The organism is Pseudomonas sp. 1L-C-7-B-C1, assembly GCF_057291635.1.
This window is the reverse complement of the sequence record NZ_JBXAWH010000015.1, coordinates 1-57,671: the sequence shown is the minus strand read 5'-3', so window position 1 is coordinate 57,671 and position 57,671 is coordinate 1. Positions and strand designations below refer to the sequence as shown.

Annotated in this window: 53 protein-coding genes and 1 pseudogene (1 of these 54 running past the window's edge); all 54 read left to right on the top strand. The window is 61.2% G+C overall.

Features of this window, described 5'->3' with window-relative positions:
* Window positions 1-757, top strand: partial view of a glycosyltransferase gene (locus tag AC0Z8Z_RS21860; RefSeq protein WP_485620477.1) — the end only. 2,825 nt of this gene lie to the left of the window's left edge; only the last 757 of its 3,582 coding nucleotides appear in the window; the start codon falls outside the window, past its left edge; it ends in the stop codon at window positions 755-757.
* A 200-nt stretch (window positions 758-957) separates the two neighbouring features.
* Window positions 958-3,897, top strand: a complete 2,940-nt coding sequence (locus tag AC0Z8Z_RS21855) for a TIGR00180 family glycosyltransferase (RefSeq protein ID WP_485620476.1) — start codon at window positions 958-960, stop codon at window positions 3,895-3,897.
* Between the two features lie 76 nt (window positions 3,898-3,973).
* Window positions 3,974-4,975, top strand: a complete 1,002-nt coding sequence (gene pseB, locus AC0Z8Z_RS21850) for a UDP-N-acetylglucosamine 4,6-dehydratase (inverting) (protein WP_122534860.1) — start codon at window positions 3,974-3,976, stop codon at window positions 4,973-4,975.
* A complete protein-coding gene (pseC, locus tag AC0Z8Z_RS21845; protein WP_485620475.1) occupies window positions 4,972-6,150 on the top strand; it encodes a UDP-4-amino-4,6-dideoxy-N-acetyl-beta-L-altrosamine transaminase in 1,179 nt (392 codons plus the stop codon). The genes pseB and pseC overlap by 4 nt, the downstream gene beginning before the upstream one ends.
* A 30-nt stretch (window positions 6,151-6,180) precedes the next feature.
* Window positions 6,181-6,879 carry a pseudaminic acid cytidylyltransferase gene (pseF, locus tag AC0Z8Z_RS21840; RefSeq protein WP_485620474.1) on the top strand — a complete coding sequence of 233 codons (699 nt, stop codon included), beginning with the start codon at window positions 6,181-6,183 and terminating at the stop codon, window positions 6,877-6,879.
* Window positions 6,879-7,967 (top strand): UDP-2,4-diacetamido-2,4,6-trideoxy-beta-L-altropyranose hydrolase, encoded by a 1,089-nt coding sequence (gene pseG, locus AC0Z8Z_RS21835; protein WP_485620473.1) that lies wholly within the window; start codon window positions 6,879-6,881, stop codon window positions 7,965-7,967. The genes pseF and pseG overlap by 1 nt, the downstream gene beginning before the upstream one ends.
* Window positions 7,968-8,037: 70 nt before the next feature.
* Window positions 8,038-9,090 (top strand): pseudaminic acid synthase, encoded by a 1,053-nt coding sequence (gene pseI / locus AC0Z8Z_RS21830; RefSeq protein ID WP_485620472.1) that lies wholly within the window; start codon window positions 8,038-8,040, stop codon window positions 9,088-9,090.
* A gap of 530 nt (window positions 9,091-9,620) precedes the next feature.
* A complete protein-coding gene (locus tag AC0Z8Z_RS21825; protein ID WP_122624335.1) occupies window positions 9,621-10,553 on the top strand; it encodes a ketoacyl-ACP synthase III in 933 nt (310 codons plus the stop codon).
* A gap of 101 nt (window positions 10,554-10,654) precedes the next feature.
* The gene (locus AC0Z8Z_RS21820) at window positions 10,655-11,950 is read left to right on the top strand and encodes a motility associated factor glycosyltransferase family protein (protein WP_485620470.1); all 1,296 of its coding nucleotides are present in this window, start codon (window positions 10,655-10,657) and stop codon (window positions 11,948-11,950) included.
* Window positions 11,947-12,195, top strand: coding sequence for a hypothetical protein (locus tag AC0Z8Z_RS21815; protein WP_485620469.1), 249 nt, complete (start codon window positions 11,947-11,949; stop codon window positions 12,193-12,195). Before AC0Z8Z_RS21820 ends, AC0Z8Z_RS21815 begins: the two co-directional genes overlap by 4 nt.
* Window positions 12,196-12,483: 288 nt before the next feature.
* Window positions 12,484-13,614, top strand: coding sequence for a flagellin N-terminal helical domain-containing protein (locus AC0Z8Z_RS21810; protein ID WP_485620468.1), 1,131 nt, complete (start codon window positions 12,484-12,486; stop codon window positions 13,612-13,614).
* 295 nt (window positions 13,615-13,909) lie between these two features.
* Complete coding sequence (locus AC0Z8Z_RS21805; protein ID WP_037011586.1) at window positions 13,910-14,758, top strand: flagellin domain-containing protein; 849 nt, start codon at window positions 13,910-13,912, stop codon at window positions 14,756-14,758.
* Between the two features lie 72 nt (window positions 14,759-14,830).
* Complete coding sequence (locus tag AC0Z8Z_RS21800; protein WP_122534869.1) at window positions 14,831-15,220, top strand: flagellar protein FlaG; 390 nt, start codon at window positions 14,831-14,833, stop codon at window positions 15,218-15,220.
* Window positions 15,221-15,297: 77 nt separating this feature from the next.
* Window positions 15,298-16,737: a flagellar filament capping protein FliD gene (gene fliD, locus AC0Z8Z_RS21795; RefSeq protein ID WP_485620466.1), complete on the top strand. Its 1,440-nt coding sequence runs from the start codon at window positions 15,298-15,300 to the stop codon at window positions 16,735-16,737.
* 121 nt (window positions 16,738-16,858) lie between these two features.
* A complete protein-coding gene (gene fliS, locus AC0Z8Z_RS21790) occupies window positions 16,859-17,254 on the top strand; it encodes a flagellar export chaperone FliS (protein WP_122534871.1) in 396 nt (131 codons plus the stop codon).
* An 11-nt stretch (window positions 17,255-17,265) separates the two neighbouring features.
* A complete protein-coding gene (gene fliT / locus AC0Z8Z_RS21785) occupies window positions 17,266-17,562 on the top strand; it encodes a flagellar protein FliT (protein WP_122624327.1) in 297 nt (98 codons plus the stop codon).
* Between the two features lie 169 nt (window positions 17,563-17,731).
* Window positions 17,732-19,207, top strand: coding sequence for a transcriptional regulator FleQ (gene fleQ / locus AC0Z8Z_RS21780; protein WP_122534873.1), 1,476 nt, complete (start codon window positions 17,732-17,734; stop codon window positions 19,205-19,207).
* Between the two features lie 121 nt (window positions 19,208-19,328).
* Complete coding sequence (locus tag AC0Z8Z_RS21775; RefSeq protein ID WP_485620465.1) at window positions 19,329-20,600, top strand: sensor histidine kinase; 1,272 nt, start codon at window positions 19,329-19,331, stop codon at window positions 20,598-20,600.
* Window positions 20,597-22,003, top strand: coding sequence for a sigma-54-dependent transcriptional regulator (locus AC0Z8Z_RS21770; RefSeq protein WP_485620464.1), 1,407 nt, complete (start codon window positions 20,597-20,599; stop codon window positions 22,001-22,003). Before AC0Z8Z_RS21775 ends, AC0Z8Z_RS21770 begins: the two co-directional genes overlap by 4 nt.
* Before the next feature lie 317 nt (window positions 22,004-22,320).
* On the top strand, window positions 22,321-22,650 hold the full coding sequence (fliE, locus tag AC0Z8Z_RS21765) for a flagellar hook-basal body complex protein FliE (protein WP_065987290.1): 330 nt from the start codon (window positions 22,321-22,323) through the stop codon (window positions 22,648-22,650).
* 14 nt (window positions 22,651-22,664) lie between these two features.
* Complete coding sequence (gene fliF / locus AC0Z8Z_RS21760; RefSeq protein ID WP_172612862.1) at window positions 22,665-24,443, top strand: flagellar basal-body MS-ring/collar protein FliF; 1,779 nt, start codon at window positions 22,665-22,667, stop codon at window positions 24,441-24,443.
* The gene (fliG, locus tag AC0Z8Z_RS21755) at window positions 24,436-25,452 is read left to right on the top strand and encodes a flagellar motor switch protein FliG (RefSeq protein ID WP_122534877.1); all 1,017 of its coding nucleotides are present in this window, start codon (window positions 24,436-24,438) and stop codon (window positions 25,450-25,452) included. The genes fliF and fliG overlap by 8 nt, the downstream gene beginning before the upstream one ends.
* Window positions 25,453-25,467: 15 nt before the next feature.
* Window positions 25,468-26,283: a flagellar assembly protein FliH gene (gene fliH, locus AC0Z8Z_RS21750; protein WP_122534878.1), complete on the top strand. Its 816-nt coding sequence runs from the start codon at window positions 25,468-25,470 to the stop codon at window positions 26,281-26,283.
* Entirely contained in the window at window positions 26,273-27,631 is a 1,359-nt protein-coding gene (gene fliI, locus AC0Z8Z_RS21745) for a flagellar protein export ATPase FliI (RefSeq protein WP_122534879.1), read from the top strand. The genes fliH and fliI overlap by 11 nt, the downstream gene beginning before the upstream one ends.
* A 6-nt stretch (window positions 27,632-27,637) precedes the next feature.
* A complete protein-coding gene (gene fliJ / locus AC0Z8Z_RS21740; RefSeq protein ID WP_122624330.1) occupies window positions 27,638-28,087 on the top strand; it encodes a flagellar export protein FliJ in 450 nt (149 codons plus the stop codon).
* Between the two features lie 944 nt (window positions 28,088-29,031).
* Window positions 29,032-29,337: an STAS domain-containing protein gene (locus AC0Z8Z_RS21735; protein ID WP_485620463.1), complete on the top strand. Its 306-nt coding sequence runs from the start codon at window positions 29,032-29,034 to the stop codon at window positions 29,335-29,337.
* A gap of 2 nt (window positions 29,338-29,339) precedes the next feature.
* The gene (locus AC0Z8Z_RS21730; protein WP_485620535.1) at window positions 29,340-31,046 is read left to right on the top strand and encodes an ATP-binding SpoIIE family protein phosphatase; all 1,707 of its coding nucleotides are present in this window, start codon (window positions 29,340-29,342) and stop codon (window positions 31,044-31,046) included.
* Window positions 31,047-31,075: 29 nt separating this feature from the next.
* Complete coding sequence (locus AC0Z8Z_RS21725; protein ID WP_485620462.1) at window positions 31,076-31,468, top strand: Hpt domain-containing protein; 393 nt, start codon at window positions 31,076-31,078, stop codon at window positions 31,466-31,468.
* Between the two features lie 139 nt (window positions 31,469-31,607).
* Window positions 31,608-33,032: a flagellar hook-length control protein FliK gene (locus AC0Z8Z_RS21720; RefSeq protein ID WP_485620461.1), complete on the top strand. Its 1,425-nt coding sequence runs from the start codon at window positions 31,608-31,610 to the stop codon at window positions 33,030-33,032.
* A 237-nt stretch (window positions 33,033-33,269) separates the two neighbouring features.
* Window positions 33,270-33,776, top strand: coding sequence for a flagellar basal body-associated protein FliL (fliL, locus tag AC0Z8Z_RS21715; RefSeq protein ID WP_122534884.1), 507 nt, complete (start codon window positions 33,270-33,272; stop codon window positions 33,774-33,776).
* A gap of 9 nt (window positions 33,777-33,785) precedes the next feature.
* The gene (fliM, locus tag AC0Z8Z_RS21710; protein ID WP_074892976.1) at window positions 33,786-34,754 is read left to right on the top strand and encodes a flagellar motor switch protein FliM; all 969 of its coding nucleotides are present in this window, start codon (window positions 33,786-33,788) and stop codon (window positions 34,752-34,754) included.
* Window positions 34,755-34,816: 62 nt separating this feature from the next.
* Window positions 34,817-35,275 carry a flagellar motor switch protein FliN gene (fliN, locus tag AC0Z8Z_RS21705; RefSeq protein WP_485620460.1) on the top strand — a complete coding sequence of 153 codons (459 nt, stop codon included), beginning with the start codon at window positions 34,817-34,819 and terminating at the stop codon, window positions 35,273-35,275.
* A pseudogene (gene fliO / locus AC0Z8Z_RS21700) lies at window positions 35,276-35,758 on the top strand (flagellar biosynthetic protein FliO); the annotation flags it as partial. It lies immediately after the preceding gene.
* 119 nt (window positions 35,759-35,877) lie between these two features.
* The gene (gene fliP / locus AC0Z8Z_RS21695) at window positions 35,878-36,621 is read left to right on the top strand and encodes a flagellar type III secretion system pore protein FliP (protein WP_065987303.1); all 744 of its coding nucleotides are present in this window, start codon (window positions 35,878-35,880) and stop codon (window positions 36,619-36,621) included.
* A gap of 25 nt (window positions 36,622-36,646) precedes the next feature.
* Window positions 36,647-36,916 carry a flagellar biosynthesis protein FliQ gene (gene fliQ / locus AC0Z8Z_RS21690; RefSeq protein ID WP_065987304.1) on the top strand — a complete coding sequence of 90 codons (270 nt, stop codon included), beginning with the start codon at window positions 36,647-36,649 and terminating at the stop codon, window positions 36,914-36,916.
* A gap of 7 nt (window positions 36,917-36,923) precedes the next feature.
* A complete protein-coding gene (fliR, locus tag AC0Z8Z_RS21685) occupies window positions 36,924-37,709 on the top strand; it encodes a flagellar biosynthetic protein FliR (RefSeq protein WP_122534887.1) in 786 nt (261 codons plus the stop codon).
* 1 nt (window position 37,710) lies between these two features.
* Window positions 37,711-38,850: a flagellar biosynthesis protein FlhB gene (gene flhB, locus AC0Z8Z_RS21680; protein WP_172612856.1), complete on the top strand. Its 1,140-nt coding sequence runs from the start codon at window positions 37,711-37,713 to the stop codon at window positions 38,848-38,850.
* A 630-nt stretch (window positions 38,851-39,480) separates the two neighbouring features.
* Window positions 39,481-40,023, top strand: coding sequence for a DUF3455 domain-containing protein (locus AC0Z8Z_RS21675; RefSeq protein ID WP_485620459.1), 543 nt, complete (start codon window positions 39,481-39,483; stop codon window positions 40,021-40,023).
* Between the two features lie 111 nt (window positions 40,024-40,134).
* A complete protein-coding gene (locus tag AC0Z8Z_RS21670) occupies window positions 40,135-40,698 on the top strand; it encodes a sigma-70 family RNA polymerase sigma factor (RefSeq protein ID WP_485620458.1) in 564 nt (187 codons plus the stop codon).
* Complete coding sequence (locus AC0Z8Z_RS21665) at window positions 40,695-41,426, top strand: anti-sigma factor (RefSeq protein WP_485620457.1); 732 nt, start codon at window positions 40,695-40,697, stop codon at window positions 41,424-41,426. Before AC0Z8Z_RS21670 ends, AC0Z8Z_RS21665 begins: the two co-directional genes overlap by 4 nt.
* Before the next feature lie 800 nt (window positions 41,427-42,226).
* Complete coding sequence (gene flhA / locus AC0Z8Z_RS21660; protein WP_065987309.1) at window positions 42,227-44,356, top strand: flagellar biosynthesis protein FlhA; 2,130 nt, start codon at window positions 42,227-42,229, stop codon at window positions 44,354-44,356.
* A gap of 11 nt (window positions 44,357-44,367) precedes the next feature.
* The gene (gene flhF / locus AC0Z8Z_RS21655) at window positions 44,368-45,711 is read left to right on the top strand and encodes a flagellar biosynthesis GTPase FlhF (protein WP_172612851.1); all 1,344 of its coding nucleotides are present in this window, start codon (window positions 44,368-44,370) and stop codon (window positions 45,709-45,711) included.
* Window positions 45,712-45,829: 118 nt separating this feature from the next.
* Window positions 45,830-46,663 (top strand): flagellar synthesis regulator FleN, encoded by an 834-nt coding sequence (fleN, locus tag AC0Z8Z_RS21650; protein ID WP_062385964.1) that lies wholly within the window; start codon window positions 45,830-45,832, stop codon window positions 46,661-46,663.
* Window positions 46,660-47,403 (top strand): RNA polymerase sigma factor FliA, encoded by a 744-nt coding sequence (gene fliA, locus AC0Z8Z_RS21645; protein WP_122536797.1) that lies wholly within the window; start codon window positions 46,660-46,662, stop codon window positions 47,401-47,403. The genes fleN and fliA overlap by 4 nt, the downstream gene beginning before the upstream one ends.
* Before the next feature lie 240 nt (window positions 47,404-47,643).
* The gene (locus AC0Z8Z_RS21640; protein WP_172612850.1) at window positions 47,644-48,018 is read left to right on the top strand and encodes a chemotaxis response regulator CheY; all 375 of its coding nucleotides are present in this window, start codon (window positions 47,644-47,646) and stop codon (window positions 48,016-48,018) included.
* Between the two features lie 19 nt (window positions 48,019-48,037).
* A complete protein-coding gene (locus tag AC0Z8Z_RS21635) occupies window positions 48,038-48,826 on the top strand; it encodes a protein phosphatase CheZ (RefSeq protein ID WP_122536798.1) in 789 nt (262 codons plus the stop codon).
* Window positions 48,827-48,970: 144 nt separating this feature from the next.
* Window positions 48,971-51,289, top strand: a complete 2,319-nt coding sequence (locus AC0Z8Z_RS21630; RefSeq protein WP_485620456.1) for a chemotaxis protein CheA — start codon at window positions 48,971-48,973, stop codon at window positions 51,287-51,289.
* 355 nt (window positions 51,290-51,644) lie between these two features.
* Entirely contained in the window at window positions 51,645-52,796 is a 1,152-nt protein-coding gene (locus tag AC0Z8Z_RS21625; RefSeq protein WP_485620455.1) for a protein-glutamate methylesterase/protein-glutamine glutaminase, read from the top strand.
* Complete coding sequence (locus tag AC0Z8Z_RS21620; protein WP_122536801.1) at window positions 52,796-53,536, top strand: flagellar motor protein; 741 nt, start codon at window positions 52,796-52,798, stop codon at window positions 53,534-53,536. The genes AC0Z8Z_RS21625 and AC0Z8Z_RS21620 overlap by 1 nt, the downstream gene beginning before the upstream one ends.
* 7 nt (window positions 53,537-53,543) lie before the next feature.
* The gene (motD, locus tag AC0Z8Z_RS21615) at window positions 53,544-54,425 is read left to right on the top strand and encodes a flagellar motor protein MotD (protein ID WP_485620454.1); all 882 of its coding nucleotides are present in this window, start codon (window positions 53,544-53,546) and stop codon (window positions 54,423-54,425) included.
* A gap of 37 nt (window positions 54,426-54,462) precedes the next feature.
* The gene (locus AC0Z8Z_RS21610; RefSeq protein ID WP_485620453.1) at window positions 54,463-55,251 is read left to right on the top strand and encodes a ParA family protein; all 789 of its coding nucleotides are present in this window, start codon (window positions 54,463-54,465) and stop codon (window positions 55,249-55,251) included.
* 112 nt (window positions 55,252-55,363) lie between these two features.
* Entirely contained in the window at window positions 55,364-56,308 is a 945-nt protein-coding gene (locus tag AC0Z8Z_RS21605; protein WP_485620452.1) for a CheW domain-containing protein, read from the top strand.
* Window positions 56,309-56,380: 72 nt separating this feature from the next.
* A complete protein-coding gene (locus AC0Z8Z_RS21600; RefSeq protein ID WP_172612844.1) occupies window positions 56,381-56,860 on the top strand; it encodes a chemotaxis protein CheW in 480 nt (159 codons plus the stop codon).
* A complete protein-coding gene (locus AC0Z8Z_RS21595) occupies window positions 56,861-57,259 on the top strand; it encodes a DUF2802 domain-containing protein (protein ID WP_122536806.1) in 399 nt (132 codons plus the stop codon).
* The last annotated feature ends 412 nt before the right edge of the window (window positions 57,260-57,671 follow it).

Below are 57,671 nucleotides of genomic sequence, written 5' to 3'. Positions count from 1 at the left end.
CCGGCGCGTTTTCGAGCTCGATGACTACGTGATCAGCGTGCCGAAGAAAAACGCCCACGGCCGGCACATGCCGACCAATCTGGAGGCGGTGGTCAAGCGGGGCATCAGCCTGTGCGATCGGGTCGTGGTGTCCACCCATGCGCTGGGCAACGCGCTGTCGTCGATGCACCACGACATTCGCGTGGTCCCGAACATGCTGGCACCGCACCTGTGGACCGGCCGCCGGGCCCAGCGCCGGACCTCGTTCAAACCCAGGGTCGGTTGGGGCGGCGGTACCAGCCACGGCGGCGACCTGGAGGTGATCGCCCAGGTCATTCGCGAGCTGGCCGACGAGGTGGACTGGGTGTTCTTCGGCATGTGCCCGCAGGAACTGCGCCCCTATCTCAAGGAGTTCCACGCGGCGGTCAGCCTGGAGGCCTATCCGGCCAAGCTGTCCAGCCTGAATCTGGACCTGGCGCTGGCGCCGCTCGAGTACCACATTTTCAACGACTGCAAGAGCAACCTGCGGCTGCTGGAGTACGGCGCCTGTGGCTATCCGGTCATTTGCACTGACACCGAAGCGTACCGGGGCTATTTGCCCTGCACCCGTCTGACGGCCAACACCACGGAAGAGTGGCTGGAAGCGATCCGCATGCACTTGGCAGACCCGCAGGCCAGCTACCGGATGGGCGACGAGTTGCACGACGTGGTGATGCGCGACTTCATGCTGCGCGGCGACAATCTGCAGTACTGGGTCAACGGCTGGCTGGCCGACTGATAAAAACGTCAGGCGGCACCCGCCGGTGCCGTTGGCGGATTGAACCCTCTGCCAAATCAGTGGCGCTTGGCCGCGTCAAGCTGGCGCGGTTCCTGCAATCCCACCTTCCAATCTGCTGTTCGTCGCGCTTTTCCGGCGCGAGGGAGGGCGCGTGAGGCCGGTAATACCGACCTCGACTTCTATTTGGGTGGGGAAGGGCAATGTCCGGGGTTACGACCGAAGGATCCAGCGTCAAAAAAACAGCTTTGGCCAACGAGCAGAATACGTTGGTGGTGCTTACCCGGAATCAGCCTGATTTTCTACGCCGCACCCTGCAGTACTACCGGGCCTACGCCGGTCCGATGTTGGTCCTCGATGCATCGATCGAGGCGCCTGCCGCTGATGACTCGCCGGCCACGAACGTCACTTATCTGCATGTCCCGCAATTTGCCGACGCAACCACCGCTGACACGTTCGCCCATGCGTTGTGCCTGGTGACCACGCCGTTCGTCACCCTTGCCGACGTCAATGACTTCCTGATGGAAGACGCGCTGGCGCAGAGCGTCAGCTACTTGCAGGACCACCCCGAATATGGGTTTTGCCACGGCTACTCCCTGAGCTATCGCGCCGCCGACAACCAGGTCGATTATTTCCGCCGCGACAAGAAGGTCCGCGAAGATATCTCTGCCGAGCGAAGCGAAGACCGGATCCAGCAGGCCATGGCCGCCTTCATCTCCCCCTTGCATGCAGTCACGCGGACCGAGCTATTGCGTCACTGGTACAGCGCCGTCCCGAAAACCGCCGCTGCGGTCTGGCAGGACATCGGCCTGGGTTGGTACCTGGCCGCCAGCGGCAAGGGTCGGCTGTTGCCGCTGCCGTATGCCGTCCGGGAGGTGAACGCCGCGCCGGCCCGTCAAAAAGGTCAGGTGATCGCCGCGCTGAATGATGCCGACGCTGTGTCCCGCGCCGCCCGTGAGTCGTTCGCCGACTTCCTCGTGTCAATGTCGCCTTCACCCCTCGGCCATGATGCAACCGGGGCTCGCGCTCTGGTGCTCGACAGCTTCAACACACTGCTTAAGTGCGTGCGGGACGACACCGCGGCTGCCCACGAACGGATCGTCGAGTCCACCTGGAAAAGCCCCTTGAGCGGCCCGGTCCGGCGATTCGGCCCCAACCAGTACGTCGAGATGCCGTTTTATAACCAGCCCTTCTTTGATCGGTTGGCCGAGATCGAATTCCTGATCGGCGCGCTCCCCGCCGGTGCCGTACAGCATGACGAACTGGAAGGGTTGTGGGTCTCGCAGCAGGAATTGCTCACGCTCCATGACAACGACACCCCGCAGACCATCACCGAGCGATTGTGGGAAGCGCTGGACATCAACGTATTCAACAAGGCTGTGGTCGCCCAGTTGGCCGAGCGACTCGCTCACCTCAACGAACCCGACGAAGCCCGCGGCATGACTGAGTGGCTGCATCGGCTGGAAGCGGTGGGCTCCCAGGATCGGCAGCAACTTTTGCACGCCACCGCCTCCGGCCGCTTGCTGAACTGGCTGGAGCTGCGTCGACCAGACGCGGACGTCGTCGCCAGGGGCAATGCGCGCCTGGCGGCCGAGGGTGCTGGCCCGCAGTTCGGCATTTTTCTGCTGGACCTGGACGATGACCTGCGCAAATTGCAGGGCACCCTCGACAGCCTGATCGAGGGTGCCTGCACATCGTTCAGAATCGTTGTGTTCACCACCGGCGAGCCGCCAGTGGCCACTTCCGTGCAGAACACGCTGCACTTCGTCAAGGTCAGCAGAAGCAACTACGTCGAAAAACTCAACCAGATTGCGCGGCAGATCGCCTCCGGCTGGCTGCTGCTGGTGGAGGCGGGTGACCGCTTCCTGCCAGGCGGCCTGTTGCGCGCAGCACTTGAGTTACAAGGGGCCGATGATGTTCGTGCCGTGGCGGCCGACGAAATCCATCGCCAGCCCAATGGCACCCTGAAGGATGTCATGCGCCCTGGTTTCAACCTCGACCTCTTGCTGCGCAACCCTGCGCAGATGGCGCGCCACTGGCTGATCCGCAAGGAGGTGTTGCTGGAAGCAGGCGGGTATTCGCCGGACTTTACCGGCGCGCTGGAATTCGAGCTGCTGCTGCGAATCATCGAGAAGGGCGGGCCGTCGTGGCTGGCGCACCTGGACGAGCCATTGCTGATCACCGATGCCTCTGAGCCGGCCGATAACGGCGACGAACGCCTGGCACTGACGCGTTACCTGACTGCACTGGGTTACAAGGCTCAGGTCACCTCGGCTCGCCCTGGCACCTGGCAGATCGACTATCGGCACAGCGAGCGTCCATTGGTGACGGTAATCCTTCCCAGCCAGGACAATCTCGAGTCGTTGCAGCGTTGCCTGACGGCGGTCCTGCAACGCACACGCTACATGCGCTACGAAGTGCTGATCGTCGACAACCTGAGCCAGTCGCCGCAGGTTCATGAATGGCTGGACCACCAGCAGCAAAACCCTCGCATCCGGATCCTGCGCAGCGACGTCGCGCTCAGCGAAGCCGCGCTGTACAACGCAGCCTCGCAACAGGCGCAAGGGGAATATCTGGTGCTGCTGTCGGCAGACAGCGAAGTGGTGAACCCCAACTGGATCGACGCCCTGCTCAATCACGCGATGCGCCCCGAAGTGGCCGTGGTTGGCCCCAAACTGGTCGATCGGGATGGCGCGGTGACGAACGCGGGCCTGATTCTGGGCATGAACAGCGGCGTCGGCTCGGCCTTTGTCGGTGAGCCCAAAGACGCCAGTGGTTACCTGCAGCGCCTGGTGCTGGAACACAATTACTCGGCGGTATCCGGTGCCTGCGTGATGGTGCGCAAAGCGCTTTTCGAGTCCGTGGGCGGGCTTGATGAGTCGGACTTCGGCGATGCTTACGCGGTGGTGGATTTTTGCCTGAAGATCGGCCAGAACGGCTATTTGACGGTCTGGACGCCGCAGGTCCAGGTCTACCACTCGGGCAGCACGGCCCAGGCGCCCCTGGCACTGGCACGCCTGCAGGACAAATGGGCCGGGGCCTTTGCTCATGATCTGGCCTATAACCAGAACCTGAGCCTGTCCGGTCGCGGTTTCACGGTCGACACGGCGTCCACGGCAGACTGGTCGCAACTGATCGCTTAAGGCCGCACCCGGTCCGCGCCGCATCCGGTTCGGACCGTCGCAGGCTCAATGTCGCTCCAGGTCAAAGGACTCCCTCATGTTCAACGGCAAATCAGTGTTCATCTCAGGCGCGACCGGCTCGTTCGGTCGCATGTTCATCCGCACGCTGCTGGCGCGTTATCAGCCCCGGCGCGTGGTGGTGTTCTCCCGGGATGAGCTCAAGCAGTACGAAATGCAGCAGGAATTCAACGCCCCGTGCATGCGCTACTTCCTCGGCGACGTGCGCGATGCCGACCGTTTGCAGCAGGGCATGCGCGGCATTGATTACGTGGTCCACGCGGCGGCGCTCAAGCACGTGCCGGCGGCGGAGTACAACCCGACCGAATTCATCCGCACCAACGTCAACGGCGCGGAAAACATCATTTCGGCGGCCATCGCCAACGGCGTGAAAAAGGTCGTGGCGCTGTCGACCGACAAGGCCGCCAGCCCGATCAACCTGTACGGCGCCACCAAGCTGCTGTCGGACAAGCTTTTTGTTGCCGCCAACAACATCGGTGGCGAGGAGCAGACGCGTTTTTCCGTCGTGCGCTACGGCAACGTCGCTGGCTCCCGGGGCTCTATCGTGCCGTTCTTCAGCAAGCTGCTGGCCGGGGGCGCGGCTGAACTGCCGATCACCGATCCGCGCATGACCCGCTTCTGGATCACCCTCGACCATGGCGTGGATTTCGTCATGCAGAGCTTTGAGCGCATGCACGGCGGCGAAGTGTTCGTGCCGAAGATTCCGTCGGTGCGCATCGTTGATCTGGCCCAGGCCATGGCGCCGGACCTGCCGCACAAGATCGTCGGCATCCGTCCCGGCGAGAAACTCCACGAGCTGATGGTGCCCCAGGACGACGCGCGCATGACCCTGGAATTCGACGACCACTACACCATCGTGCCGTCGATCCGCTTTAACAACGTCGACACCGATTTTGCAGTCGACGCGACAGGCGCACAGGGCAGGGCGGTTCACGATGAGTTCGAATACCGCTCCGACACCAACCCTGACTTCCTGTCGATCCGCCAGATCGGCGAGCTGCACGCTGACGTCAAGCCATGATTCCGTACGGTAGGCAGAGCGTTGATCAGGCGGATATCGATGCCGTCGTCGAGGTGCTCCAATCCGACTGGCTGACCCAGGGCCCGACCCTGGAGCGCTTTGAAGCCGCCATGGCCGAGCGCTGCGAAGCGGGTTTCGCGGTAGCGGTGTGCAATGCCACGGCAGCGCTGCACATTGCCTGTCTGGCGGCCGGACTGGGGCAGGGCGATTGGCTGTGGACCAGCCCGAATACCTTTCTGGCCTCGGCCAACTGCGGGCGCTATTGCGGCGCCGATGTGGACTTTGTCGACATCGACCCGCTGACCTGGAACCTCGACACCGATGCCCTGGCGCGCAAGCTTGAAGCCGCCGAATCAACCGGCACGCTGCCCAAGGTACTGGTGGCGGTGACGTTTTCCGGCCAGAGCTGCGACATGCGCGCCATCGCCGGGCTGGCCCGGCGTTATGGGTTTGTGGTGATCGAAGACGCCTCCCATGCGGTCGGCGCGCATTACGCCGGGCGCCCGGTGGGCTGTGGCGAATTCGCCGACATGACAGTGTTCAGCTTTCATCCGGTGAAGATAGTCACCACCGGCGAAGGCGGCATGGTGCTGACCAACAGCCCCAAACTGGCCGAACACTTGCGCCGCCTGCGCAGCCACGGCATGACCCGTGATCCGGCGCAGATGGACGAGCCGAGCCACGGCCCGTGGTATTACCAGCAAGTCGAACTGGGCTTCAATTACCGCATGACTGACATGCAGGCAGCGCTCGGGCTTTCGCAGTTGGGGAAACTGGACAGTTTTCTGGCCCGGCGGCGCGAGCTGGTAGCGCGCTATCAGACGCTCCTGGCTGACCTGCCGCTGACCTTGCCGACCGCTCAAGCTGAGGCCGATTCCGCGTGGCACTTGTACGTCGTGCGCCTGCAGACCGGCCTGATTGCGCTGAGTCATCGTCAAGTCTTCGAAGGTTTGCGCGGGGCAGGCATCGGCGTGAACGTGCATTACATTCCGGTTCATCTGCAGCCCTATTACCGCGACCTGGGCTTCAAGCCGGGTGATTTCCCGGAAGCCGAGGCTTATTACGCCCAGGCCATCAGCCTGCCGCTGTACCCGGCGATGACCGATGCGCAGCAGGATTACGTCGTTGATCAGCTGCGTCGAGTGCTTGGCAAAACGGGCCGGGCAGTCGACTGATGGGAACACATCCATGACAGGCCCACGCCCATGAGCGCCGTCGCGATTATTCCCGCGCGGGGTGGCAGCCAGCGCATCCCGCGCAAGAACATCAAGCTGTTCAACGGCGAGCCGATGATCGCCCATTCCATTCGTGCTGCGCTGGCGAGCGGGGTGTTTGATCAGGTTATCGTCAGCACTGATGATGAAGAAATCGCCAACGTCGCCCGTGCCCACGGCGCTGACGTGCCGTTCATGCGCCCGGCAGAGCTGGCCGATGCGTTTACCGGCACAGCGGCGGTGATCCAGCACGCGATCGGCGCCCTCAATGATCCTTTTGATTACACATGCTGCATTTACGCCACCGCGCCGCTGTTACAGGGGAGATATCTGCGCCAGGGCGTGCAAGCCCTCGAAGCGGCGCCGGAAAAATCCTATGCGTTTTCGGTGTGCAGCTTCGGCTTCCCGGTGCAGCGCGCCCTCTTGATTGGCGACGACGGCAGCCTGAGCGCCATGCACCCGGAATTTCGCAGCGTGCGTTCTCAGGATCTGCCGGTGGCGTATCAGGACGCCGGCCAGTTCTACTGGGGCCGCAGCGATGCCTGGCGGCGCGGCGACACGGTTTTTTCCGAACTCAGCCTGCCGGTGATTCTGCCCCGGCATCTGGTGCAGGACATCGACAGCCCGGAAGACTGGCTGCGCGCGGAGTATCTTTACGCCGCGCTCAAGGCCGGCGGGGAGCTGGACTGATGCGCGTGCTGATTCGCGCCGACGCCTCGGTGACCATCGGCAGCGGCCACATCGCCCGCTGCCTGACGCTCGCCAATGTGCTGCGCCGGGATGGCGCTGACGTGCGCTTTGCCTGCCGCGAGTTGCCTGGGCATTTGCTCCAGCGGCTGGCGGATCACGGCTATGCCACCTATGCGCTGCCGGCACGCTATGGCGCTGAAGAAGATCAGGACATCGAAGCGGCGTTGCCATGGCAGGCGGACCTGTCTGCCTTTGCCGAAGAGATTGAGCATGAGCCGCCCTTTGACTGGCTGATCGTCGACCATTACGGCCTGGATGCGCGATGGGAAAAGGCGGCGCGCGGTCTCGCCGATCGGGTGATGGCCATTGATGATCTTGCCAATCGGCCCCATGCGGTGGATGTGCTGCTGGACCAGAATTACAGCGCTCAAGCGCTGGATCAGCCTTATGCCGCCTGGGTCGGGCCTGATTGCCAGACCTTTCTGGGGCCGCGATTTGCCCTGCTCCGCGATGAGTTTCAATGCGAGCCCATCGCGATCAAGCCGCGTGTGGAGCGGGTGCTGGTCAACTTCGGTGGCTTCGATGCGGCCGGGCAGGTCTACGCTACGATGCAGGCGCTTCAGGGGTTAGATGACTTGCAGGTGGATTTCGTCGCCGGTTTGCATAACCCCCACTGGCAGGCGATGAGCGATCTCGCTGCTTCTAGACCTGAGTGGCGTTTGCACAGCCTGACCGGAGATTTTTTCGCGCGGATGCAGGCGGCTGATCTGTTTATCGGCGCCGGTGGCGGCACTACGTGGGAGCGCGCGGCGCTGGGGTTGCCGACGATCTGTATTTCGGTGGCGAACAATCAGCAGCTCAATGCGCAATTGCTGGCCGAGGCCGGTGTGCATGTGTATCTCGGACCCCATGTGCAGCTTGAGGCCGGGCGTTTGCGCGCCGCCGTCGAGCAGCTTTGCGGCGATGCAGCCTTACGCCGGACGCTCGCTGAGCAGTCGAGGTTGTTGGTCGATGGCCTTGGTGCCCGGCGTATCGCTGATGCATTGGCGAAGGTGGCCGATAACGCGGCAAAGGGGCAGGGCGCATGAGCCGCTGCCCGTTCTTATCTCTAGCGTCGGACCCAGTGCCGGCCGACGTCAATGCAGCGAGTGAGCAACGATGAACTCTTTCAAGATCGGTTCGCGAACCATCGGCCCCGACGCGCCGCCGTTCATCATTGCCGAGATGAGCGGCAACCATAATCAGTCGCTGGATCAGGCATTGCGTATCGTCGAGGCGGCCGCCAAAGCCGGGGCCCATGCCCTCAAACTGCAAACCTACACCGCCGACACCATGACCCTGGACATCGCCGAGGGCGAGTTCTTCATTAAAGACCCCAACAGCCTGTGGGCCGGGACCTCACTGTATGCGCTGTACGAGCAGGCGCATACGCCGTGGGAATGGCACGCGCCGATCTTCGCCCGGGCTAAAGAGTTGGGGCTGCTGGCGTTCTCCACGCCCTTCGACGAGACCGCCGTGGACTTTCTCGAGAGCCTCGACGTGCCGGCCTACAAGATCGCCAGCTTTGAAAACACTGACATCCCGCTGATCCGCAAGGTGGCGGCCACCGGCAAACCGATGATCATTTCCACCGGCATGGCCAGCATCGCCGAGCTGGACCACAGCGTGCGCGCGGCCCGGGCCGCAGGCTGCAAGGATCTGGTGCTGCTGAAATGCACCAGCACCTACCCGGCCACACCGGCCAACAGCCACGTCCGCACGATTCCGCATATGGCCGGGTTGTTCGGCTGCCAGGTGGGCTTGTCTGATCACACCATGGGCGTTGGCGTGTCGGTTGCTGCGGTGGCCATGGGCGCGACGGTCATCGAAAAGCACTTCACCCTGGACCGCGCCGACGGCGGGGTCGACGCCAGTTTTTCCCTGGAACCGGCGGAAATGGCCAGCCTGGTCATCGAAACCGAACGCGCATGGCAAGGCATGGGCCACGTGCAATACGGCGCCACCGAAGCCGAACAGAAATCGCTGCAATACCGCCGGTCGTTGTACGTGGTGCGGGACATCGCCGAGGGCGAGGCCTTCACCCCGGACAACATCCGCGCCATCCGCCCCGGCCTCGGCCTGGCGCCCAAACACATCGATGCCGTGCTGGGGCGCAAAGCCCGGCACCCGCTAAAACGCGGGACTGCGTTGAGTTGGGATGGGGTGGGTTAGCACTCGCGCGACCGACTGAGCTTGCGAGAGGGACCATTATCTTCAGCGCACGCAAAATCTGTGGGAGCGAGCTTGCTCGCGAAGGAGCCGGTGCATTCGCCGCAGTGGATTTTAATGTGGGACCGGCTTTAGCCGGGAAAAAGGCAGGCGTCATCCCGCAAAAATGACGCTGTACCTCAGGGCCTCGTCCCGGCTGAAGCTTGTCCCACTAGAGCCACGCGGGTGTTCGCCGACCCGCCACAATCCCGTGACATCTTCATGTCAATTGGCTGTCTGAGCGGCGATCTGATGTTGCGCAGCACCCGTCGGTCAGCTAAAAGCTTGTAAAACTTTTGGTGACCTGTGGGTCATAACGGGCATCTTCACTGTATCGTGTTGGCGGGCCGTGACGTCGTCGGGCCGATTCCAGAGCGATTCTGGTATCGCTTTGGCGTGTACGTCGCCTTTTTTCAAGCCGCAAGCCCCGGATTTTCAACGCCCCGCTTAACCGCGCCGGGTGATGTTCAGCAGTTTTTTATTGGGAAGCCATGATGATTGGCATCAAGAGCATAGCGAGTTATGTGCCCACAGCCGGCGTCGACAATTACGCCCAGGGTGCCAAATTCGGAAAGGATGAAGACTTCATCCTTGGCAAGATCGGTTCCGCTTTTCTGCCGCGCAAAGACGACACCCAGGAAACCTCGGACCTGTGCGTCGAAGCGGTCAACCAGCTGTTCGCCAACAACCCCGGGCTGTCGCGGGACGCCATCGACGCCCTGATCGTCGTCACCCAGAACGGCGACGAAGAAGGCTTGCCGCACACGGCCGCCATCGTTCAACACAAACTCGGCCTGCCGACCCATGTCGCCGCGTTTGACATTTCCCTGGGGTGCTCGGGCTACGTCTACGGCATCTATGCGCTGAAAGGCTTCATGGAGGCAACCGGCCTGAAAAACGGCCTGCTGGTCACCGCCGACCCGTATTCCAAGATCGTCAACCCGGAAGACCGCAACACCACCATGCTTTTCGGCGATGCCGCCACCGCGACCTGGATGAGCGACGACGCCCCGTGGCAGTTGGGCAAATCCAAGTTCGGCACCGACGGCTCGGGCGCAGAGTTTCTCAAGACCACCGACGGCGCGTTCTACATGAACGGGCGTCAGGTGTTCAACTTCGCGCTGGTCAAAGTGCCTGCGCACCTCAACGAATTGCTCGAAGACTCCGGCCTGCAATCCTCCGACGTTGATGCGTTCTGCATTCACCAGGGCAGCGCGGCCATCGTCGATGCGGTCGCCCGTCGGTTCGAGGACGGCACGTCGCCAGAGAAATTCGTCAAGGATATGCTCGAGACCGGCAACACAGTGTCTTCCAGCATTCCGCTGCTGCTGGAAAAACACGTCATGAATGCTACGTGGAAGCGCATCGCGGTCAGTGGTTTCGGCGTGGGCTTGTCGTGGGGCTCAGCGATCCTTTATCGTCCCTGACAGCGAATCACCGGGCTGCCTCCAGCCTGCACAACGGCGACGCTGATAACTCAGGTCGCCGTTTTGCTTTCTGCACCTCCCATCGGAAAAGGACTCCCGTCATGAGCGAGATTCTCCAGCGCAACCTCGCCGTGATCGAACAGCGCTGGCCCGACGTGGCCCAGCGGTTGAGCGCCGAAAATACCGAATCCATTCCTGCGCAGTTGATCGAAGGTCGACAATCGACCCTCAGCATTGGCGGCATCCAGCTCACCAGCCGCCATGATCGCCTCGGCGAAGCGCAAACCCAGGCAAAAAGCCTCCCCACCGACAGCCCCGTCGTGCACCTTTATGGCACCGGCCTCGGTGATCTGCAGAGGGTTTTGCTAGGCGAACACTCTCTGCAAGCGCTGCACGTCCATATCCTCAATGGCGCGTTGCTCTCATTGGTGCTCCAACTGCTGGAACAGGATGACTGGCTGTCCGACCCGCGCGTGAACCTCGCGTACGCCGATGCCCGCAGCGAGATTCAACTGCCGTTCTTCGCGCTGCCCGCCGAGCTGGTGCTGGCCGACGACAGCAGCGCACGGATCCGCGATCGGCTGGTCAGCGAAGTGCACGTCGGCTTCAACAATCAGGCGTTCGCCGCCGATACCCCCGACAACGCGCGCCTGCTGGAACAGGGCAGGGCGCTGCTGCAAGGGGACACCGACGTCGCTGCACTGTTCGGCACTCAACCCGGGCGCGACGTGTTCGTTATCGCCACGGGACCGAGTCTGCAACAGCATTTGCCGCGCCTCTTGATCACGTCAGACAGCACGAACCGCCCGCTGATCATTTGCGTCGACACGGCCTACGTGCCGCTGCGCAATCAGGGCATCACACCGGATGTTGTGGTGAGCATCGACCACCGCATCACCCCGCGGCATCTGCCCGCCGAGGGTTCTGCACACATCGCGCTGGTCTACGTGCCGGGCCAGGACGCCCAAATGCTGGAGGCATGGCAAGGCCCGCGCTATGTCGGCTATTCCACCAGCCCGCTGTACGCCCGGCTGCGTGAAGAAATTTCCAGAGCCACGTTGCATGTCGCCGGCAGCGTCATTCACCCGGCGGTAGACCTCGCGGTCAAAATGGGCGCTTCACGGATCACCCTGTTCGGCGCCGACTTCGCCTTCCCCGGCGGCAAGACCCACACCGGCTGGGAGGACGGCGACCTGGGGCCTGCCCTGAGCGTCGCCAAACACTGGGTCCGCGACGGCCGTGGCAACAAGGTCAAGACCCAGCTCAACTTCCGCAGCTACCTCATCGAACTCGAACGCTTCATCGCCCGCCACCCGCAGGTCACGTTCCTCAACACCAGCCGCGACGGTGCGTTGATCGCCGGCGCCCACTTCGACCCCGACTGGACCGCGCCATGACCTTGCCTGCAGACGTCATAGAAGAAGCCCGCGACTGCGCGAAGCTGTTTCGCCTGGGCCGCGATATCGAAGGCGCGCTTAAGATGGTCGAGCTGATCGACCGGTCTATGCCGCTGATGGAAGGGGTCTGCGCCGAGAGACAGGCTGAATGGGGAAGGGTGTTGAGCGCGATTCTGGCCTGCCAGGAGCGGCAGGATTGGTTGGGAGTTGCGGATTGGCTTGAGGTGGAGTTTGTTGAGATCTGACCTTTTCCAAATGCAGAAAAGCCAGAGAAAGTTCCTACGTTAGTTTCAGTTCTGTCTGAATCAAGTGGCCCGTAAGGGCCTTTTTTTTCAGTTTTTTTAATATTCAGTCCAGTGAATAACTTAGCTGTTTTATTACCCTTCAAGTGTAGTGGTAGTACAGCCTTCGGGAAGTGTTTGTTGTTAAAGTCCATGTGCAGATCGTCGATACCGGGACTGTAGGTTCTCCGGGAGAAATGGACTTCCCCGACATCAGAGAACCCTCCGTTTCTATCAACGAGGGAATTAAAAATGGCTTTAACTGTAAGCACCAATATTGCGTCGCTGTCTGTTCAGCGGAACTTGAATCGGTCTTCCGATTCGCTGAGCACTGCGATGACCCGCCTGTCATCAGGGCTGCGCATCAATACTGCCAAGGACGATGCTGCTGGATTGCAGCTTGCCACTCGACTGACAACTCAAATACGTGGCATGACTGTCGCGACACGTAATGCGGGGGCGGCTATATCCATTATTCAAACGGCTGAAGGAGCGTTGGATCAGTCTTTGAATAACTTGCAGCGGATGCGAGACCTCGCCGTGCAGGCCGCCAACGGTGATAAAGGCCCGAAAGAAAGGGATGCACTGAACGCCGAGTTTTTGAAGCTGACGGCCGAAGTATCCAGAACTGCCAAAGGTACAACGTTCGGCGCTGAGTTAAATTTGCTAGATGGAAGTGCGGGCGAACTGAGTTTTCAGATTGGTGCGAATGTCGGGGCTACTGAGAAGATCAGCCTTACGTTGGGGGACGACTTCTCCTCCGAATCAATCTTTGTGGCGACTGAAGATCGCGCGGCTGTTGCTGCAACTGCGACACATTCGGGCTCGGCGGCCATCGTCAAAGGTGATTACACGCCGCTCTCAATTGACGGCAGTGGGGCGCGCAACATCGTCAACACTGTCACGCCGCAGATGGCGACCGACATTGAAACGGCGAAGACCGGGCTCATGGCAGCTGAGGCGACTTTTGCAGGTATCCAAGCGCCTACCCAAGCGGAAGTCGACACCCTTAATCTCGCCAAAAAGGCGGTGACTGACGCCGAGAAAATCCTTGCTGATGCGAAGTCAGCAGATGAGGCACTTAACAAACCTGCCCGTACCGAAAACATCGAATACGCCATTAAGGCTCTTGATAAGGCGATCGGCAAGATCAACTCCGCACGCGCCGACCTCGGCGCCAATCAGAACCGCATGATGAGCGCCATGGAAAACCTCCAGAACATGACCAAAAACGCCACCGCGTCCCGAGGTCAGATCGAAGACGTCGATTTCGCTGCTGAAACCGCGGAAATGACTAAACAACAAACCCTTCAGCAAGCCTCCACAGCGGTCCTGGCCCAAGCCAACCAGCTACCAGCCGCCGTGCTGAAGCTCCTGCAATAACCCAAGCCTCTCTATAGAGAGGGCTACCACACCGGGCGCGCCGCAGGGGGCGCCCGTCTTTTGAGAACTGGTTAACAAATCGCCGGGTCAGGTTAAAGCTTCCGGGGAGTGCGCCGAAACGTTGTGTATCCCCGGACAACAAAATGCGGGGGTGGCGCTCTGGTGGCAAATAAATTTGAAAAAGCCCTCAAGCTCCTGGCAACCGCGACGATAAACATTACGTAGGTTCTCTAGGCCACACCCGGCGCTTGCCAGGGCCGGATAGCCGCAGCAAACAACTCACGAGGAATTCATCATGGCTTTAGGCGTAAACACCAACGTAGCTTCCCTGGCTGTTCAGAAGAACCTGTCCAAAGCTTCCGATGCACTGTCGACTTCGATGACTCGTCTGTCTTCCGGTCTGAAAATCAACAGCGCTAAAGACGACGCAGCCGGCCTGCAGATCGCAACCCGCGAAACGTCGCAAATCCGCGGCCAGACCGTAGCAATCAAGAACGCCAACGACGGCATCTCGATGGCTCAAACCGCTGAAGGCGCTCTGCAAGAGTCCACCAACATTCTGCAGCGTATGCGTGAACTGGCTGTTCAGTCGCGAAACGACACTAACGGCACGGCTGACCGTACCGCTCTGAACGCTGAATTCGGTCAGATGTCCGACGAACTGACTCGTATCTCGTCTTCGACCAACCTCAACGGCAAAAACCTGCTGGACGGTTCGGCTGGCACCATGACCCTGCAAGTAGGCTCGAGCACTGGCTCGGCTAACCGCATCGACCTGGTTCTGAGCTCCAAGTTCGACGCTACTTCCCTGTCGGTTGCAAGCGGTTCGGTTGCGATCACTGGCACCAGCGCCACCGCCAGCACCAACATCGACAACGCAATCACTGCAATTGACGCTGCTCTGGCAACGATCAACAGCACTCGTGCAAACCTCGGTGCTTCGCAAAGCCGTCTGACCAGCACCATTTCCAACCTGCAAAACGTTAACGAAAACGCCACTGCTGCACTGGGCCGTATTCAAGACACCGACTTCGCCGCTGAAACCGCTAACCTGACCAAACAACAGACTCTGCAACAAGCTTCCACCTCTGTTCTGGCCCAGGCTAACCAGCTGCCATCCGCTGTTCTGAAACTGCTTCAGTAATAACGGTTAGAGTTTGGCGGGGGAGTATGCTTGCGTGCTCTCCCGCTTTTTACGTTCAAGAGGTGAGTGGACATGGACATAAGTAGCAGGCTCAATTTGTCTTATTCGATGGTCCAGTCGTTGCCCGCGGTGCCTGTGGTTGCTGACAAGCCAGCCGTGGCGCCTCAAGTCGTTTCTGCTCCGGCTGCTTCTGCGCAGTCCGAGACGTCGACAAGTAAAGACTCAGACCCAGGCAAGAAGTCAGAAGAACTGGAAGCGGCCGTCAAGCAAATGGAACAGTTCTTTCAGTCGGTTCATCGCAACCTGGAATTCTCCATCGACGACAAGTCGGGGAAAGTGGTAGTGAAAGTGATCGCCACGGAAACAGGTGAAGTAGTGCGGCAATTGCCGTCCGCTGAAGCGTTGAAACTCGCCGACAGTCTGAAGAACGCAAACAGCCTGTTATTCGACGCGAAAGTTTAAATGGCACAAAACGTGAACGCTGCCTTTGGGCGTAGCGTGCTCGTCAACATGCTGACTACAACTGAAAGGAGATTCACATGGCTAGTCCAATTACACCTGCTACAGGCCTCGGCTCGGGTTTGGCAATCGGTGAAATCGTGACCGCATTGGTCAATTCCGACAAAACCGCCAAGCAAACCCAGATCACCACCCAGACCAAGCTGGTCACCACCAAGCTGTCGGGCATCGGCACGCTGCAATCGGCGATGTCGGCGTTTCAGGCGCTGGTCAATCCGCCGTCCGGCACCACCAGTAAACTGCAATTCACTGGCTACGCAGCGAAGTCTTCCGACGAAACCAAGATGACCGTGAGCTCGGATAACACCGCAGTGCCCGGCACCTATTCGATCGAAGTTAATAAAGTCGCCACCAGTTCGAGCGTCGCCACGGCTGCATTCGCCGGCGGTGCTACCAGTGCCATTCCGAGTGGGGACCTTACCCTCACTCAAAATGGCATTTCCAAGGCTTACACCATTCCGGAGGGGGCCACCCTGGCCTCGGTCGCGGCGCAGATCAATAAAGACACGAAAACCACCAACATCAGTGCCAACATCATCACGGACGACAAGGGCACGCGCCTGGTTTTCGGCTCGACAGTGACCGGTGCTGATTCCGAGATCACCACCAGCAGCAGCATTGCCGGTTTCACCATCGGTAAAACTGACAAGCTTGATGCGACCTCCGCTTCGTCGGCCGGTTACATTGGCGAGCCGCCAGTCAGCGCTTCTTTGACGATCAATGGACTGCAAGTCACGAGCAAAAGCAACACGGTCGACAAGACCCTTGGTGGCGTAACAATGAACTTGTTGCCCGGCAGTAACGGCACCACCACCACGGTGACGGTGAGCACCAACACCGACAACCTGAAGGCGTCACTGCAGGCCTTTGTCGATTCCTACAACGCGGTGCTCAGTGCCGTGACCACGGTGACGAAAGCTTCGGTCAGTGACACCCCGGACAAAACGACCGGCGCTACGGTCACGCCGGCCTCGCTGACCGGCGACGCAATGCCGCGAGCGATCATTTCGGCGTTGCGCAAAGAGTTGGTCACCACGGGTGCGCCAGGCGAGCTGTCGGTATTGGCTCAGTTGGGCATCACGACCGGTCAGAGCGACGGCAAGCTGACACTGGACGACAAGAAATTCACCGCCGCGATGGATGCGGGGCTGGCGGGTGACGTTCAGCAGTTGTTCACCGGTACCGGAGACGGCAAGAACGGTTTGCTGGCACGGATGAACGCGGCTGTCACGCCTTACACCCAGACTGGTGGCATTTTCGACACCCGCAAGACCAGCCTGAACAAACAGCAGAGCAACCTTCAGGATCAGCAAGCCGCACTCGATTTGCGCGTCACGACCCTGACGGCCACCCTGACCGCCAAATACAACGCGATGGACTTGCTGGTGGGGCAGTTGAAAGCCTCGGCGACGAGCATCACCTCGTTCTTCGACTCGCTCAACGCGCAGAAAAACGCGTAAACGTTGGCGCGCTGAAGATGACCCGGCCCTGGTGCCGGGTTTTTGGCATCTGGCCTTAAAGTTTTTTCAGGCGGTGTCGATACCCTCACTATAGAAACTTCGAGTTTTGCGAGGTAAGACAATGAACCGTATGGCAGCCCTTCGTCAGTATCAGAAGGTCAACTCACATGCCCAGACTGCAGTGGCCACGCCACACCGTCTGGTACAGATGCTGATGGAAGCCGGCCTTGACCGTATCGCCCAGGCCAAGGGCGCCATCGAGCGCAAGGACATCCCCGCCAAAGGGCTGTTGATTGGCAAGGCGATTGAAATCATCGGCGGTCTGCGTGAAGGTCTGGACATGGAAAAGCAGGCGGAAGCCCTGGCCCATGTCGACAATCTGTACGTGTACCTGATGAAGCGTCTGGCAGAAGCGAACATCAAATCCGATCCGAAGATCCTTGATGAAGTCAGCGGCCTGCTGACCACGGTCAAGGAAGGCTGGGACGGGATCGGCGAACAACAGCCCGTGCTCTGAAGGAGACACCCATGAGCGTTGCACTCAAGCGAATCGAAGAAACCCGTGAAGCCTTGGTCGATGCCCTCGAGCAGCGTGACTGGGAGGCAATCGGCCAGCTCGATATGGCCTGCCGGGCCTGCGTCGATGAAGTCATCAACCAGGCGAGCAACGATGAGCCTGAATTGCGAAACAATCTGGAAGAGCTGCTAGGCGTCTATCGCAAGCTTATTGACGTAGCTGTGGGCGAACGTCAAGCGATCGTCGACGAAATGTCGCAGATCCAGCGAGCGAAAAGCGCGGCAAAGGTTTACCATCTGTTCGGTTGACACTTGGTCCATAGCCAAAATATGTACGCCAAATAATTGACTGTGTACGGTTTTTTGACTTAACTAGTGAAGTTCACTAATTTCGGTGATTGACGCGTCTCAACGGACGAAACGAAAGCCAAGCTTGCCCGTGATCGGGCATCGAGTTGACTAGGGAAGTTGCTATTGCATGTGGCGTGAAATCAAAATCCTGCTGATCGATGACGATAGCCAGCGCCGCCGTGACATGGCGGTGATTCTGAATTTTCTGGGTGATGAGAACCTGTCCTGCTCCAGCACAGACTGGCAGCAAGTCGTGGGTTCGTTGACCTCCACCCGAGAAGTGCTCTGCGTGCTGGTCGGCAGCGTGAACGCCCCGGGCAGCCTTCAGGGCCTGCTCAAAACCGTGGCCGCGTGGGACGAGTTTCTCCCGGTCCTGCTGATGGGCGAGAACTCCTCGACCGAACTGGCGGACGATCTGCGCCGCCGGGTCCTCTCCACCGTCGAGATGCCGCCCAGCTACAGCAAACTGCTGGACTCCCTTCACCGCGCCCAGGTCTATCGCGAGATGTACGACCAGGCCCGTGAACGTGGGCGTCAACGCGAACCCAATCTTTTCCGCAGCCTCGTCGGCACCAGCCGTGCGATTCAGCACGTGCGCCAGATGATGCAGCAGGTTGCCGACACCGACGCCAGCGTGCTGATCCTTGGTGAATCCGGGACCGGCAAGGAAGTCGTCGCACGTAATCTGCATTACCACTCCAAGCGCCGCGATGCGCCGTTCGTGCCGGTCAACTGTGGCGCGATTCCGGCCGAGTTGCTTGAAAGCGAACTGTTCGGCCACGAGAAGGGCGCTTTTACCGGCGCCATCACCAGCCGGGCAGGGCGCTTCGAACTGGCCAACGGTGGCACGCTGTTTCTCGATGAGATCGGCGATATGCCGCTGCCGATGCAGGTCAAGCTGCTGCGCGTCCTGCAGGAACGCACCTTCGAGCGCGTGGGCAGCAACAAGACCCAGAGCGTTGACGTGCGGATCATCGCTGCGACGCATAAAAATCTTGAAGACATGATCGTGATCGGCAGTTTCCGCGAGGATCTCTACTACCGTCTGAACGTGTTCCCGATTGAAATGGCGCCGTTGCGTGAGCGTGTGGAAGATATTCCGCTGTTGATGAACGAGCTTATTTCGCGGATGGAACACGAAAAGCGTGGGTCGATCCGCTTTAACTCTGCCGCCATCATGTCCCTGTGCCGTCACGGCTGGCCGGGCAACGTGCGTGAACTCGCCAACCTCGTCGAGCGCATGGCGATCATGCACCCGTACGGCGTCATCGGCGTCTCCGAGCTGCCGAAGAAATTCCGCTACGTCGACGACGAAGACGAGCAATTGGTCGACAGCCTGCGCAGCGATCTCGAAGAGCGCGTGGCCATCAACGGTCATACGCCGAACTTCGCCAGCAGCGCGCTGCTGCCGCCTGAAGGCCTGGACTTGAAGGACTACCTCGGTGGCCTGGAACAGGGCTTGATCCAGCAGGCGCTGGATGACGCAAACGGAATCGTGGCACGGGCCGCCGAACGTCTGCGCATCCGCCGCACTACGCTGGTGGAGAAAATGCGCAAGTACGGCATGAGCCGTCGCGAAGGCGACGAGCAGGTCGAAGACTGACTGTCGATTGACGCGCCAAAAATAAACCGCTGATTTTTCAGCGGTTTTTTTTCGGCACGAGGATTGCTATGTCTCTGGGAACATACCGTTTACTGACGGTTCGCTACCCGAGAGATCAACTATGCCCCAGGCCGCTCAGATGTCTTCCGAACCCGCTTTAGCCATGGGTTCGTTAGTGCAGCAGTCCCCGGAAGTGGTGAGCAGGCAAGGGCTAGAACAGGCCTTCGCATTGTTCAGCCAGATGTCGACTCAACTGACTGACTCCTACGGCCTGCTGGAAGCACGGGTCACTGAGCTCAAGGGCGAGCTGGCCGTGGTCAGCGCCCAGCGCATGCAGGAACTGGCGGAGAAAGAACGCCTGGCGAACCGCTTGCAGAACCTGCTGGATCTGCTGCCCGGCGGCGTCATTGTCATCGACGGCACCGGCATGGTCCGGGAGGCCAATCCCGCCGCGCTGGATCTGCTGGGCGAGCCACTGATCGGCATGCTCTGGCGCCACGTTATCGCTCGCTGCTTCGCGCCGCGCGAGGATGACGGCCATGAAATCTCCCTGAAGGACGGGCGCCGCCTGTCCATTGCCACCCGTTCCCTGGACGCCGAGCCGGGCCAACTGGTGTTGCTCAACGACCTGACCGAAACCCGCCATCTGCAAAGTCAGCTGGCGCGTCATGAGCGTTTGTCGTCCCTGGGCCGCATGGTCGCGTCCCTGGCCCATCAGATCCGCACGCCGCTGTCGGCAGCAATGATCTACGCCAGCCACTTGGCCGAACAGGCCTTGAACGTCGAAACCCAGCAGCGCTTCGCTGGACGTTTGAAAGAGCGTTTGCACGAGCTCGAGCATCAGGTCCGGGACATGCTGGTATTCGCCCGTGGCGAGCTGCCGCTGACTGACCGAGTGACGCCGACCGCGTTGGTCGCCGCCCTCGAATCCGCCGCCCAGACCCATGTGCGTGACGTGGCAGTGCGCTGGCAATGCGACAGCCCGACGGGCGAATTGCTGTGCAACCGTGACACGCTGGTCGGCGCGCTGCTCAACCTCATTGAAAACGCCGTCCAGGCCAGTGCCGGCCAGAGTGACGGGCGGCGCCGCATCAAGATTCATGCGTATAACCGCGGCAACACGTTGCGGTTGTGTGTGAGCGACAGTGGCAGCGGCATAGAGCCGGCGGCGCTGGCCCGCATCGGCGAGCCGTTCTTCACCACCAAGACCACGGGCACCGGCCTCGGTCTGGCGGTGGTCACAGCGGTTGCGCGGGCCCATCAAGGGCGTGTCGAATTCCGCTCGCGTCCGGGCCGCGGCACTTGCGCCATCGTTTCGTTGCCCCTGGTTCCTGGCGCCGGGACTGACCCTGGCGCTGGCGCATTGATGATTTCTTCAGGTGAGCGGCCATGACTATCAACGTGCTGCTGGTTGAGGACGACCCTTCTCTGCGGGAAGCACTGGGCGAAACCCTGGCGCTCGCGGGCCATGCCTATGAAGCGGTCGGGTCGGCGGAAGAGGCCTTGATAGTCGCTGCCAATTCGTCGTTCAGCCTGGTGGTCAGCGACGTCAATATGCCCGGCATGGACGGCCATCAATTGCTGGGTCAGTTGCGCAGTCGCTACCCGCAGTTGCCGGTGCTGCTGATGACGGCCCATGGCACGGTCGACCGCGCGGTGGATGCGATGCGTCAGGGCGCGGCCGATTATCTGGTTAAACCCTTCGAGCCGAAGGCCCTGTTGGCACTGGTTGCCCGTCATGCGTTGGGTCAGCTCGGGCCGGCCGATGGCGAGGGGCCCATTGCGGTCGAGCCCGCCAGCGTGCAGTTGCTGAGCCTGGCCAGCCGCGTGGCGAAAAGTGATTCGACGGTACTGATTTCAGGCGAGTCCGGCACCGGTAAAGAAGTGCTGGCGCGTTTCATTCATCAGCAATCGCCCCGCGCCGACAAACCGTTCATCGCAATCAATTGCGCGGCGATCCCGGACAACATGCTCGAAGCCACGCTGTTCGGCCACGAGAAGGGGTCGTTCACCGGGGCCATTGCCTCTCAGCCTGGCAAGTTCGAACAGGCTGAAGGCGGCACCCTTCTGCTGGACGAGATTTCCGAAATGCCCATGGGCCTGCAGGCCAAGCTGTTGCGTGTGCTGCAGGAGCGGGAAGTGGAGCGGGTCGGCGCGCGCAAGCCCATCGCCCTGGACATTCGCGTAGTGGCGACGACCAACCGCGACCTGGCCGGTGAAGTGGCGGCAGGGCGTTTCCGCGAGGACCTGTTTTATCGGCTGTCGGTGTTCCCGCTCGCGTGGCAATCCTTGCGTCAGCGTCCCGCCGACATTCTGCCGCTGGCCGAGCGTCTGCTGGCCAAGCAGGTCAATAAAATGAAGCACGGGCCGGTGCGGCTGTCGGCCGAGGCGCAGCAGTGCCTGATCAGCTACGCCTGGCCGGGCAATGTCCGGGAGCTGGACAACGCGGTGCAGCGGGCGTTGATCCTGCAGCAGGGCGGCGTGATTCAGGCCGAGGACTTCTGTCTTGCCGGGCCGGTGACATTCGCCGCCGCGTCGGTGCCTCAGGTGCCCGCCGTCGCAACCGGCGCCATGGAAGCGTCGCCCGATTTCGCCGGCGGGGAAGGGGCCGGCGCCCTCGGTGAAGACCTGCGTCGCCGGGAGTTCCAGATGATCATCGACACCCTGCGGGCCGAGCGCGGCCGCCGCAAAGAGGCTGCCGAACGCCTGGGTATCAGCCCGCGTACGTTGCGCTACAAGCTGGCGCAGATGCGCGACGCGGGCATGGATGTCGAAGGGTTTCTGTTTGCATCCTGAGCAGGCACGCGTGTCGGTGAAGTGGATGACTGCCTGACTGGCGCTGACGAGAGATATCCGACAACCCGCTGATTTTTCAGTGAGTGTGATGCCGTCTTCGTGAGCAAGCTGACTCCCGCAGGAACTGCGTCTGATAGGGCATCGCGCGGTGTCAACGCGTGAAGCGCCTCTGCGTTTATGTGTCCGTTCAAATACCCATCCGAAGACTTTCACCAAACGTGGCACATTGCCGCTATTGGTCTGGCACCCTTGTTGCTAATGCTTAGGTAACCGCTGAATCCGTGTCAAAAATTTGCGGCCCTTTTGAGAGAAACGTCATGACCCAAGGTGTTGAATTTAATCGCTTGATGTTGGACATGCGCTCCATGCAGATGGATGCCATGGCTCAGCCAAAGGCAATCGCAGCGCCAGAACAGGCGGGTGCGAGCAGTTTTGCTGACATGCTCGGCATGGCGGTGAACAAGGTAAACGACACCCAGCAGGCGTCGAATCAGCTGTCGACCGCTTTCGAAATGGGCAAGAGCGGCGTAGACCTCACCGACGTGATGATCTCGTCGCAGAAAGCTAGCGTTTCGTTTCAAGCGCTGACCCAGGTACGCAACAAGCTGGTTCAGGCGTACCAAGACATCATGCAAATGCCGGTTTGAGGACGATTTAAGTCATGGCCGAAGCCGTCGTCGATAACGTACCCGCCAAAACGGGTACGCCAGGAAGCAAGCCGCCGATGTTCGGGCTGGCCTTCCTGCAAAATCTCTCCGAGATGACCATGCTGCGTCAGGTCGGCCTCATGGTCGGTCTGGCTGCCAGCGTGGCGATTGGTTTCGCCGTGGTGCTTTGGTCGCAACAGCCCGATTACAAGCCGCTCTATGGCAGCCTGTCGGGCGTTGACACCAAGCAGGTGATGGACACGCTGGCCCAGGCCGACATTCCCTACACTGTCGAGCCGAACTCCGGCGCGCTGCTGGTAAAGTCCGAGGACCTGTCCCGGGCCCGCATCAAGCTGGCCGGTGCCGGCATTGCGCAGACCGACGGCAACGTCGGCTTCGAAATCCTCGACAAGGATCAAGGCCTGGGCACCAGTCAGTTCATGGAGGCCACTCGTTATCGTCGTGGCCTGGAAGGCGAACTGGCGCGGACGATCTCCAGCCTCAATAACGTCAAGGGCGCTCGCGTTCACCTGGCGATTCCGAAGAGCTCGGTGTTTGTGCGTGACGATCGCAAGCCCAGCGCTTCCATTCTGGTCGAGCTGTATGCCGGTCGTTCGCTGGAGCCGGGTCAGGTGCTGGCGATCATGAACCTGGTCGCCACCAGCGTCCCGGAACTGAACAAGTCGCAGATTTCTGTCGTCGATCAGAAGGGCAACCTGCTGTCCGATCAGGCTGAGAATTCCGAGCTGTCCATGGCCGGCAAGCAATTCGACTACACCCGCCGCATGGAAAGCATGCTCACCCAGCGTGTGCAGAACATTCTGCAGCCTGTGCTGGGCAATGACCGCTACAAGGCCGAAGTGTCGGCAGACGTTGATTTCAGCGCTGTTGAATCCACCGCCGAAAGCTTCAACCCGGACACCCCTGCTCTGCGCAGCGAGCAGACGGTCAACGAACAACGCTCCAGCGGCAGCGGCCCGCAAGGTGTACCCGGTGCGCTGAGCAACCAGCCGCCAGGCCCGGCAACTGCGCCACAGAACGCCGCCGCGGGTGCTGCCGGTGCCGCAGGCGCCATCGCACCGGGCCAACCGCTGCTGGACGCCAACGGTCAACAGATCATGGACCCGGCGACCGGTCAGCCGATGCTGGCGCCGTACCCGGCCGACAAGCGTAACCAGTCGACCAAGAACTTCGAGCTCGACCGTTCCATCAGCCACACCAAGCAGCAGCAGGGCAAGGTCAATCGCCTGTCGGTTGCGGTGGTGGTCGATGATCAGGTCAAGGTCAACCCGGCCAACGGCGAAACGACGATGGTCCCGTGGACCGCCGATCAACTGGCGCGCTTCACCCGTCTGGTGCAGGACGCCGTCGGCTTCGATGCCAGCCGTGGCGACAGCGTCAGCGTGATCAACGTGCCGTTCTCCACCGATCGCGGCGAAGTGATCCCGGACATTCCGTTCTACTCGCAGCCGTGGTTCTGGGACATCGTCAAACAGGCCATGGGCGTGCTCTTTATCCTGGTGCTGGTGTTTGGTGTATTGCGTCCGGTGTTGAAGGGCATCACCAATCCTCAGGGCAAGGCCGGCGACAGCGACTCCGAGCTGGGCGGCATGATCGGGATGGACGGTGAATTGGCAAACGACCGCGTCAGTCTGGGCGGTCCGCAAAGTATTCTGTTGCCGAGCCCTACCGAGGGCTATGACGCACAGCTCAACGCAATCAAGAGCCTTGTGGCCGAGGACCCGGCGCGTGTAGCCCAGGTCGTCAAAGAGTGGATCAACGCTGATGAGTGATAGAGCTGCTGCAGTCAAACTGACCCGCGTGGATAAAGCCGCGATTCTGCTCCTCACCCTGGGTGAGACGGACGCCGCTCAGGTATTGCGCCACATGGGCCCTAAAGAGGTTCAACGGGTCGGCGTGGCCATGGCGCAGATGCGCAACGTGCACCGCGAGCAGGTCGAGCAGGTGATGAGCGAGTTCGTCGACGTGGTCGGCGATCAGACCGGCGTCGGCATCGGCTCGGACGGCTACATCCGCAAGATGCTCACCCAGGCACTGGGCGAGGACAAGGCCAACGGCCTGATCGACCGGATTCTGCTGGGCGGCAACACCAGCGGTCTCGACAGCCTGAAGTGGATGGAACCCCGCGCGGTGGCCGACGTCATCCGTTTCGAGCACCCGCAGATCCAGGCCATCGTCGTCGCGTACCTGGACGCCGATCAGGCCGGTGAAGTGCTGAGCCATTTCGACCACAAGGTGCGCCTGGACATCATCCTGCGCGTGTCGTCGCTGAACACCGTACAGCCGGCGGCGCTGAAAGAATTGAACCAGATTCTGGAGAAGCAGTTCTCGGGGAACGCCAACACGTCGCGTACTACCCTGGGTGGTATCAAGCGTGCGGCGGATATCATGAACTTCCTCGACAGCTCGATAGAAGGCCAGCTCATGGACTCGATCCGCGAAGTGGACGAAGACCTGTCGACGCAGATCGAAGACCTCATGTTTGTCTTCAACAACCTGTCCGATGTCGACGACCGTGGTATCCAGGCCTTGCTGCGCGAAGTCTCCTCCGACGTGCTGGTACTGGCACTGAAGGGCTCGGACGACGCCATCAAAGAGAAGATTTTCAAGAATATGTCCAAACGTGCCGCCGAACTGCTGCGCGACGACCTGGAAGCCAAAGGCCCGGTTCGCGTCAGCGATGTCGAAGGCGCCCAGAAGGAAATTCTCACCATTGCCCGTCGTATGGCGGAGGCCGGGGAGATCGTTCTTGGCGGCAAGGGTGGCGAGGAAATGATTTAAGCGTAGGTGCCGTTGATGTCCAGCTCCGATAAAGCAGCACCCAGTGAGCTCATCCGGGCACAGGATTTGCGCGGGATCGACGTCTGGGCCTTGCCCAGCTTTGACCCGCACGTGGAAGTCCCCGAGCCGGAACCGGTGGTCGAGGAGGCCGAGCTCGCCGAGAGCGAAGAAGTGCCGCTGGAAGAAGTCCAGCCCATGACCCTGGAAGAGTTGGAAAGCATCCGTCAGGACGCCTACAACGAGGGGTTTGCCATCGGCGAAAAAGAGGGTTTCCACAGCACCCAGCTCAAGGTTCGTCAGGAAGCGGAAGTGGCGCTGGCGGCCAAGCTCGACAGCATGGAAGTCCTGATGGGGCATCTGTTCGAACCGATCGCCGACCAGGACGCGCAGATCGAGAAATCGATGGTGTCGCTGGTCGAACATGTGGTCCGCCAGGTCATCCAGCGCGAATTGAAAACCGACTCCAGCCAGATCGGCACGGTGCTGCGCGAAGCCTTGCGGCTGCTGCCGATGGGCGCGGCCAACGTGCGCATTCTGGTCAACCCGCAGGACTTCGCGCTGGTCAAAGCCATGCGCGAGCGTCACGAGGAGACCTGGCGCATTCTCGAGGACGAAACGCTCCAGCCGGGTGGTTGCCGGGTCGAGAGCGAGCACAGCCGCATCGACGCCACCGTCGAGGCGCGCATCAGTCAGGCCCTTGGCAAAATGTTCGATCAGTTGCACGAGCAGGCCCTGCACCCGGCGCCGCCCGATGTGACCATCGAACTGGAAGAGGCGCTCCAGAGCGCCGAGAAAACCACTTACCCGCTGGGTGCTGTCGATGCGCCTTGAACGCACCAGTTTCGCCAAACGCCTGAGCACCTATCCCGACGCGATCTCGTTGCCGGCGCAGCCGATCGTCGAAGGACGGCTGCTGCGCATGGTCGGCCTGACCCTCGAAGCCGAGGGCCTGCGCGCGGCCATGGGCAGCCGTTGCATGGTGATCAACGACGGCAGTCATCACCCGGTCGAGGTTGAAGCCGAGGTCATGGGCTTCTCCGGCGGCAAGGTGTTCCTGATGCCGGTCGGCAGCGTCTCCGGCATCGCGCCGGGCGCCCGTGTCGTGCCGCTGCCGGACACCGGCCGTCTGCCGATGGGCATGACCATGCTCGGCCGCGTTCTCGACGGCGCCGGTCGCCCCCTCGACGGCAAGGGCGGCATGAAAGCCGAAGACTGGGTGCCGATGGACGGCCCGACCATCAACCCCCTCAAACGCAACCCGATCAGCCAGCCGCTGGACGTGGGTATTCGTTGCATCAACGGTTTATTGACGGTCGGACGCGGTCAGCGTCTGGGCCTGTTTGCCGGTACCGGCGTCGGCAAGAGCGTCCTGCTGGGGATGATGACCCGCTTCACCGAGGCCGACATTATCGTCGTCGGGCTGATCGGCGAACGGGGTCGCGAGGTGAAGGAATTCATCGAGCACAGCCTGGGCGAGGAGGGCCTCAAGCGTTCGGTCGTCGTGGCGTCTCCGGCGGATGATGCGCCGTTGATGCGTTTGCGCGCCGCGATGTATTGCACGCGCATCGCCGAGTATTTTCGCGACAAGGGCAAGAACGTCCTGTTACTGATGGATTCGCTGACGCGTTTCGCCCAGGCCCAGCGGGAAATCGCCCTGGCCATCGGCGAACCGCCGGCGACCAAGGGTTATCCGCCGTCCGTGTTCGCCAAGCTGCCCAAGCTGGTGGAGCGCGCCGGTAATGCCGAGGCGGGCGGTGGCTCGATCACGGCGTTCTACACGGTTTTGTCCGAAGGCGACGACCAGCAGGACCCGATTGCCGACTCGGCCCGAGGCGTGCTCGACGGCCATATCGTGCTGTCGCGGCGACTGGCCGAAGAGGGTCATTACCCGGCCATTGATATCGAAGCGTCGATCAGCCGGGTGATGCCGTCCGTGGTCGATCCGCAGCACATGGTTCAGGCCCAGTATTTCAAGCAGTTGTGGTCGCGGTACCAGCAGAGCCGTGATCTGATCAGCGTCGGCGCGTACGTGGCCGGCGGGGATCGCGAGACTGACCTGGCAATTTCGCTGCAGCCGCAGTTGGTGAAGTATCTGCGCCAGGGCTTGCAGGAGAACGAGAGCATGCAGAGCAGCGAGGAGCAGTTGGCGAAGATCTTCAATCCTCAGGCCGGCGGTTAATCGGTCATGGCAGTCAGTCGCGCAGGCCGTCTCGCGCCGGTGGTCGAGATGGCCGAGAAGGTCGAGAAGGCCGCCGTGCAGCGCCTGGGGCATTTTCAGGGTCAGGTGCGGCTGGCCGAAACCAAGTTGGGTGAGCTGGATAAGTTTCGGTCTGATTATCAGCAGCAGTGGATCGACAAGGGCGCCCATGGGGTGTCGGGCCAGTGGCTGATGAATTATCAGCGCTTTCTCAATCAGTTGGAGACGGCGGTGGCGCAGCAGCGTCAGAGCCTGGCGTGGCATCAGAATAATCTGAACAAGGCGCGCGATGAGTGGCAGAAGGCCTATGCGCGGGTGGAGGGGCTGCGCAAGTTGGTGCAGCGGTATATCGATGAGGCGCGTGCGCTGGAAGATAAACGCGAGCAGAAACTGCTGGATGAGTTGGTTCAGCGGTTGCCCCGGACTGAGCAATTTTAAGAGCTTGAGACCAAGATCAAGATCAAGATCCTTAAGATCAAGAGCGTCTGCCTAAGGGCAGACGTTTCGCCTTCGGCGAGTTACTTGGAAAAGCACCCCAAGTAACCAAGGGTGCCTGCTCCTGGTTTGGCCCGACTTCGTCGGGTTCCCTCGCTCCGGTCTTGCTCCGTGGGCCCGCGCCGAACGGACATCCATGTCCTGACGGCGCTCTCGCCGCATCCATGCGGCTCGGCCCACTGCGCAAAACCTGCGCTCGGCCTGCACCCAAGTCGCGTTCTGAGGTGTCTGGACCTTTTGCGTTTGAAGAGCAAAAGCAAAGGCAAAGGCAACGAAAATGGTGATGATGACTACATAGTGGGACCGGCTTTAGCCGGGAAGGCGTCGGAAGACACACTGCAAAACTGATGGCGACCAAACCGGCCTCTTCCCGGCTGAAGCCGGTCCCACTAAGGCATTGCATGCATCCTGCGGGATTGGCTGTGGCTCTAACCGTAGGGCTGGCTTTAGCCGGGAAGCTTTTGATCTGCTTTTGATCTGTTTTTGATTTTCGTACACAGAAAGCCCAAACACCGCCAATCGCGACTTGGGTGCAGGCTGAACGCAGACGACGCGGAGTGGGCCGAGCGGCATGGATGCCGCGAGAGCGCCGTCAGGACATGGATGTCCGTTCGGCGCGGGCCCACGGAGCGTCGTCGGAGTGAGGGTATTCCGACGAAGGAGGAACCAAACCGAGAGCAAGCACCTTTGGTTACTTGGGGTGCTTTTCCAAGTAACTCGCCGAAGGCGAAACAGTCTGCCCCCAGGCAGACGCCCTTGATCTTGAGAGCTGCGGTCAACTGGTGCTCTCGATCCTGAAAGCCAAGTAAAAGCTAACGATTTGCCACGCCTCACAAGGGCTGCTAAAACTCAAGCGTCTGGCGCTGTTTCATACAAGGAATTTGCCAATGTCAGTAACCTCCGAACGCTCCGCCGATGGCCAAGAACTGACCATCACCATCAAAGGACGCTTCGACTTTTCGACGCACCAGGATTTTCGCGGCGCCTACGAACCGAAAGAAAAACAGGCCAGCCGCTACAAGGTCGACCTGAAAGACACCCACTACCTCGACAGCTCCGCGCTCGGCATGCTGTTGCTGCTCCGTGACCACGCCGGCGGCGACAGAGCCGATATCCAACTGGTCAACTGCAACGCCGATGTATACAAAATCCTCAGCATCTCCAATTTCTCCAAACTCTTCAAAATCGCCTGATGATGCCATCTGCCTCCGATCGCCTGACGGTGCTCATCGCCGATGACAACGTCAGCGACCGCATGCTCCTGTCCGCCATCGTCAGCCGGCAGGGCCATGACGTTCTGACCGCCAGCGACGGCGCCGACGCCGTCGGGCTGTTCGACCGGCGGCGGCCGCAACTGGTGCTGATGGACGCCATGATGCCGGTCATGGACGGCTTCGAAGCCGCGCGCCAGATCAAGACCCTCGCCGGTGACGCGCTCGTGCCGATCATCTTCCTGACGTCGCTGACGGAAGGCGAAGACCTCGCCCGTTGCCTCGACGCCGGGGGAGACGACTTCATTGCCAAGCCCTATAACCAAGTGGTGCTGGCCGCCAAGATCAACGCCATGAACCGCCTGCGCGTGCTGCAGGAAACTGTCTTGCACCAACGCGACCTGATCACTCGCCACCATAAATACCTGCTCAACGAGCAACGTGTGGCCAAGGCGGTGTTCGACCAGATCGCCCACTCCGGGTGCCTGAGTTCGCGCAACATCCGTTACCTGCAGTCGCCTTACGCGCTGTTTAACGGCGACCTCCTGCTGGCCGCGTGGTCGCCGTCCGGCAACATGCACCTGCTGCTGGGGGACTTCACCGGCCACGGTTTGCCGGCAGCGGTGGGGGCGATGCCGCTGGCCGAAGTGTTCTACGGCATGACCGCAAAGGGATACGGCTTGCCCGAAACCCTGCGAGAAATGAATGCCAAACTCAAACGCATCCTCCCGGTGGACATGTTCTGCTGCGCGGCGCTGCTGTGCCTGAACTTCAAACAGCAACTGGTTGAGGTCTGGAACGGCGGCCTGCCGGATGGTTACCTGCTACATGGTGACGGCCGGCCGCATACGCCGCTGATTTCGTCGAACGTGCCCCTCGGTGTGCTGAGCGCCGGCAGCTTTGACGACAATACCCAGGTGTATCCCTTCGGGCCGGGGGACCGGGTGTTTCTGCTGTCCGACGGCGTGGTTGACAGTACCGGCCAGGACGGCGAACTGTTCGGCGCCCGACGCCTGCAGAACGTGCTGGTGAGCAACCGCAACCCGGTGCTGCTGATCGAAGAAGTGCAGTGGGCCCTGGCGCGGTTTCGCGGGCAGGCGCGGGACGATGTGAGCATGGTCGAAGTGGCCTTCACCGAGCCTGACTTGCTCGGCCCACCCTCGGTCATTTATACCGACAGCGGCGATTCCAGTCCGCTGGATTGGTCCGCTTCGTTCGAGTACCGCGCGGCAACACTCAAGCGCTTCAACCCGCTGCCGTATCTGCTGCAGCTGCTGCAAGAAGTGCACGGCTTGCGCATGCAGAGCAGCGAGCTGTATATCGTGCTCTCGGAGCTGTACAGCAATGCGCTGGAACATGGCGTGCTCGGGCTGGACTCGGCGTTGAAACGCGATGCCGAAGGTTTTGGGCGTTACTACCAGCAACGCGCCGAACGCCTCGATCGTCTCCAGGACGGCTTCATTCGCATTGATTTCCAGATCGTCCCGAATGGCGAGGGTGGTTGCCTGACGGTGCGAGTGCAGGACAGTGGTGCGGGTTTTGATTCCGATCGCGTGCTGGCGCTGCCGCCTGCGGTCACCCAGTTGTCCGGGCGCGGCCTTGCGCTGGTCCGGCAACTCAGCGATCGTTGTCAGTGGACCGATGATGGCCGGACGGCCAGCGTGGAATTTGTCTGGGAGGGTCTGGCATAATCCGCGCGTCTTGATCAAGGAGTGAACAAGTGTCGAATAACCCTGTGGACTTCAACGTGCTCAGCACGCTGCGTGACGTGATGGAAGCTGAATACCCGGCGCTGCTGAAGGTGTTCATTTCCGATTCCACCCTTCGCGTCAACGACATGACCCTGCTGCTGCGCGACCCTACCTTCACGACGTCTGCGACGGCGTCTTTGCAACGCCTTGGCCTGATGGCCCACAGCTTCAAAGGCAGCACCGGCAACATGGGCGCTACACATTTGTCCGAGCTGTGTCTGCAACTTGAAGAGCAGGGGCGCGGCATGGTGGCAGCGGATGACGCGCAGATCCGTTCGCTGGTGTCCCAGATCAGGGACGAATTTTTCGTGGTCCGGGCAATTTTCGAACGTGAGCTTGAACGCTGCCATGCCAATCACTGAGTTGGCTCCCTGACTGGGCTCCAGGCTCGGTCTCTTAGCCTGCCCGTTGGTCTGACGCGCTCCCTCACTCCAGCCTCTCACAGTACTTGGCCCGCCATTTGCTTTGTCTCTCTGCAATTGTGCTCTTGCGGAGATTCACATGGCCCTCGCCACCAACCCCTTATTGACGGCTTTGACAGCGGCCAAAGCCCAGAAAGCCGGGAACAACGCCCCGGCAAAGGCGCCGGACCCCGTCAAGCACAACACTTCCAGCTTCTCCGACGTGTTCGCCAGGCAAGCGCCGTCCAAGTCCCACAGCGCGGATAATCCGGCGCCGAAGCCGGCAAGCGCCAAGAGTTCGGCAGCCGACGACAAGCCCGCCGCCAGCCATACGTCTGCCGCCGCCGACAAGACCGTTGCCGATAACGGCAATGGCTTGCCTGCCAAAGCGGTGAACGGCAAGGCCGATGACGACGCGGGCACGGGCCAGGGTCAGGCTGACGACAAGAATGACGGCACTGACGATGCGCACGACCCGGCGCTGGCCGACTCGCCGCCGGTAGACCCTGTAGCGGACCCGATATTGGCGGTCACCTCGCCTGTGCAAGAGCCCGTGGCTGTGGAACCCGCGGTTGATCCGACGCTGCTCGCGGGCACGCTGCCGTTGCCGGTGATCCCGCCGCCGGCTGTGCAGGCGCCAACGGATGCAACCGACGTTGCAGATGACGGTTTCGATCCTTCCGCGGATCCGCTGGAAGGCTTGACCGCCGTGCAAGTCGCCCTGGAAAACAAGGCGCAACAGACAGCGCAGAACAACGGCGTGCATGGCGACGGCAAAGACGGCAAGGGTGGCGGCAAGCAGGACCCGAACGCCGATCCTTCGCAGTTGCTGGCCAGTAACCTGGCGGCGCTGGGCGACCAGGCTGTGGACAAGAGCACGACCGAAGGCGGCGGCGACAAAGCGTTCAGCGGCCTGCTGGCTGACGGCCTGAAAGACGTGAAAGGTGCCGCCAGCGATACGCGCATGGACAACTTTGCCGATCGTCTGGCTGCGTTGTCACAGGCCGCTCAAGCAAAAAACACCTCGGCTCCGGCCGCGCCGCTGCTCAATCAGCCGCTGGCGATGAATCAGGGAGGGTGGACAGAAGGCGTGGTCAACCGCGTGATGTATCTGTCGAGCCAGAACCTCAAGCAGGCGGATATCCAGCTGGAGCCCGCTGAACTGGGCCGTCTGGACATTCGCGTCAATATGGCGGCGGACCAGCAGACCCAGGTCACGTTCATGAGCGCCCATGTCGGCGTGCGTGAAGCGCTGGAAAGCCAGATGGCGCGCCTGCGTGAGTCCTTCGTTCAGCAGGGCATGGGCCAGGTCGACGTCAACGTCTCCGACCAGTCCCGTGGCTGGCAGCAACAGGCACAACAGCAGTCGGGCGGCGACGGCCAACGCAGCGGCGGCAGCAACGCTGCCAATGGTGTCGGCGGCAGCGACCTCATCGCCGACGGCGCTCCGGTGGACGCCGCCTCGGCCGCCGCCCATGCGCCGCTGACCGTCGTGGGTTCCAGCGCGGTCGACTATTACGCCTGAAAACGCCCTGCCAACACCGGGGCGTTTTCAGTAGCGGCAAGTGGCTAGCTGCAAGCGGCAAGTAAAAGCAGGATCAAGGGCGCCAGTGCATGGGAGACCTCGGTTTCTCGGGCTCTGCCGCCTTTTGCTTTTACTTGCCGCTCACCCCTTGCAGCTTGCGGCTGCCGTTCTGGCACAACCCTTGCTCTTCCTCTGTCACGCAACACCGAACCCTTTGGATAGTGACGGATTATTGGCATGGCGAAGAGCGACGACGCAGCAGTGGCGGACCCCGCAAAAAAGGGCAAGTTGAAAGTCATCATCCTCATTGTGGTGGGGCTTCTGCTGGCCATTGGTGTGTCGGTAGGCGCGACCTGGTTCATCATGCACAAGGCCGAAAGCAAGCCGGACCCGGCTGCCGTGGCGGAAGCGGCGAATGCCAAAAAAGAGGCGATCTTCGAACCGCTGACGCCGCCGTTCGTCGTCAACTACAACGTCAATGGCCGTCAGCGCTACATGCAGGTCAGCATCACGTTGCTCGCCCGTGACAAGGCTGATCTTGAGGCGTTGAAAGCGCACATGCCGGTCATCCGTAATAACCTGGTAATGATGTTCTCCGGTCAGCCATTCGATACCATCGCAACGCCGGTGGGCATGGAAATGCTGCGCCAGAAGGCGGCAGCCGTGGTCCAGGAAGTGGGCCAGAAAGAGCTGAGCAAGAGCGTGATCGAACAGGTACTTTTCACTAACTACGTACTGCAGTAGGACCACGACATGGCCGTGCAAGACCTGCTGTCCCAGGATGAGATCGACGCGCTGCTGCATGGCGTCGACGACGGTCTGGTGCAGACCGATAGCGTTGCCGACCCCGGCAGCGTAAAAAGTTATGACCTGACCAGTCAGGATCGCATCGTCCGCGGACGCATGCCGACCCTGGAAATGATCAACGAGCGTTTCGCCCGTTACACCCGCATCAGCATGTTCAACTTGCTGCGCCGCTCGGCCGACGTGGCCGTGGGTGGCGTGCAAGTGATGAAGTTCGGCGAATACGTGCACTCGCTGTACGTGCCGACCAGTCTCAACCTGGTCAAGATCAAGCCCCTGCGCGGCACCGCGCTGTTCATTCTTGACGCCAAGCTGGTGTTCAAGCTGGTGGACAACTTCTTCGGCGGCGACGGCCGTCATGCCAAGATTGAAGGACGGGAATTCACCCCGACCGAGCTGCGCGTGGTGCGCATCGTGCTGGATCAGGCCTTCATTGATTTGAAGGAAGCCTGGCAGGCGATCATGGAAGTCAATTTCGAGTACATCAACTCGGAAGTGAACCCGGCCATGGCCAACATCGTCGGCCCGAGCGAAGCGATCGTGGTGTCCACCTTCCATATCGAACTGGATGGCGGCGGCGGCGATCTTCACGTGACCATGCCGTATTCGATGATCGAGCCGGTGCGCGAAATGCTCGACGCCGGTTTCCAGTCGGATGTCGACGATCAGGACGAGCGCTGGGTCAATGCCCTCAAGCAGGACGTGCTCGATGTGTCGGTGCCGTTGCGCGTCGCGGTCGCCACGCGCCAGCTCAAGCTGCGCGACATCCTGCACATGCAGCCGGGTGACGTGATCCCGGTCGAGCTGCCGGAACACCTGGTCATGCGCGCCAACGGCGTGCCGTCCTTCAAGGTCAAACTGGGTTCGCACAAGGGCAACCTGGCCCTGCAAGTGGTCGAACCCATAGAACGCCGCTGACGCTCCGTCGCCGGCAAAACGAATGTGCTGCGTAAACGAATCAATGTTCCCCGAGGACAACCATGGCTAATGACAACGATATGACTTCCGCAGACGACCAGGCGCTGGCCGATGAATGGGCGGCGGCACTGGGCGAATCCGGGGACGGGCAAGCGGACATCGACGCGCTGCTGGCCGCCGACGCGGGCAACGCCGCCAATCGCATGACAATGGAAGAGTTTGGCGGCGTGGCGAAAAGCAACGGCGCGGTCACTCTGGACGGCCCGAACCTGGACGTGATTCTGGATATCCCGGTGTCGATTTCCATGGAAGTGGGCAGCACTGACATCAACATTCGTAACCTGCTGCAGCTCAACCAGGGCTCGGTGATCGAGCTGGACCGTCTGGCTGGCGAGCCGCTGGACGTTCTGGTGAACGGCACCCTGATCGCCCACGGCGAAGTGGTGGTGGTGAACGAAAAGTTCGGCATTCGTCTGACCGACGTGATCAGCCCGAGCGAACGTATCAAGAAGCTGCGTTAAGTGCGCCGCGTGATCAGAACCCTGGCGAGCTTGCCGCTGCTGGCAGTGTCCTGGGCGGTGATGGCGGCCGATCCGGCGATGCCTGCCACGCCAGCCGCAACCACGGCGACGACGGCTGCCAACACGGCGCCTGCCGTCGCCGCGCCGGTGGCCGGTACGGTGAATGGCGGGATGGCCGGCCAGTTGCTGCAACTGGTGCTCGGCCTGCTGCTGGTGATCGGGCTGATCTTCGTCCTGGCCTGGCTGATGCGCCGGGTGCAGCGCGCGGGGCCGGCTGGCAATCAGGTCATCAAGCTGGTGGGCTCTCGCGCGTTGGGGACTCGCGATCGGCTGGTGCTGGTGCAGGTCGGCAACGAACAGGTGTTGCTGGGCGTCTCGCCCGGCAGCATCACCGCGCTGCACGTCATGAACGAGCCGGTCGAGGTTCCAGACGCGCAAAACGCGCAGCCGGAATTCGCCAGGCGCCTGCTTGAAGCGCTGGGCAACAAGGGCGCGGCTGGGCAACGCACAGGCCTGAATATCTTCGGTGCGGCAGGGAAGAAGACAGCTACGCCAGGCAAGACGGGTTTGACAGAGACTCCGGATCAGAAGGACACGAACTGATGCGCATTGTTTTGACGCTGCTGCTGTTGCTTGCAGCGCCGCTGGCGTTCGGCGCCGATCCGTTGTCGATCCCCGCGATCACGCTGGGCACCGGCGCCAACGGTCAACAGGAATACTCGGTCAGCCTGCAGATCCTGCTGATCATGACGGCGCTGAGCTTCATCCCGGCGTTCGTCATGCTGATGACCAGTTTCACGCGGATCATCATTGTCTTCTCGATTCTGCGTCAGGCCCTCGGCCTGCAACAGACGCCGTCCAATCAGATACTCACCGGCATGGCGCTGTTCCTGACCCTGTTCATCATGGCGCCGGTGTTCGACCGGGTGAACAACGATGCCTTGCAGCCCTACCTGGCGGAGAAACTCACCGCCCAGGACGCCGTGGCCAAGGCCGAAGTGCCGATCAAGGATTTCATGCTGGCGCAGACCCGCTCCAGCGACCTTGAACTGTTCATGCGCCTGTCCAAGCGCACCGACATCGCGACCCCTGATGCGGCGCCGTTGACAATTCTGGTGCCGGCGTTCGTCACCTCCGAACTGAAAACAGCGTTCCAGATCGGCTTCATGATTTTCATCCCGTTCCTGATCATCGATCTGGTGGTGGCGAGCATCCTGATGGCCATGGGCATGATGATGCTGTCGCCGCTGATCATCTCTTTGCCGTTCAAAATCATGCTGTTCGTGCTGGTGGATGGCTGGGCGCTGATCATCGGCACCCTGGCCGGCAGTTTTGGTGGCGTATGAATTCGTCTGATGTGGAGTGCGCAGCATGACCCCGGAAGTAGCCGTCGACCTGTTTCGGGAAGCGCTGTGGCTGACCACGACCATGGTTGCCATTCTGGTCGTACCGAGTTTGATCGTCGGCCTGATCGTCTCGATGTTCCAGGCCGCGACGCAGATCAACGAACAGACCCTGAGCTTCCTGCCACGCCTGCTGGTCATGCTGGTCACGCTGATCGTGGTCGGCCCGTGGATGGTGCGCACCTTCATGGAGTACATCACCAATCTGTACACCAGCATTCCTCAAGTGATCGGCTGACCCCGCGATGGATCCTGTGCTGGCGTTGACCGATACCCAGATCAGCACCTGGGTGGCGGCGTTCATGCTGCCGCTGTTCCGCATCGGCGCGCTGCTGATGACCATGCCGATCATTGGAACCACGCTGGTGCCCAAGCGGGTGCGGCTGTATTTCGCGCTGGCGATCACGGTCGTCGTCGCGCCGAGCCTGCCACCCATGCCCGCCGTGCAGGCGCTGGACCTCAGCGGGCTGCTGCTGATCGCGCAGCAGATCCTCATCGGCGCCGGCATGGGCCTGTCGTTGCAGCTGTTTTTCCAGGCCTTCGTCATCGCAGGGCAGATCATCGGGATTCAGATGGGCATGGGCTTCGCGTCCATGGTAGACCCGGTCAACGGGGTGTCGGTGGCGACCATCGGGCAGTTCCTGACCATGCTCGTGACCCTGCTGTTCCTGGCCATGAACGCACACTTGCTGGTCTTCGAGATCCTCATCGAGAGCTTCACCACCTTGCCGGTGGGGCAGGGCATCAGTACGACGGACATCTGGCTGCTGGTAATGCGTCTGGGCTGGGTGCTCGGCGCGGCACTGCTGTTGGTGCTGCCGGCCATCGCTGCGCTGCTGGTGGTGAACATCGCCATGGGCGTCATGACCCGCGCGGCACCGCAGCTGAACATCTTCTCGATCGGTTTTCCGCTGACGCTGGTGCTGGGCATGGTGATTCTGTGGATCACCCTCGGCGACATTCTCAACCAATATCAACCGCTGGCGGTCGACGCCTTGCAGTTGCTCAGAGACCTGGTCAAGGCGCGCTGACATGGCCGAAAGCGAGAGTGGTCAGGACAAGACAGAAGACCCCACGGACAAACGCAAACGCGACGCCCGGGAGAAGGGCGAGATTGCCCGCTCCAAGGAGCTCAACACGGTTGTCGTGATGATCGTGGGCGCTGCGGGATTGCTGGCGTTTGGCGGTTCCATGGCGGAAATGATGATGCAGTTGATGCGCGACAATTTCACCATCACCCGCGAGGCGATTCTCGACGAGCGCAGCATGGCGATCATGCTGATGGCGTCGGGCAAGGCGGCGCTGTTGTCGGTCCAGCCGATCCTGCTGGCGTTGACGGTAGCGGCGTTCGTCGGTCCCATTTCCCTCGGCGGCTGGTTGTTTGCCGCCGGCTCCCTGGCGCCCAAGTTCAGCCGCATGAACCCGGCCGCCGGCATCAAGCGGATGTTCTCGCCCAAGGCGCTGATTGAGCTGCTGAAGTCGTTTGCGAAGTTTTTGATTGTGCTGGCGGTGGCGCTGGTGGTGCTGATGAAGGACCAGGCCGACCTGGTTGCCATCTCCAAGGAGCCGCTGGAGATGGCGGTGGTGCACAGTTTGCAGTTGGTGGGCTGGAGCACGCTGTGGATGGCGATGGGGCTTTTGATCATCGCGGCGATCGATGTGCCGGTGCAGTTGTGGGAGTCTCACAAGAAGCTGCTGATGACCAAGCAGGAGGTGCGCGATGAGCACAAGGACAGTGAAGGGCGGCCGGAGGTCAAGCAGCGGATTCGTCAGTTGCAGCGGGATATGTCACAGCGGCGGATGATGGCGGCGATTCCGGAGGCGGATGTGATTATCACGAACCCGACTCATTATGCGGTGGCGTTGAAGTATGACGCGGAGCGGGGCGGCGCGCCGATTCTGTTGGCCAAGGGCAGTGATTTCATGGCGTTGAAGATTCGGGAGATTGCGGCGCAGCATGAGATTCTGTTGTTGCAGTCGCCGGCGCTGGCGCGGTCGATTTATTACAGTACGGAGTTGGATCAGGAGATTCCGGCGGGGTTGTATCTGGCGGTGGCGCAGGTGTTGGCGTATGTGTATCAGATTCGGCAGTATCAGGCGGGGCGTGGCAAGCGGCCTGATCCGCTCAGGGATAATCTGCCGATTCCGCCGGATTTAAGGCGGGATTCGTAAAGGGGACTGATTTATTTACAGCGCTTCACCGTAAATTAATCTGTCCCCGATTGCGGGGGCGGCTGGGAGAGGTCTGCCTAACGGCAGACATTTCGCCTTCGGCGAGTTACTTGATAAAGCCCCAAGTAACCAAGGGCTTGTGCTCCTGGTTGGGCCCCTCCTGCGTCGGGGTTCCTTCACTCCGGTCTCGCTCCGTGGGCCCGCGCCGAACGGACATCCATGTCCTGACGGCGCTCTCGCCGCATCCCTGCGGCTCGGCCCACTCCGCGAGACCTGCGTTCAGCCTGCACCCAAGTCGCGATTGGGGGTGACTAAACCTTTTGCGTACGAAGATCAAAAGCAGATCAAGTGCAAGATCAAAGGCTTCCCGGCTAAAGCCAGTCCTACGGGTGCGTGCGGTCTGTTAGTGGGACCGGCTTTAGCCGGGAAGAGGCCTGTTCAAGCGCTGACGTTTTTTGCTCATGCCTGATCGTTCCCATGCTCCGCGTGGGCATGCATCCCATGACGCTCCGAGTCGTCTCGCACTTCACTTCGATTATTTTTTCAATCCGCTGCATCCAGTTCGTTCTCCCCCGGGTAGTACAGGTAGTAGCGATGGCTGCTGACCTGTTTATCTAATGGAGTGATGGCATGAACGCTAAAACATTACTGGGCTCGTTCGGTGTTTCGTTGGCAGCCACTTGCCTGTTGGCCACGGCGCCGGCGGCTTATGCGCAGATGGCGTTGCCTGATGCGGTGAAGGTGCCGGACGGTCACAAGATCGCGATGGAGGCAGTGGGCGTCGGCGAGATCACCTATGAGTGCCGCGACAAGCCAAACGCCGCCGGCCAGACAGAATGGACGTTCGTCGGCCCGAAAGCGGTGTTGAATGATCGCAGCGGCAAGCAGGTCGGCACGTACTTCGGGCCGCCGGCGACGTGGCAGGCTACTGACGGTTCGAAGATCACCGGCACGCAGCTCGCTGTCGCACCTGCCGGGACGGGCGATATTCCTTATCAGTTGGTCAAAGCCAACCCTGCGGAAGGCAAGGGCGCGATGAGCAATGTCAGTTACATCCAGCGCGTGGCGACCAAAGGCGGCATAGCGCCAAAGATGGAGTGTTCGATGGCGACCAAAGGCAAGCATGAAATCGTGAAATACCAGGCGGACTATATTTTCTGGGCCGCCAAGTAGACCAATGTCCCACGTCCTGCTGCGTCGCTGATGCACAAAGTCATCTACGCTGCACCGACGCAACCCCGGCCTTTGGGTCGGGGTATTTCTTTTCGTTGGCGGTTGAACACTTTGTCCTTACCTGAAGACTGTTTTGACTACGAAGCCTGTCTGGCAGCCTGTGCCAAGGGCGAGCGACGGGCCTTGCACGACCTCTATACCCAGGAAAGCGCACGTCTGCTCGGCGTCGCCAAGCGCATCGCTCGCAGCGACGCGCTGGCGGAGGACATCGTGCATGACGCCTTCATTAAAATCTGGACCCGCGCGGGTAGTTTCGACCCGGCGCGAGGCACTGCCCGTGGCTGGATTTTCAGCGTGACACGGCACCTGGCGCTGAACTTCATGCGGGATAACGCGAACACCCTTCAGGTCAGCGAGCAGAGCGAAAACGCACTGCTGGCCGAGGCTGCACTGGAGTCCGCAACCCAAGCCGACACCTTCGAATACAGTGCCCGCTCGGGACGTATTTTCGGGTGCCTTGAACAGCTGGAACCGGCGCGGCGCAACTGCATTCTTCATGCGTACGTCGACGGCTACTCGCACTCGGAAATAGCGCAGAAAGTCGGCGCGCCGCTGGGCACCGTAAAGGCCTGGATCAAACGCAGTCTGGTGGCATTGCGGGAGTGCATGGGATGACAGGCTATCCGTCAAAAGACAGCGCCGACGAACTGGACGCACTGGCCAGCGAGTACGTGTTGGGCACACTGCCGGCCGAGCAACGCCTCGATGTCCAACACCGCCTCGGCACGGACGCCGATTTGCGCGCAGCGGTGGACGCATGGGAAGGGCGCCTGTTGGCCTTGACCGAGCTCGCCAAACCGCAGACCCCAAGCCCGCAGCTGTGGGATCGCATTGCGCGCAGCGTCAGCAGCCATGACCGCCGAGCTCCTGTACAGGCGCCGGCCGTGAAGTCGCGTTCATGGTGGGATCTGCTGCCGTTGTGGCGCGGGCTGGCCGGCGCAGGACTCGTCGCGACGCTGCTGCTCGCCACAATGCTGGTGACCCGGACAGCGCCGGTGAACCCCACAACTTACCTCGTGGTACTGGTCGCCCCGCAAAACCAGGCCCCCGGCTGGGTGATCCAGGCCAATAAACCGGAAGAAATCCAGCTGATACCCCTGGGCCCCACCCCAGTCCCCGCCGACAAAGCCCTCCAGTTCTGGACCAAGGCCGACGGCTGGCAGGGGCCCGTGTCCCTTGGCCTGGTCAAACCTGGCCAGACCCTCTCCATCCCCGTAAACCAACTGCCCCCGCTGCAACCCAACCAACTCTTCGAACTCACCCTCGAAAACCCCAACGGCTCCCCGACCGGCAAGCCTACCGGGCCGATTCAATTCATCGGGCGGGCTGTGAAAGTGATCTAGCGCTTGGCGGCTGGCGGGGACAGATTAATTTACGGTGAAGCGCTGTAAATAAATCAGTCCCCTCTAGGAGACGCGGAGCGTCGGGGGCGGCATTCCCACGCAGAGCGTGGGAACGATCTCAGGCCGGTGCGCGACGCCAGATTTGTGTTGTCGCACCTGACGCCTTCCCGGCTAAAGCCGGTCCCACAAAAAACAGCGCGTGCAGTCAGTGAAATTGTTGGTGGTCACACAGGCGTCTTCCCGGCTGAAGCCGGTCCCACAAAAAGCAGCGCGTGCAGTCAGCAGGAATGGCCTGTTCCCGCCTGAAGCCAGTCCTACAAGGGCACCGCATGCAGTCAGTGGGACCGGCTTTAGCCGGGAAGCTTTTGCCTTTGATCTTTCTACGCAAAAGGTCCAGACACCACAAATCGCGACTTGGGTGCAGGCTGAACGCAGGTCTTGCGCAGTGGGCCGAGCCGCATGGATGCGGCGAGAGCGCCGTCAGGACATGGATGTCCGTTCGGCGCGGGCCCACGGAGCAAGACCGGAGTGAAGGAACCCTGAGGAACGAAGGGCCCAACCAGGAGCAGGCACCCTTGGTTACTTGGGGTGCTTTTCCAAGTAACTCGCCGAAGGCGAAACCGAGGCCGTTAGGCCGACGCTTGTGATTTTGGCGTACTCAGCCACGACCCAGATCTCAAATCTAAATACTGGCACTCTGATATTTTCACCCCAATCCCAAATGTTGGACCCCTTCTTGCAATAACCCCGATACAACGCTTCGGCGTCAAAAGATTGATTTAACGCGCAGGTGCCCATCGGTGGAACGCTCACAACTCATCTCCCACGCCAGAACCGGATTGATCGGCCTGGGCCGTGGACAACTTGGCGTCCCGCTACTGCTCCTCGTCATGCTCGCCATGATGATGCTGCCCATGCCGCCGTTCCTGCTGGACGTCTTTTTCACCTTCAACATCGCCCTGTCCATCGTCGTCCTGCTCGTCTGTATCTACGCCCTGCGGCCCCTCGACTTCTCCGTATTCCCGACCATCCTCCTCGTCGCCACCCTGCTGCGCCTGGCCCTCAACGTCGCCTCCACCCGCGTCGTCATGCTCCACGGCCAGGACGGCCACGCCGCCGCCGGTAAAGTCATCCAGGCGTTCGGTGAAGTCGTCATCGGCGGCAACTACGTCGTCGGTATCGTTGTTTTCGCCATCCTCATGATCATCAACTTCGTCGTCGTCACCAAAGGTGCCGGGCGCATCTCCGAAGTGAGCGCGCGCTTCACCCTCGACGCCATGCCCGGCAAACAGATGGCCATCGACGCCGACCTCAACGCCGGCCTCATCGACCAGCCCGAAGCCAAGCGTCGTCGCCTCGAAGTCGCCCAGGAAGCCGAGTTCTACGGCTCCATGGACGGTGCCAGCAAATTCGTCCGCGGTGACGCCATCGCCGGCCTGCTGATCCTCTTCATCAACCTTATCGGCGGCATGCTTGTGGGCATCCTGCAACACGGCATGACCTTCGGCGACGCCGGCAAGGTCTACGCGCTGCTGACCATCGGTGACGGTTTGGTGGCGCAGTTGCCTTCTCTGCTGCTGTCTACTGCCGCCGCGATCATGGTCACCCGTGCGTCCGGTTCGGAAGAAATGGGCAAACTGGTCGGCCGCCAGATGTTCGCCTCCCACAAGGCACTCGCTGTCTCCGCCGGGATCATGATCGTCATGGGCCTGGTTCCGGGCATGCCTCACTTCTCATTCATCAGCCTCGGGCTGGTGGCCGCTGGCGGTGCTTACCTGCTGTGGAAGAAAGAGAACCAGGTCAAGCTTGCCGCGGTGCAAGAGGTCAAGCGTCAACAAGAGCTGCTGCCGTCGCCGACCCGGGCGCAGGAATCCAAGGAACTGGGCTGGGACGACGTCACCCCGATCGACATGATCGGTCTGGAAGTGGGCTACCGCCTGATTCCGCTGGTGGACCGCAATCAGGGTGGTCAGCTGCTGGCGCGGATCAAGGGCGTGCGCAAGAAGCTCTCCCAGGAGCTGGGGTTCCTCATGCCGACCGTGCACATCCGCGACAACCTCGACCTGGCGCCAAGCGCCTATCGTCTGACCCTCATGGGCGTGACCCTGGCCGAAGCCGAGATTTACCCCGACCGCGAACTGGCCATCAACCCCGGTCAGGTATTTGGCAGCCTCAACGGCATCACTGCCAAGGACCCGGCGTTTGGTCTGGAAGCCGTCTGGATTGAAATCAGCCAGCGCGCTCAGGCGCAATCCCTGGGTTACACCGTGGTGGACGCCAGCACGGTGGTGGCAACCCACTTGAACCAGATTCTCTACAAGCACTCTCATGAATTGATTGGCCACGAGGAAGTCCAGCAATTGATGACCCTGCTGGCCAAGGGATCGCCAAAACTGGCGGAAGAACTGGTGCCGGGCGTGCTGTCACTGTCGGCCCTGCTGAAGGTGCTGCAGGCGCTGCTTGCCGAACAGGTGCCGGTTCGCGACATCCGCTCCATCGCTGAAGCCATCGCCAACAACGCCGCGCGTAGTCAAGATACCGCCGCGCTGGTGGCTGCGGTACGGGTCGGATTGTCCCGCGCAATCGTCCAAAGCATTGTCGGCATTGAGCCGGAGCTGCCTGTCATCACGCTTGAACCAAGGTTGGAACAGATCTTGCTAAATAGTCTGCAGAAGGCAGGTCAGGGTCAGGAAGAAGGCGTTCTCCTCGAACCGAGCATGGCTGAGAAACTTCAGCGCTCGTTGATCGAAGCGGCGCAGCGTCAGGAGATGCAGGGGCAGCCGGTTATTTTGTTGGTCGCAGGTCCGGTTCGCGCCATGTTGTCCCGCTTTGGACGGTTGGCTGTACCGAATATGCATGTTTTGGCTTACCAGGAAATTCCTGACAATAAGCAAGTCACCATCGTAGCGACTGTCGGGCCCAACGGCTGAGGTAGTGAGTCATGCAAGTTAAGCGTTTTTTCGCCGCCGATATGCGACAAGCCATGAAACTGGTTCGCGATGAGCTGGGCGCTGAAGCTGCCATCATCGGGAACCGGCGGATCGCCGGCGGCGTGGAACTGACCGCCGCTCTGGATTACAAGTTGTCTGCGTTGGCGCCGCGTGTGCCGAACATCGAACTCGAAGAAGAATTGCGCAAGACCCAGTCGCGCATCGTCACCGCTCAGGCTGAGCTGACCCACCGCAGCGAGCTGGACACTGTCGCCAACCGTCAGTTGTTCGCCGGCCTTGCGATGGATGACAGCAAGCAGATTGAACCGACGCTGGAAGAACCGTTTCGCCCGTCGATCCACGCTGCTGTGGCTGCCGAACGTGCCGAGCGCAACGCCGAGCCGGCCGTGGGCGACCGCGCCTACGAAGCGATGCGCTCCGAATTGAACGGCCTGCGCGAACTGCTGGAAGTCCAGCTGGGCTCGCTGGCCTGGAACCAGCTGCAAGGCAGCCGTCCGCAGCAGGCCAACCTGTGGCGCCGTCTGCAACGCGTCGGCCTCTCCGGCCCGCTGTCCCGCGATCTGCTGGCGATGGTGCCGGACTCGAACGATCAGGCCCACACTTGGCGCATGCTGCTGGCCCATCTGGCCCGCATGATTGCCACGCCCGATGTGGAGCCACTGGAAGAGGGCGGTGTGATTGCCATGGTCGGCCCTGCCGGCATGGGCAAAACCACCACGCTGGCTAAACTGGCAGCCCGATATGTGTTGAAATACGGCGCGCAAAATATCGCGCTGGTGAGCATGGACAGTTTCCGCATTGGCGCTCAGGAACAGCTGAAAACCCTGGGCCGGATCCTCAATGTACCGGTTACCCACGTCGACCCGGGCCAGTCCCTGGCTCAGGCGCTGGAGCCGCTGTTGCGCAAGCGCGTGGTGTTGATCGACACCGCCGGCCTGCAAGCCAGCGATCCGGCCCTGCGTCTGCAACTGGAAACCCTCGCCGGCCGTGGCATCAAGGCGCGCAACTACCTGGTGCTGGCGACAACCAGTCAGAAGCAGGTGCTGTCAGCGGCTTACCACAGTTATAAACGTTGCGGCCTGGCCGGGTGCATCCTGACCAAGCTCGACGAAACGGCCAACCTGGGCGAAGTGCTCAGCCTGGCCGTGACACACGAACTGCCTGTGGCCTATCTGACCGATGGCCCACGGATACCGGATGATCTGCATTTGCCGCGTCGGCACCAGTTGGTGAGCCGGGCTGTCAGTGTGCAGATGCAGGAGGAGCCAAGCGAGGAAGCGATGGCGGATATGTTTGCGGATCTTTATCACAGCACCGGCAAGCGCGCGGGCTAGGTGAAGAAAATGACAGTGGAATTTTCCTGCATCGATGGTCTGCCAGGCATTGTTCAGACACTGAACGTGCAGCCCGACATGTGGCTTAGGTCTAAGCAAGACAAGGTAAACAATTAACATGGGCAGCATGCATCCCGTACAGGTTATCGCGGTGACCGGTGGCAAAGGTGGCGTAGGCAAGACCAACGTTTCAGTGAATCTTTCACTGGCGCTGGCCGAGCTGGGACGTCGCGTCATGCTGCTGGACGCCGATCTGGGTCTGGCCAACGTCGACGTATTGTTGGGGCTGACCCCCAAACGCACCCTGGCTGACGTCATCGAAGGGCGGTGCGAGCTCCGCGATGTCCTGCTGCAAGGCCCGGGCGGCGTCCGCATCGTGCCGGCGGCGTCGGGCACCCAGAGCATGGTCCACCTGACCCCGGCGCAACACGCCGGGCTGATTCAGGCGTTCAGTGACATCGGCGACAACCTCGACGTGCTGGTCATCGATACCGCCGCCGGCATCGGCGAGTCGGTGGTGAGCTTCGTGCGCGCCGCCCAGGAAGTGCTGCTGGTGGTGTGCGACGAGCCCACGTCGATCACGGACGCCTACGCCCTGATCAAACTGCTCAACCGCGATTACGGCATGAACCGCTTCCGCGTCCTGGCCAACATGGCCCAGAGCCCGCAGGAAGGGCGCAACCTCTTCGCCAAGCTGACCAAGGTCACCGACCGCTTTCTCGACGTGGCCCTGCAGTATGTAGGCGCCGTGCCGTACGACGAATGCGTACGCAAGGCCGTGCAGAAGCAGCGCGCCGTGTACGAAGCGTTTCCGCGTTCTAAATGCGCGCTGGCGTTCAAGGCCATCGCACAGAAAGTCGACACCTGGCCGCTGCCGGCGAACCCGCGCGGTCACCTGGAATTTTTCGTAGAACGCCTCGTGCATCAAACCAGCGCAGGGCCCGTCTCATGACAGCAAGTGGCTATCGCATGTACAGCAAATCGTCCAAAGACTCCCAGTATGAGCTGATCGAGCGTTATGCCCCGCTGGTCAAACGAATCGCCTACCACTTGCTGGCGCGTCTGCCGGCCAGCGTGCAGGTCGAGGATTTGATCCAGGCGGGCATGATTGGCTTGCTCGAGGTCTCGACCAAATACGACTCCACCAAAGGGGCCAGTTTCGAGACGTACGCGGGTATTCGTATCCGTGGCGCGATGCTCGACGAAGTGCGCAAGGGGGACTGGGCACCGCGCTCGGTCCACCGCAATACGCGCATGGTCAGTGACGCGATTCGTTCAATCGAAGCAAAAACCGGCCGTGACGCTAAAGATCACGAGGTTGCTGCCGAACTTGAAATGAGTCTCGACGATTATTACGGGATTCTGAACGATACCCTGGGCAGCCGACTGTTCAGTTTCGACGACCTGTTGCAGGACGGCGAACACGAAGGGCTGCACGAGGACGGCGCAAGCCAGTCCCTGGAACCGTCGCGGGATCTGGAAGACGAGCGCTTCCAGGCTGCGCTGGCCGAGGCCATTGCCAACTTGCCGGAACGTGAACGCCTGGTGTTGTCGCTGTATTACGACGAAGAGCTGAACCTCAAGGAAATCGGTGAGGTTCTGGGTGTCAGCGAGTCGCGGGTCAGCCAGCTGCACAGTCAATGCGCGGCGCGGTTGCGCGGTCGCCTTGGCGAGTGGCGCGCACGTTCCTGAATCAGGCGCGGGCCGCGAGGCCTGCGTGTTGCTTGTAAGACCGGCTGTGCAGGACGTGAGCGGGAAGCAAAAGAGACATGGCAGGAGTCGGTCGAACCGGGTCGTGGATGATCCGGTTTCGCTGCGCTCGTCCCGGTCGATTCCACCCCTTTTCATGTTCGGCGCAGCCGGTATTGATTGAATGCGCGTTCAGGTGCTGAACGCGTTAAAGACTGCTTGGAGGTCGAATTGGACAAGAACATGAAAATCCTCATCGTTGATGACTTCTCAACGATGCGGCGGATCATAAAAAACCTGTTGCGTGACCTTGGGTTCACCAACACGGCCGAAGCTGATGACGGACTCACCGCATTGCCGATGCTGCAAAGCGGCGCCTTTGACTTCCTCGTCACTGACTGGAACATGCCGGGCATGTCCGGCATCGACCTGTTGCGTCAGGTGCGTGCCGACGAGCGTCTGCGCAGCCTGCCGGTGCTGATGGTCACTGCCGAAGCCAAGCGTGAGCAGATCATCGAAGCCGCTCAGGCCGGTGTGAACGGCTACGTGGTGAAGCCGTTCACCGCGCAAGTGCTCAAAGAGAAAATCGAAAAGATATTCGAGCGCGTCAATAGCTGATGTCCGCTGCGAGGGCGCTATGGATTCCAAAGATTCGACAATGGGTGACTTTGAGTCAACCCTGAAGAAACACGCACAAGAGCTGGTCGCGAGCCTTGAAAAAGGCAAGTTCGGCGACGCCGTGCAACTGATCCATGAGCTTAACCAGACCCGCGACCGTGGCCTGTATCAGGAAGTCGGCAAATTGACGCGCGAGCTGCACAGCGCGATCGTCAACTTCCAGATCGACCCGAACATGCCGCAGGCCGAGGAGGTCTCCCAGATCACCGACGCCACCGAGCGGCTGTCGTACGTGGTCAGGCTGACCGAAAACGCGGCCAACCGGACGATGGACCTGGTGGAGCTGAGCACGCCGCTAATGCACGGGCTGACTGACGACGCCAAGTCGTTGAGCGCCGATTGGGGACGCTTCATGCGCCGCGAGATCAGCGCCGAAGAGTTTCGTGATCTGGCCCGCCGCGTCGATGTGTTCCTGACCCGCAGCGAGAAGGAGACCACCGAGGTCTCTGCGCATCTGAACGACATTCTGCTGGCCCAGGATTACCAGGACCTCACCGGTCAGGTAATCAAGCGCGTGACCACGCTGGTCACCGAAGTCGAGCGCAACCTGCTCAAGCTGGTGCTCATGGCGAGCCAGGTGGACCGCTTCGCGGGCATCGAGCACGACCAGGAAGTGTTCCGTCAGCAAAAAGAACAAGAAAAACTTCACTCCAAGGGTGAAGGTCCGCAGATTCATGCCGATAAACGTGAAGACGTTGTATCCGGACAGGATGATGTTGACGATCTGCTATCCAGCCTCGGATTCTGATTCGGTCACTCTGTTTCGGACTTCAGGTTTTCTGTGAAAGTGGCTGCTGGACCCGCGCGCCAATGCTTCGACGAAAGCAATGCGCGCAGGCCGTCAGTGCAGCCTCCGGATCGGTTTGACGGTTAATTTTAGGAGCACCCCCCAATGAGCTTCGGCGCCGATGAAGAAATCCTTCAGGATTTTCTGGTAGAGGCCGGCGAGATTCTCGAGCTGTTGTCAGAGCAGTTGGTCGAGCTGGAAAGCCGGCCAGATGATGCGGACCTGCTCAATGCAATTTTTCGCGGTTTTCACACTGTAAAAGGGGGCGCCGGCTTCCTCCAGCTCAACGAGCTGGTTGAATGCTGTCACATTGCCGAGAACGTGTTCGACATCCTGCGCAAGGGTGAACGTCGCGTTGACTCGGAGCTCATGGACGTGGTGCTCGAAGCACTCGATACCGTCAACAGCATGTTCGGTCAGGTGCGCGAGCGTTCCGCCGTCACCCCGGCCACACCTGAACTGCTGGCCGCGCTGGCACGCCTGGCGGAGCCGGCCTCGGCTGAAGAAATCGCTGCAGCACCGGTGGTTGAAGAGCCGGTCGCTGAAGCGCCGTCCGAAGACATCACCGATTTCGAGTTCGAACAGCTTCTGGATTCGCTGAATGCCGTCAAGGCCCAGGCGGCAGGAGCACCTGCGCCGGCTGCACCTGCACCAGCGGCTCCCGTTGCAGCAGCACCTGCGGCACCGGCTGCCGCGCCGGCCGGTAATGCGGCCAGCGATGAAATCACCGACGCCGAATTCGAATCGCTCCTCGATCAGCTGCATGGCAAAGGCCAGTTCGCCGTCGATGCCGTGCAACCGCCGGCCGCTGTAGCGCCGTCTGCCGCACCGGCCAGTGACGAAATCACTGACGATGAATTCGAGTCGCTGCTTGATCAGTTGCACGGCAAGGGTTCGTTCTCGCCGGATGCCGTAGGTGCAGCTGCTCCTGCTGCCGCTGCACCTGCCGCACCGGTTGCGCCAGCTGCAGCGTCGAAAGCCGCAGCATCGGACGAAATCACCGACAACGAATTCGAAGACCTGCTGGATCAGTTGCACGGCAAAGGCAAGTTTGAACCTGCCGTCGCTGCCGCAGCACCCGCTGCCGCAGCACCCGCTGCTGCACCGGCCACCAAGCCAGAACCCGCTGCCAAAGCTGAACCGGCGAAAGCGACGCCTGCTGCCGCCGCTCCGGCGAAAGCGGCTCCTGCCGCTGCGCCTGCCCCGGCTCGCGCTGCCGCTCCCGCGCCCAGCGAAAAACCGCCGTCTGAAGCGGAAACCACCGTGCGCGTCGACACCGCGCGGCTGGACGAAATCATGAACATGGTCGGCGAACTGGTGCTGGTGCGTAACCGCCTCGTGCGTCTGGGCGCCAACAGCGCCGACGAAGCCATGTCCAAGGCCGTGTCCAACCTGGACGTGGTCACCGCTGACCTGCAGACCGCGGTCATGAAGACCCGCATGCAGCCGATCAAGAAAGTGTTCGGCCGCTTCCCGCGACTGGTCCGCGATCTGGCACGTCAGCTGAAGAAAGAAATCAGCCTTGAACTGGTGGGTGAAGAAACCGACCTGGACAAGAACCTCGTCGAGGCCCTGGCCGACCCGCTGGTCCACTTGGTGCGCAACGCGGTCGATCACGGTATCGAGTCGCCGGAAGAGCGGGAAGCATCAGGCAAGCCCCGTAACGGTCGTGTGATTCTGTCGGCCGAACAGGAAGGCGATCACATCCTGCTGTCGATTTCCGATGACGGCAAAGGCATGGACCCTGCGGTCCTGCGTGCCATCGCCGTCAAGCGTGGCGTGATGGACAAGGACGCAGCGGATCGCCTCAGCGACACCGATTGCTACAACCTGATTTTCGCGCCGGGCTTCTCGACCAAGACTGAAATTTCCGATGTGTCCGGGCGTGGCGTGGGCATGGACGTGGTGAAAACCAAGATTGCCCAGCTCAACGGTTCGATCAACATCCATTCGACCAAGGGCCTGGGCTCGAAGATCATCATCAAGGTGCCGCTGACCCTGGCGATCATGCCGACGCTGATGGTCATGCTCGGCAATCAGGCTTTTGCCTTCCCGCTGGTCAACGTCAACGAGATCTTCCACCTGGACCTGTCGACCACCAACGTCGTCGATGGTCAGGAAGTGGTGATCGTCCGCGACAAGGCGCTGCCGCTGTTTTACCTCAAGCGCTGGCTGGTCAGTTCGGCGGCCCACGAGGAGCAACGCGAAGGCCACGTGGTGATCTTGTCGGTCGGCACCCAACGCATCGGCTTTGTGGTCGATCAGTTGGTCGGCCAGGAAGAAGTGGTGATCAAGCCGCTGGGCAAAATGCTGCAAGGCACGCCGGGCATGTCGGGCGCCACCATCACCGGTGACGGCCGCATCGCCCTGATTCTCGATGTGCCAAGCATGCTCAAGCGCTACGCGGCACGACGGATTGGTTAAGCAGTGTGGGACCGGCTTCAGCCGGGAATAGGGCGGCGAAAACACTGTGGATTTTCGGTGTGACATCCGACGCCTTCCCGGCTAAAGCCGGTCCCACTAACGGCATGCGGAGGGCGCCTTGCGAGGTTTCTCAGTGGGACCGGCTTCAGCCGGGAAGAGGGCAGGGTGAACACCCTTGATTTTCGGTGTGATACCCGACGCCTTCCCGGCTAACGCCGGTCCTACAAATAGACCCGGTCTCGTTTCAAGCGCGAAAAACGGTCTCACTGGCCTGTCTCGTCTCGCCAATGTGACCCAAGCTACGTGATTCAGGGCGCGCCGACCTTCAGGGTGACGCGCGCTCTTTGGAGTGTTTATGGCAGTCAAGGTTCTCGTCGTGGACGATTCGGGTTTTTTCCGACGTCGTGTCTCGGAAATTCTCTCTTCAGATCCCACGATTCAGGTGGTCGGTACTGCCACCAATGGCAAGGAAGCCATTGAACAAGCCCTGGCCCTCAAGCCCGACGTGATCACCATGGACTACGAAATGCCGATGATGGATGGCATTACCGCGGTCCGTCATATCATGCAGCGCTGCCCGACCCCGGTATTGATGTTTTCCTCCCTGACCCACGAAGGCGCCAGAGTGACCCTCGATGCGCTGGACGCTGGCGCGGTGGATTTCCTGCCGAAAAACTTCGAAGACATCTCGCGCAACCCCGAGAAGGTCAAACAGATGCTGTGCGAGAAAGTCCACAGCATCTCCCGCAGCAACCGTCGTTTCAGCGGTTACGGCAGTACGCCTTCCGCCACGTCGGCACCGGCGCCATCTCCTGCGCCCGCTGCACCGCGCAGCACGGCTCCCGAAGCGCGACCGTCGCGTCCGGCACTCGCCCCTGCGCCTGCCCGTGCAGCGGCGCCGGCTTCTCACCACCACGCGCCGACCTCGGGTGCGCCCAAGCGCAAAGCCTACAAACTGGTGGCGATCGGCACGTCCACCGGTGGCCCGGTTGCCTTGCAGCGGGTGCTGACCCAGCTGCCCGCCAACTTCCCGGCGCCCATCGTGCTGATCCAGCACATGCCGGCCGCCTTCACCAAAGCCTTCGCCGAACGTCTCGACAAGCTGTGCCGCATCAGTGTCAAGGAAGCCGAAGACGGCGACATCCTGCGTCCAGGTCTGGCGCTGCTGGCGCCTGGCGGCAAACAGATGATGGTCGACGGTCGCGGCGCGGTGAAAATCCTGCCCGGTGACGAGCGCCTCAACTACAAGCCCTGCGTCGACATCACCTTTGGCTCGGCGGCAAAATCCTACAGCGACAAAGTCCTCGCCGTCGTCCTCACCGGGATGGGCGCTGACGGCCGTGAAGGCGCGCGCCTGCTCAAGCAGAGCGGCAGCCAGATCTGGGCGCAGGACGAAGCCAGTTGCGTGATTTATGGGATGCCCATGGCGATCGTCAAAGCCGAGCTGGCCGACGCCGTTTACAGCCTCGACGATATCGGGCGCCACCTGGTTGAGGCCTGCAGCTGATGGATGTCTTGACGCTTATCGGGATCATTCTGGCGTTCGTCGCGATCATCGGCGGCAACTTCCTTGAAGGCGGGCACCTGGGCGCGCTGCTCAACGGCCCGGCCGCGCTGATCGTGCTCGGCGGTACGCTGGCGGCCTGCCTGGTGCAGACGCCCATGAGCGCGTTCAAGCGGGCAATGCAGATCTTCATCTGGATTCTGTTTCCGCCGCGCATCGATCTCGCCGGTGGCATTGATCGCGTCGTGTCCTGGAGCCTCACCGCGCGCAAAGAGGGCCTGCTCGGCCTCGAAGCCGTGGCCGACTCGGAGCCGGATGCCTATTCGCGCAAAGGCCTGCAGCTGCTGGTCGACGGCGCTGAACCGGCGGCCATACGGGGCATCCTGGAAGTCGATTTCCTGACCCAGGAAAGCCGCGATATTCAGGCCGCCAAGGTCTACGAAAGCATGGGTGGCTACGCGCCCACGATCGGCATCATCGGTGCGGTCATGGGCCTGATCCATGTCATGGGCAACCTGGCCGACCCCAATCAGTTGGGCAGCGGTATCGCCGTCGCCTTCATTGCCACCATTTATGGCGTGGCGTCCGCCAACCTGTTTCTTCTGCCCGTGGCGAACAAGCTCAAGGCCGTGGCGATCCGCCAGTCGCGCTATCGGGAGATGCTCCTCGAAGGGCTGCTGTCGATTGCCGAGGGCGAGAACCCGCGCTCGATCGAACTGAAGCTGCAAGGCTTCATGGAGTGATGGACTGATGGCCCGCCGACGTCGCCATGAAGAGCACGAAAATCACGAACGCTGGCTGGTGTCCTACGCGGACTTCATCACCTTGCTGTTTGCGTTTTTCGTGGTCATGTACTCCATCTCGTCGCTGAACGAAGGCAAATACAAGGTGCTGTCCGAAGCGCTGGTCGGGGTCTTCAACGAGCCCGAGCGCAGCATCAAGCCGATCCCCATCGGCGAGCAGAAACCGCAGACCGTGCGGCCTGCCGATCCGCTGGTTCAGGACAGCGAGCAGACCGACGCGGCGCTGGGACAGGCCGCGGACGACCCGCTGAAGTCGATTGCCGATGACGTCAACGCGGCGTTCGGCGACCTGATCGCTTCCAAGCAAATGACCGTGCGCGGCAACGAGCTGTGGATCGAGATCGAGCTCAATTCCAGCCTGCTGTTCGGCAGCGGCGACGCGATGCCGAGCAATCAGGCCTTCGACCTGATCGACAAGGTCGCAAAGATCATCAAGCCGTTCGATAACCCCGTCCACGTCGAAGGCTTCACCGATAACCAGCCGATCAACACCGGCCAGTTCCCGACCAACTGGGAGCTGTCTTCAGCGCGCTCCTCGAGCATCGTGCGGATGCTGGCGATGGACGGGATCAACCCGGCGCGGCTCGCTTCGGTGGGCTACGGCGAGTTCCAGCCCCTGGCCTCCAACGCCACCGCCGACGGCCGCGCGCGCAACCGTCGCGTGGTGCTGGTGATCTCGCGCAACCTGGACGTGCGCCGCAGCCTAACCGGCTCAGGCACTACCGCCAACGCAAAACCCGATGCCGCCCTCCGTCGTGCTGGCACACAAACTGCACCAGTCCCCGCCAAGCCGCCGCAAGGCGTCAAATCTTCGTCATCTGCCCCTTAAACCCGGTCGCCGCTTTGGTCGGGGGGAAAACGAGTACATGAGAGTCTGGGCAGTAGCCAATCAGAAAGGCGGGGTCGGGAAGACCACCACCTCCATCGCTTTAGCCGGCTTGCTGGCAGAGGCGGGCAAGCGCGTGGTCGTGGTGGATCTCGATCCCCATGGCTCGATGACCAGCTATTTCGGGCAAGACCCCGATACGCTGGAACACAGCAGCTTCGACCTGTTCCTCAACAAAGGCGTGGTGGCGGACGGTTTGCCGGGCCAACTGCTGTTGCCCACCAGTGACAAGCGCATTTCGCTGCTGCCATCGAGCACCGCGCTGGCCACCCTTGAGCGCCAGTCGCCAGGGCAGAGCGGCCTTGGGCTGGTGATTGCCAGAAGTCTGGCCCAGCTGTGGCAGGACTTTGATTACGCGATCATCGACAGCCCGCCGTTGCTTGGCGTGCTGATGGTCAACGCCCTGGCGGCGAGCCAGCAACTGTCGATTCCGGTGCAGACTGAATTTCTCGCGGTGAAGGGCCTGGAGCGCATGGTCAACACGCTGGCGATGATCAATCGCTCGCGCAAGGTGCCGCTGCCTTACACCATCGTGCCGACGCTGTTCGATCGCCGCACCCAGGCCTCGATGAGCACCCTCAAGCTGCTGCGCGACAGTTACCCGGAACACGTCTGGAATGCCTTCATTCCGGTGGACACGCGACTGCGCGATGCCAGCCGCGCGGGTCTGACCCCTTCACAGTTCGACAACAAGAGCCGTGGCGTGCTGGCCTACCGCGCGTTGCTCAAGCACCTGCTCACCGAACAGCTTGTCGGGCAGGTGGCCTAGTGTCCGCTGATCGTTATTTTTCGAGCGGCGCGCCTGCACGCTCAAGTCCATCGGCTATGCAGCCGATATCTGTATCAGGCGGTAATCGCATCACTACTTTTCGGGCTCCCGTATGAACCGCCCTCTGGACATTGCTTCACGACCACAACTGGCGCTGCAGAACTACCTGGACGCGTTGCTCTATGACGCGACCGAGGAGCTGCAGGTCGTCGAGTCCGTCGATGAATTTCAAGCGGCCGTGCTCGAAGAGCAGGCCCATGACGCACGCATGCGTTCTGCAGTAGCCGCTGCGGTGGCTGCCGCTTTGCCGGTGCCACAGCCCGCGCCGATGAGCCGGCCTGCGCCTGTTTCGCTGGCGTATTCGGCTCAGCCGGAACCTGCCGCCGCGCGGGTGATGGAACGGCCAGTGGTCATGCCTCCGGTGATTCTGCCGCCAGCCATCGTTCCGCTGGTTGAGCCGGCTGTTGAAGCGCCTGGGGTTGAGGCTCTGGTGGTGGAAGAGCCGCCAACAGCGCTGGTCGAGCCGGTTGTTGACGTGCATCTGTCCGCTCAACGCACGCCAACGCCGCCGCCCACTGGCGACGAGCGCCCGGCCTGGGCGGCCGAGCCGTTCGAATGCCTGCTGTTCGACGTTGCCGGTCTGACCCTCGCGGTGCCGCTGGTGTGCCTGGGTTCGATTTACCCGCTGGCAGGCCATGACTTGACGCCGCTGTTCGGTCAGCCGGACTGGTTCCTCGGGATCCTGCCAAGCCAGGCCGGCAACCTGAAGGTGCTGGACACCGCGCGCTGGATCATGCCGGACCGCTACCGCGACGATTTTCGTCAGGGCCTGCAATACGTGATCTCGGTTCAGGGCTATGAGTGGGGGCTGGCGGTGCATCAGGTCAGCCGCTCGTTGCGCCTGGACCCCAACGAAATCAAATGGCGCACCCATCGTGGTCAGCGGCCCTGGCTTGCCGGGACGGTGATCGAACACATGTGTGCGTTGCTGGACGTTTCCGAGCTGGCCGAGCTGATTGCCAGTGGCGCGGTCAAGCAGATGAAAACGCATCAATAAACATCGTCAGATCAACACAGGGCGGCGTACGAAACGTCGACCGCACCGCACAACACGCAAGGGGTTAGGGGTATGAAGAAGTCGTCAGCACAGGGTTCCGAAGATCCGATTCTGCAGTGGGTCACCTTCCGCCTGGACAACGAGTCGTATGGCATCAACGTGATGCAGGTTCAGGAAGTGCTGCGCTACACCGAGATCGCTCCGGTCCCGGGCGCGCCAAGCTACGTGCTGGGGATCATCAACCTGCGCGGTAACGTCGTCACCGTGATCGACACCCGTCAGCGCTTTGGTCTGGATCCGGTTGAAGTCAGCGACAACACGCGAGTGGTGATCATCGAGGCCGACAAGCAAGTGGTCGGTATCCTGGTCGACAGCGTCGCTGAAGTCGTTTACCTGCGTCAGTCGGAAGTCGAAACCGCGCCGAACGTGGGCAACGACGAGTCCGCCAAATTCATCCAGGGCGTCTGCAACAAGAACGGCGAACTGCTGATCCTGGTGGAACTGGACAAGATGATGTCCGAGGAAGAGTGGTCCGAGCTGGAGAGCATCTGATTGATTCTCGATGTGGCGGTTATTTTTCTGGCGGTGTTGTGGGTCGCGAGCGTCGCGATGTTCATGGCCCACACCAAGCGCTTGCGCATCCAGGCCACCCAGCAGCTGGAGGCGGATTCGCTGCGTGATCAGCGCATCCGCGAGCTGGCTCGGCGCCTGGAAAATTACCAGAGCGGGACGGTGAGGATGGGTGAGGAACTGCACGAGTTGCGTTCCATCATCGCGCTGCTGCCAGACAAGATCACTGCCCTTGAGCAGCGCGATCCCTCGACCCTGTCCTTCGCCCAGGCCGCCCGCCTGGTCGGCATGGGTGCCAGCATCGACGAACTGACTCAATCCTGCGGCCTGACCCAGGCCGAAGCGCAGCTGATGACCAAGGTGCATGGGCATAATCGATAGGTGAGGGGGGGCGCTGCTGCCTTGCGAGCACGCTTACTGTCATCAGCCATAACGGCGCCGCAGAAGTAGCTGCCGAAGGATGCACTGTGGGAGCCGAGCTTGCTCGCGAATGGGGCCTTTCAACCGCTGCATTTTTAGCGGATGTACCGGCCTCTTCGTGAGCAAGGTGGAGCGCCACCCCGGTCACTCCCACAGGTTTTGCAACAACCGGCGATTTTGAGTCAGCCCACCGTCATGTGGGAGCGAGCTTGCTCGCGAAGACTTACTTTCAGCCCCAGAGAAAGTGGCTGAATGCCCCGGCCTCTTCGTGAGCAAGCTGAACTGGTCAAGTGATTCTGGACACCCATTTAGGTTTTCAAGCAGCCGCTCGCTCCGCAGCTACAGGCGAACAGTAGCCGTTGTAGCTGTGGGG

Bases quoted from the DNA above. Each gene is read 5' to 3' on its own strand.
- AC0Z8Z_RS21605 (WP_485620452.1), top strand. From the start codon at position 55,364: ATGAACCGCCCTCTGGACATTGCTTCACGACCACAACTGGCGCTGCAG.
- fliR (WP_122534887.1), top strand. From the start codon at position 36,924: ATGGATCCTGTGCTGGCGTTGACCGATACCCAGATCAGCACCTGGGTG.
- AC0Z8Z_RS21600 (WP_172612844.1), top strand. From the start codon at position 56,381: ATGAAGAAGTCGTCAGCACAGGGTTCCGAAGATCCGATTCTGCAGTGG.
- AC0Z8Z_RS21775 (WP_485620465.1), top strand. From the start codon at position 19,329: ATGCCCCAGGCCGCTCAGATGTCTTCCGAACCCGCTTTAGCCATGGGT.
- AC0Z8Z_RS21735 (WP_485620463.1), top strand. From the start codon at position 29,032: ATGTCAGTAACCTCCGAACGCTCCGCCGATGGCCAAGAACTGACCATC.
- fleN (WP_062385964.1), top strand. From the start codon at position 45,830: ATGGGCAGCATGCATCCCGTACAGGTTATCGCGGTGACCGGTGGCAAA.
- fliF (WP_172612862.1), top strand. From the start codon at position 22,665: ATGGCCGAAGCCGTCGTCGATAACGTACCCGCCAAAACGGGTACGCCA.
- AC0Z8Z_RS21665 (WP_485620457.1), top strand. From the start codon at position 40,695: ATGACAGGCTATCCGTCAAAAGACAGCGCCGACGAACTGGACGCACTG.
- fliN (WP_485620460.1), top strand. From the start codon at position 34,817: ATGGCTAATGACAACGATATGACTTCCGCAGACGACCAGGCGCTGGCC.
- AC0Z8Z_RS21675 (WP_485620459.1), top strand. From the start codon at position 39,481: ATGAACGCTAAAACATTACTGGGCTCGTTCGGTGTTTCGTTGGCAGCC.
- AC0Z8Z_RS21625 (WP_485620455.1), top strand. From the start codon at position 51,645: ATGGCAGTCAAGGTTCTCGTCGTGGACGATTCGGGTTTTTTCCGACGT.
- fleQ (WP_122534873.1), top strand. From the start codon at position 17,732: ATGTGGCGTGAAATCAAAATCCTGCTGATCGATGACGATAGCCAGCGC.
- AC0Z8Z_RS21620 (WP_122536801.1), top strand. From the start codon at position 52,796: ATGGATGTCTTGACGCTTATCGGGATCATTCTGGCGTTCGTCGCGATC.
- AC0Z8Z_RS21825 (WP_122624335.1), top strand. From the start codon at position 9,621: ATGATTGGCATCAAGAGCATAGCGAGTTATGTGCCCACAGCCGGCGTC.
- pseG (WP_485620473.1), top strand. From the start codon at position 6,879: ATGCGCGTGCTGATTCGCGCCGACGCCTCGGTGACCATCGGCAGCGGC.
- AC0Z8Z_RS21770 (WP_485620464.1), top strand. From the start codon at position 20,597: ATGACTATCAACGTGCTGCTGGTTGAGGACGACCCTTCTCTGCGGGAA.
- fliQ (WP_065987304.1), top strand. From the start codon at position 36,647: ATGACCCCGGAAGTAGCCGTCGACCTGTTTCGGGAAGCGCTGTGGCTG.
- pseC (WP_485620475.1), top strand. From the start codon at position 4,972: ATGATTCCGTACGGTAGGCAGAGCGTTGATCAGGCGGATATCGATGCC.
- motD (WP_485620454.1), top strand. From the start codon at position 53,544: ATGGCCCGCCGACGTCGCCATGAAGAGCACGAAAATCACGAACGCTGG.
- fliP (WP_065987303.1), top strand. From the start codon at position 35,878: ATGCGCATTGTTTTGACGCTGCTGCTGTTGCTTGCAGCGCCGCTGGCG.
- fliJ (WP_122624330.1), top strand. From the start codon at position 27,638: ATGGCAGTCAGTCGCGCAGGCCGTCTCGCGCCGGTGGTCGAGATGGCC.
- flhF (WP_172612851.1), top strand. From the start codon at position 44,368: ATGCAAGTTAAGCGTTTTTTCGCCGCCGATATGCGACAAGCCATGAAA.
- AC0Z8Z_RS21820 (WP_485620470.1), top strand. From the start codon at position 10,655: ATGAGCGAGATTCTCCAGCGCAACCTCGCCGTGATCGAACAGCGCTGG.
- AC0Z8Z_RS21805 (WP_037011586.1), top strand. From the start codon at position 13,910: ATGGCTTTAGGCGTAAACACCAACGTAGCTTCCCTGGCTGTTCAGAAG.
- fliG (WP_122534877.1), top strand. From the start codon at position 24,436: ATGAGTGATAGAGCTGCTGCAGTCAAACTGACCCGCGTGGATAAAGCC.
- fliI (WP_122534879.1), top strand. From the start codon at position 26,273: ATGCGCCTTGAACGCACCAGTTTCGCCAAACGCCTGAGCACCTATCCC.
- fliM (WP_074892976.1), top strand. From the start codon at position 33,786: ATGGCCGTGCAAGACCTGCTGTCCCAGGATGAGATCGACGCGCTGCTG.
- AC0Z8Z_RS21800 (WP_122534869.1), top strand. From the start codon at position 14,831: ATGGACATAAGTAGCAGGCTCAATTTGTCTTATTCGATGGTCCAGTCG.
- AC0Z8Z_RS21730 (WP_485620535.1), top strand. From the start codon at position 29,340: ATGCCATCTGCCTCCGATCGCCTGACGGTGCTCATCGCCGATGACAAC.
- AC0Z8Z_RS21855 (WP_485620476.1), top strand. From the start codon at position 958: ATGTCCGGGGTTACGACCGAAGGATCCAGCGTCAAAAAAACAGCTTTG.
- AC0Z8Z_RS21635 (WP_122536798.1), top strand. From the start codon at position 48,038: ATGGATTCCAAAGATTCGACAATGGGTGACTTTGAGTCAACCCTGAAG.
- fliA (WP_122536797.1), top strand. From the start codon at position 46,660: ATGACAGCAAGTGGCTATCGCATGTACAGCAAATCGTCCAAAGACTCC.
- AC0Z8Z_RS21630 (WP_485620456.1), top strand. From the start codon at position 48,971: ATGAGCTTCGGCGCCGATGAAGAAATCCTTCAGGATTTTCTGGTAGAG.
- fliL (WP_122534884.1), top strand. From the start codon at position 33,270: ATGGCGAAGAGCGACGACGCAGCAGTGGCGGACCCCGCAAAAAAGGGC.
- fliT (WP_122624327.1), top strand. From the start codon at position 17,266: ATGAGCGTTGCACTCAAGCGAATCGAAGAAACCCGTGAAGCCTTGGTC.
- pseF (WP_485620474.1), top strand. From the start codon at position 6,181: ATGAGCGCCGTCGCGATTATTCCCGCGCGGGGTGGCAGCCAGCGCATC.
- fliH (WP_122534878.1), top strand. From the start codon at position 25,468: ATGTCCAGCTCCGATAAAGCAGCACCCAGTGAGCTCATCCGGGCACAG.
- fliD (WP_485620466.1), top strand. From the start codon at position 15,298: ATGGCTAGTCCAATTACACCTGCTACAGGCCTCGGCTCGGGTTTGGCA.
- pseI (WP_485620472.1), top strand. From the start codon at position 8,038: ATGAACTCTTTCAAGATCGGTTCGCGAACCATCGGCCCCGACGCGCCG.
- pseB (WP_122534860.1), top strand. From the start codon at position 3,974: ATGTTCAACGGCAAATCAGTGTTCATCTCAGGCGCGACCGGCTCGTTC.
- fliS (WP_122534871.1), top strand. From the start codon at position 16,859: ATGAACCGTATGGCAGCCCTTCGTCAGTATCAGAAGGTCAACTCACAT.
- flhB (WP_172612856.1), top strand. From the start codon at position 37,711: ATGGCCGAAAGCGAGAGTGGTCAGGACAAGACAGAAGACCCCACGGAC.
- AC0Z8Z_RS21810 (WP_485620468.1), top strand. From the start codon at position 12,484: ATGGCTTTAACTGTAAGCACCAATATTGCGTCGCTGTCTGTTCAGCGG.
- AC0Z8Z_RS21720 (WP_485620461.1), top strand. From the start codon at position 31,608: ATGGCCCTCGCCACCAACCCCTTATTGACGGCTTTGACAGCGGCCAAA.
- fliE (WP_065987290.1), top strand. From the start codon at position 22,321: ATGACCCAAGGTGTTGAATTTAATCGCTTGATGTTGGACATGCGCTCC.
- AC0Z8Z_RS21610 (WP_485620453.1), top strand. From the start codon at position 54,463: ATGAGAGTCTGGGCAGTAGCCAATCAGAAAGGCGGGGTCGGGAAGACC.
- AC0Z8Z_RS21815 (WP_485620469.1), top strand. From the start codon at position 11,947: ATGACCTTGCCTGCAGACGTCATAGAAGAAGCCCGCGACTGCGCGAAG.
- AC0Z8Z_RS21640 (WP_172612850.1), top strand. From the start codon at position 47,644: ATGAAAATCCTCATCGTTGATGACTTCTCAACGATGCGGCGGATCATA.